Raw genomic sequence first — 42,020 nt, 5'->3', positions numbered from 1 at the left:
TGACCATCACCAATACCGCTCCGGACGTCCGTTCCGAGCATGATCTCCTGGGCGACCGGGACGTTCCGGCCGCCGCGTACTGGGGTGTGCACACGCTCCGGGCCGTGGAGAACTTCCCCATCACCGGCCAGCCGCTGTCCACGAACATGCACCTGGTCCGCGGCYTGGCCGCCGTGAAACTCGCCGCCGCCCGCACCAACCTCGAACTCGGGCTCCTGGACCCCGAGCGCGCCGCCGCGATCGAAGCCGCCTGCACCGACGTGCTCAACGGGCTCCTGAACGACCAGTTCGTCGTCGACGTCATCCAGGGCGGCGCCGGGACCTCCTCGAACATGAACGCCAACGAGGTCATCGCCAACCGCGCCCTGGAAATCCTCGGCCACCCCAAGGGCGACTACGCCCGGCTGCACCCCAACGACCACGTAAACCTCTCCCAGTCCACCAACGACGTCTACCCCACCGCCGTCAAGCTCGGCACCATCTTCGCCGCCCGCGAACTCCTCGCCGCCCTGGCCGAACTCGAAGACGCATTCGCGGCCAAAGCCGCCGAGTTCCGCASCGTCGTGAAAATGGGCCGCACCCAGCTCCAGGACGCCGTGCCCATGACCCTGGGCCAGGAATTCGGCACCTACGCCGTCACCATCGGCGAAGACCGGCTCCGCCTCGCCGAAGCGGACCTGCTCATCCACGAAATCAACCTCGGCGCCACCGCCATCGGCACCGGCCTGAACGCCCCGCCCGGCTACGCCGAAACCGCCTGCCGGCACCTGGCCGACATCACCGGCCTGCCGCTGGTCACCGCCGTGGACCTGATCGAGGCCACCCAGGACGTCGGCGCGTTCGTGCACCTCTCCGGCGTCCTCAAACGCGTGGCCGTGAAACTCTCCAAGATCTGCAACGACCTGCGCCTGCTCTCCTCCGGCCCSCGCGCCGGGTTCGGCGAAATCAACCTCCCGGCCGTGCAGTCCGGATCCTCCATCATGCCCGGCAAGATCAACCCGGTGATCCCGGAAGTCGTCAGCCAGGTMGCCTACGAAGTCATCGGCAACGACGTCACCATCACCATGGCCGCCGAAGCCGGRCAGCTCCAGCTCAACGCCTTCTGGGCTACGCCACCGCCACCGCCATCGCCCAGGAAGCCCTCGCCACCGGCAAGGGCGTGGCCGAACTCGTCCTCGAACACGGCCTCCTCACCGCCGACCAACTCCAGGAACTCCTCAGCCCCGAACGCCTCGCCAACCTCAGCAAATAGAGAAGCCGCTCGTCGAGCGCGTCGAAGCCACCGCTGATTGAGCTGGTCCGCTGATTGAGCCTGTCGAGATAGTCCGCTGATTGAGCCTGTCGAAATCTAGGTCTCGACAAGCTCGACCGGCGCAACCCAACACGGTCTCGACAAGCTCCGCCCAGCGGGGCACAAGCTCAACCGGCGCAACCCAACACCTTCCCCGCACCGCGGTTCGGGGCACGCCGTCGTGCCCGGAACCGTCCCGCCCCGTGAAACTGGACCTACCTGAAGGATTGATCATGAAAAACAAAACAACGATGTGGATTCTGGCAGCGCTCCTGTTCGGAATCATCAGCGGCCTCGTGTGCCACTGGCTGCTCGCCGGAGCAGCGCGCGAAACTGTCGTGGCCGTCCTCGACACTGTCACGCACATGTTCCTGAATCTCATCAAGATGATCATCGCCCCGCTGATCTTCGCCACCCTTGTCTCCGGCATCGCAGGAGCTGCCAAATCCGCGGGGGTGGGAAAGCTCTTCGGCCGTTCAATGATCTGGTTCCTGTCCGCCTCCGTCCTGGTCGGCGCCTTCGGATTCATCACGGCTCATGTACTCAACGTGGGCGACGGTCTCCACCTTGCGCCCACCGGGGACGCCGGCATGGAAACGAAGGCCCTTGATTACCAGGAGTTCATCACCCACATCATTCCCACCAGCGTCTTTTCCGCACTGACGAACAACAACCCCCTCCAGATCCTCGTCTTCGGCGCACTCTTCGGCATCGCCCTGCTGAATCTTCGGAAGAAGGGCCACTCCTCCATAGCGAATGCCATCGATGAACTGATGGGCGTCATGCTCAAAGTCACCGGCTACGTGATGCTGGCGGCACCCGTAGGCGTTTTCGCGGGAATCGCTTCCGCGTTCACATCCCAGGGCCTTGATGCGTTTGCGACCTACGCCTCTTTCATCGGCGGATTCTACGTCTCCCTCACGGCGCTGTGGGCCCTCATGATCGCCGTGGCCGTTGCATTCCTCGGACGCGCGGCCTTCCGTCTCGTCCGGATCGTGCGCGAACCCATGGTCATTGCCTTCGCCACCTCCAGCAGCGAGGCCGCACTGCCCAAACTCATTGAAGGCCTGACGAAGTTCGGCATCGAGAAACGCACCACCGGTTTCGTGCTGCCGCTGGGATACTCCTTCAACGTCGACGGTTCCATGATGTACATGACGTTCGCGTCGGTCTTCCTGATCAACGCCTACGGCATCGACATGGACCTTGGCCAGCAGATCGCGATGACCGCCATGCTTCTGCTCAGCAGCAAGGGCATGGCCGGCGTGCCGCGCGGGTCACTCGTCGTGGTCGCCGCCGTCGTACCCGCCTTCGGCATCCCGGCAGCGGGCATCGGTGTCCTGCTGGTGATCGACCAGCTCCTGGACATGGGACGCACCGCGACCAACATCCTCGGAAATGCCATCGCCACCGCAGTCATCGGCCGAAACCACGACAAGGCTGCTCCCCGCCAGGATTCGCTCCCGGCTCAGGACGTGCACGAGGTCAAAGAGCTGGAAGCCGCAACGCACTGACCGGACCACACCCACCCGGCCGGCCGGCCGGTCGGGGCTTTGACGCCACGGCGTTTTATGCCCCGCTATCCCGTATCCGGCCGGCCTGCATTTCCTGCGCACACTTTCCTGAGCACGCTGAAAGGCAGTTGCATTGACTGAGGTAGTTAGCGTCCCGAGCAGCCAGATGACGGTCCACGCTGGCAATCACGAGCCGAAGGTTCGGAGTAACCAGATCAGATCCCGGATCGTCGAGTATCTGGCACACAACGGGGCGAGCAGAGTGTCGGAGCTCAGCAGCGCTCTTGGCGCCACCAGGGACATCGTCCGGTACCACCTTGCGGCACTGGAGGCCGCTTCGGTGGTCCGGTCGGATATTTCCCCCGGAACCAGAGCCAGGTTCACCCCCTTCTACTCCCTTACGCCTGTTGACTCTCGCCGCGTTCGAGTCCTCCCAACGGGCAGCAGCACTCGCCGTTCCCAGCGCTGAAAATGGGCGGGCTGCTACGCGGACCCGTTGACATGTGACCAAATGGTCACCTATTCTGACCGTATGGACGCGGTGTTTAAGGCCTTGGCTGACCCGATCCGCAGGGAGCTGCTGGACCAGCTTTTCCGCGAAGACGGCCAAACACTCAGCGCCCTGGAAGCACACTTCGAGATCACCCGCTTCGGGGTCATGAAGCACCTCAAGATCCTTGAGGAAGCCGGCCTCGTGGTGACCCGGCGCCGCGGCCGCGAGAAGCTGCACTTCCTGAATCCGGTGCCCATCAGGCTCGTCCACGACCGCTGGGTGAGCAAATATTCAGAACCATGGGCCGCTGCCCTCAGCGACCTCAAATCCAGATTGGAAAGTCCCATGGAAAAGATCTTCGAAATCTACATCAAGACCACTCCGGAACAGCTCTGGGAAGCCATAACGGACAGCGAGATCCGCGGCAAATACCAGTTCGGAATGCACATCAAGTCAGACTTCACGCCGGGGTCCCGGTTCGAGATGGCCCCCGGCGGAGGGGATCTGCTTGGCGAGGGCGAGAACGTCGAAGTCGACCCGCCGCGCCGGCTCGTGCAGACCATGCGCGCGCTCTGGGGCGAGGACGTCAAGGCCGAGGGCACCTCGCGGATCACCTGGGAGATCGAACCTGTTGGCGACTCCTGCCACCTGACCGTCACCCATGACCAGCTCCGCGAAGGCGCCAACGAGCAACTTTACGGCGGCTGGCCGATGATCCTGTCCGGCCTGAAGACCTGGCTCGAAACCGGGCAGATCCTCACCACGCCGGGTTCCCTCATGTACACCTGAGGCAGCCGCTTGGCGGCCCTGACCCAACTAGCCCCGTGACAACGTCGGCGGGAACTACGCCTGAGTCTTTGCGTGCGCGGCAAGCGCCTCATTCAGGAACGCCAGGTGCTGGTGTGTGGTGGCTGTCGTGTTCTCAGAGTACTCAGGGTGCTTGGTGAGGAACTTCTTGATGAAGGGACACACCGGCACAATGGTCAGACCCGCGTCCGCCGTCTCGTCCAGTGCCACGGTTGCGAGCCGGCCGGCCAGCCCCTGGCCGCCGTACTCCTCGTTGATCACGGTGTGATAGAAAATCCGCTGTGGCGACCCGTCGTCGTCGTACATCTTGTACAAGGCCTTGCCGATGACGTGGGCGTCGGCGAGCACTTCAAAGCGCTCCCGGGCAGGGGTGTGGCGGATGGTGACAGCAGTCATCGTCGAACTCCTTGGTAGCGGCCTTTGTAGCAGCCTAACCCCGGCGGCGGGGCACTTATTTCCAGTTCACCCTTTCCGAGCGGGAACAGGCAGGCGAGCGCGCCGGGCGGCGGGCCGCGGAACGGTAAGCGGTCATGTGCCCGACTTTACGTGCCGGTCCGCGACGCCGGATGTCCCCTAGGGTTCGCGCAGCTGGCCGATTCCGGCGGCTTCCCGGGCCAGCTCCGTGATCCGGCCCCAGTCATTGCTCTCCACGGCGTCGCGGGGCGTGAGCCAGCTGCCGCCGACGCACGAGACGTTGGGCAGTTTCAGGTAGTCCGGTGCCGAGGCCAGGCTAATGCCTCCGGTGGGGCAGAACTGCACCTGCGGAATGGGTGCGCCGATCGCCGCGAGGTATTTCGGACCGCCGGCAGGTCCGGCGGGGAAGAACTTCATGGCGTCGAGACCGCTTTCCAGGACTGCCATCACTTCGCCCACCGTGGCCACGCCGGGCAGCACCGGAATGTTGAGGGTCAGCATGTGACGGAGCAGCGCGGGTGTCACGCCCGGGCTGACCAGGAACTGCGCGCCGGCGGCTACCGCAGCATCCGCCTGGCCGGGCGTCACGACCGTGCCCGCTCCGACCAGGATGTCCGGCACCTCGTTGGCGATCAGCTTCAGCGATGTCAGCGCACTCTCGGTCCGCAATGTGAGCTCGATGATGCGGATGCCGCCGTCGGCGAGTGCCCGGGCCACCGGAACGGCATGCTGCGGATCGTCGATCGTCACCACCGGGATGACCGGGGAAACGTGCAGGACGCTGGTGGCGTCAGCCATGGTTGATCTCATTTCTCAGGCCGTCCAGCCCGTGGATGTCGATGGTGCGGTACCAGTGAGTGAGAAGCTCGGAGAAACCGCCGTGCGCGGCCAGCTCACCGTCGAAGATGCTGCGGCAGCCGAGCAGCGCCGGGACCACCGTCGAGGCAGTGCGCGATGAAGGAAGCGCAGCATGGAGCTCCGCCGCCAGCGGATCGTCAAGCTGACCTTCCGGAGTGGTCGCCACATGGCGCATCCAGGCTGCCACCGCCAGGGCGGCCCACCGTGGTTCGCGGCCGGCGTCGAGATTTCCGCGGACAGTGCTCAGCAACCGCAGCCCGATCTTCTGCGAGCCGTCGCTGCCCACCTTCGCGGTGGTGTGGCCCAGGGCAGGATTCGCGAACCGGCCCAGCACCTGGGCGCAGTAGGCTTCGCCGGCGAGTCCCTGCGGCAGGCTGATGGTGGGCAGCGCGTCCTCGGCCATCATGCGCCGGCAGGCAGTGAGGAACACGTCCTCCCCCACGGCGTCGCTGATCGTGGTCTTGCCAGCAGCCAGCCCCAGGTAAGCCAGCATGGAGTGGCTCGCGTTCAGCAGCCGCAGCTTGGCTGCCTCCCACGCTGCAACGTCGGAGCTGAACAGCGCCCCGGCGTCCTCCCACCGAGGGCGGCGGGCGGCGAAGTTGTCCTCGATCACCCACTGCAGGAACGGTTCGGCCACCACGGCGGCCTCGTCCCGGAGCCCGAGTTCACGTTCGACGGCGTCCAGGTCACCGGCCGTCGTGGCCGGCACCATCCGGTCCACCATGGTGTTGGGGAAGGTGACATGCGCGTCGAGCCAGGCCAGCAGCGGCTCCGCCTCCCCGGGAGGCAGCGCGGCGGCAAAGGCGTGCACCAGCTTGCGGGTCAGCTCCCCGTTGCCCGGCAGGTTGTCGCACGAGACCACGGTGAGGGGGCCTGCGTCGGCACGAGAGCGTTGTTGGAGTCCCCTCGCGATCTGGCCGATCGCCGACTGCGGCGCCTGCCCGGCAAGATCCGCCCGGACCTGGTCATCAGCGACGTTGAGGGTTCCGGTCCGCGGATCGATCCGGTACCCCTTTTCCGTGATGGTGAGCGTGAGCACCGACGTCGCCTCGGCGGCGATCCGGTCCACTACCGACGCCGGATTGTCCCGTCCCGAGATGGCTTCCACGATGCTGGACACCACCCGGAGGGGCGCCGCACCGTTGCCCCTTTCGGTCACGGTGAAGAGTCCGTCCTGCGGCGCCAGCTGGCGCGCGACGGTATCCGAGCGCTGGGTGACTCCGGTGATCCCCCAATCGAAATCGCCGGAGGCAAGCATCGCGTTTTCGGTGATGACGGCCGTGTGAGCGCGGGCAAAGGCGCCCAAGCCAAGGTGCACAATGCCGGGCCGCAGCGTGCCGCGCTGCAGCAAGGGCCGGTGGTTCCCCTGCGCGGCAAGCGAGGAGGCGTCTAGGCGTGCGATGGCAGGCCTCCCTTGGCTCCGGTGGACGCGTGCGCGCGGGTCTGTTCGAAGGTGGGAATGAACCCGGTCCCGCCCTTGCCGCCCACCACGAGCGATGCGGCTGCCGCACCGAACCAGGCGGCCACGGGAAGGGAGTCGCCAAGCACCATCCGTGCGGTCAGGGTGCCGACGAACGCGTCGCCCGCCCCTGTCTGGTCCACCACCGACGGCGCGGGAATGGAGTCGATCCAGACGGAGTCCTGTTCGCCTTCAAGTTGGATTCCTTCCGCCCCGCAGGTCACGGCGACGGTCGCCGCGCCAAGGCGGCGCAGCTTGGCGGCAGCTTCCTTCGGTGAGGAGCAGGCCAGCAGGGCCGACGTCTCCCCGGGGAAGGACGGAGTGACCAGGAACGTCCGCGGCGCGAGATCGGCGAGGACCGCCGTCGCGTCTTCCACGGAGGTGAGCCGGGGACGGAAGTTGGGGTCGAAAACGAAACGGCGGGACAGGGCCGCAGCCTTCAGGACCGCCGCACGCGAGGACGCGGAGATGGCGCAGGCGATCCCGCCTGCAATCACTGCCCCGGCCGCCGAGAAGACGGCGGGATCAATATCCTCCGGGGACAGCGTGGAACCCACGCTGCCGCTGCGGGCGTACGAAAACTCCCGCTGCCCGTCGGGATCGCAGTGCACCAGGTAGACGCCCTGCTGTCCGGTCCTGAATTTCAGGAGCTCGGTTGAAATGCCGAGTTCCCGGATCCTGGCGGCGATCGCCTGGCCGAGATCGTCGTCGGGCAGCACCGACAGTAGCCCCACGCGGGCACCGGCCGCGGCGGCGGACGCCGCCACGTTCAGCGCATCGCCGGAGATGCCCAGCTGCGCCGGAACGCCGTGGCCGAACGGGGCGTCGGTGGCGACTTCCAGCAGGATTTCACCCATCACGACGACGTCGAAGGGCTGGGGCTGGGATTCTTGCGGTGCGGTGTTCACCAGTCGTGCACCGACCCGTCGAGCCGGCGGTTGATGGGGAGGTACTTCGGCTCGAACGGGAAGGCTGCTGCCGCTTCCTCGTTGAATTCCACGCCGAGTCCCGGAGCATCACCCGGGTGCATGTAGCCGTCTGTGAAGGTGTAGGAAGTCTTGAAGACCTCACCGACGGGGTCGCGGTGGCCCATGTATTCCTGGACGCCGAAGTTGGGAATGCTCATGTCCACGTGCAGCGCCGCAGCGAACGACACCGGGGACAGGTCGCCGGCGCCGTGCGAGCCGGACCGGACCCCGTACAGGTCGGCCAGCGAGAAGATGCGGCGCAGGTGCGTGATGCCGCCGGCGTGCGAGACGGACGTGCGGATGTAGTCGATCAGGCGTTCGGTGATCAGCTGCTGGCAGTCCCAGATCGAGTTGAACACCTCCCCCACCGCGATGGGCGTGGTGGTGTGCTGGCGGATCAAACGGAACGCCGACTGGTCCTCGGCCGGCGTCGGGTCCTCTATCCAGAACGGCCGGTACTGCTCCAGCGAGGCGCCCAGCCGGCCGGCCTCGATGGGCGTCAGCCGGTGGTGGACATCGTGCAGGACGTGGACGCCGTAGCCGAACTGTTCGCGGACGTGCGCCATCATTTTCGGCGCGAAGTCCAGGTAGGACGTGGTCTCCCACATGTCCTCCTGTGGAACGTTGCCGCTGGCCGGTTCGTACGTCCTGCCATCCACGGGCGCGATCCCGTAGGTTTTCTCCAGCCCCGGCACCGCAGCCTGGGCGCGGATTGCCTTGTAGCCGAGGTCCAGGTGGTGCTGGAAATCGGCGCTCAGGTCCTCCAGGCTTGAGCCGCTGGCGTGCCCGTAGACCATGACGCCCTCGCGGGCGGCACCTCCCAGGAGTTCGTAGACCGGCATGCCGGCCGCCTTGCCCTTAATGTCCCACAGCGCGACGTCGATCGCGGCGATCGCGGTCATGGTCACCGGCCCGCGGCGCCAGTAGGCGCCCTTGTAGAAGTACTGCCACGCGTCCTCGATCCGTCGGGCGTCGCGGCCGATCAGCAGCGGGCAGAGGTGCTCGGACAGGTAGGACGCCACAGCCAGCTCGCGGCCGTTCAGGGTGGCGTCGCCGATGCCGGTGATGCCGTCCTCGGTTTCAATAACGAGCGTGACGTAGTTCCGTCCGGGGGACGAAACCACTACCCGTGCGTCGGTGATTTTCACTGGTTGGTCCTTCGTGGGTGCGTGGGAGATTTGCAAGAAGCTCGCAGTAGGTGTCGTTTTGAGCCCTCATAACGACACCTGCTGCCAGTCAGTTGGCGGTGAGGCGGAGCATGACCTTGCTGCTGCCGGACGCCGGATCGGCCGAAACCCGCATGGCTTCCTCGGCCTGGTCGATGCCGAACCTGTGGGTGATGACAGGCGATACGTCCAGGCCTTCGGCCATGGCGCGGAGGGCGTCGCTGATCTCGTCCGCGAACCGGTATGAGCCGATCCAGGTGATTTCCCGGGTCACCAGGTCTCCGAGTGCCGCGGGCGCCGGGGTGCCCGGCAGGTTGCCCACCTGGACAACGGTTCCGCCGCGGGCCGTGGCGCCGAGGACGCCGCCCAGCACGCCCGGGATGCCGGTGGCTTCGAACACCAGCTCCATGTCCTCTGGAAGTGCGCCGACTCCGGAAAGGTTTCGGACCTCGTCGGCGCCCATTGCTGCGGCGATCCGCAGCGAGGCATCGTTGATGTCGGCTGCGATCACCGTCCTGGCCCCGGCGTACTTGGCTGCTGCGATCACCAGCGAGCCGATCGGTCCGGCACCATTGACCAGGACATCCCGTCCGGCCAAGGATCCGGCCCTGCTTACGGCGTGCATGGCGACGGCGAGCGGTTCGGCGAGCGCCCCGCGAAGGGTGTCCACGCCGTCGGGCAGGGCCCGGATCTGCGAAGCCCGCACAAGCTTCCGTTCGCTGAAGCCGCCGTCAGTGTGGGGGTCGAAGGCAGCTGACCCGAAGTAGCGGATCTGCGGGTAGAGGTTGGTCCTGCCCGCGAGCCGTGCCGGCATGGTCCCGTCCCCCACGAGTTCCGCGGGGTGCACCGTAACCGGCTGGCCGACGTCGAGGTTTTCCACTCCGGACCCAAGCTGCGCGATCCGGCCGGCCACCTCGTGGCCGAGGACGAGCGGCGACTTCAGTGCCGCAGTCCCCGAGGCGCCGTGGCGCCAGTACGAAAGGTCGGAGCCGCAGATCCCGCCCCACTCGACGTCGAGCACTACCTCGCCGGGTCCGGCTACGGGTTCCGGGCGGTCGTCGATGCGAAGGTCGTTCGGTCCGTGGACTACTACCGCTTTCATACGGCGTCTTCCAGGCGGACCATGTCGCGGCCGCGGACCTCGGGACCCACGGCTGCGGCGACCAGAGTGATCAGGGAGTAGCCGATGAGCATCGCGGCGAGCGGCCACCAGTGTCCCGTGATTGCCGTGAGCGTGGCGGCCAGCAGCGGGCCGATGGCCGTGGCGAGGATGCCGCCGATTTCCTTGGCCAGGGCCAGCTGGGTGAAGCGGGTGCGGGCTCCGAAGAACTCGGCCATGGTCACGCTTTCCATGGCGAACAGGCTCAGGACGCCTAGGTTCAGTCCGGCCACAATGGCCACGGTGATCAGGGTGGTGTTGCCGCTCGTGACCATCAGCATCATCGGGATGGCGAACAGCGCCGTGAGGGTGCTGAGGACCAGGTACAGCGGTCTCCGGCCGAAGCGGTCGCCCAGGAGGCCCATGATGGGGATGGTGATGAAGCCCAGCAGGGAGCCGTACATGATGGCGCTGCTGCCCACGGTCTTGTCGACCAAAAGCACGGTGGCGAGGTAGCCGATGAGGAAGGTCTGCACGAGCCCGGAGTTGCCGGCCTGTCCGAACCGGAGGCCCAGGGCGATCAGGAAGGCCCGGCCCTTGCGCTGGTGCAGCGCGGCTTCAATGGTGCTGGTGCCGGCCGGTACGGCGGCCTGGGCAATGTCCTTCTTGGCGAGGGCAACACCGTCCACGACGTCGGCCCGCTGTTCGAAGACCGGGCTTTCCTTAAGCGAGCGGCGGATCCAAACTGCGAAGATCATCAGCAGGAAGCTGGCCAGGAACGGGATGCGCCAGCCCCAGCTGAGCAGCTGGTCCTCCGGCAGGACCGCGACCAGGATCGCCCAGAGGGCAGAGGCTCCGAGTGTGCCGGAGTTGGTGCCAAGGCAGACGAGCGAGGAGATCAGGCCGCGTCGTTTGGCGGGGGCGTATTCCGCGAGCATCACGGTGGCCCCGGCGATCTCGGCGCCGGCTCCGAAGCCCTGGATGAGGCGCAGTGCTACAAGCAGGATCGGAGCCCAGATGCCGATCATCGCGTACGTGGGGAGGACACCGATGAGCGTGGTGGACGCGCCCATGAGGGCGATGGTGATGAAGAGGACCTTCTTGCGGCCGATCCTGTCACCCATGCGGCCGAAGTAGACGGCTCCTGCAAGGCGGGCGACGTAGCCCACGCCGTAGGTGGCCATCGCGGCGATGAGGCCGAGCACGGGGCTCACCTCAGGGAAGAAGATCTTGTTGAAGACGATGGCTGCGGCCAGGGAGTAGAGCTGGAAGTCCATGAACTCCATGGCCGTCCCGAGCCAGCCTGAAACTGCGACCCTGGCCAGGTCCCGGGTGGTCCTCGTCTCCGGCTTGGTGGTGGGTGGCGCAATGCTCTCGGTCATCTGGTGCTCCTTTGCAGGCGATGAAAAAGGGAGGTGGCGATGTTTGCGGTGCGAGGGTGGCCGCCTTCCCCGGGTGCACGCTCTGCTGAGCAGGTTTGGCGTACGGGGCTTTTTTCGGCGGCTCTTGCTACCATACAAGCACTACCATTCTAGTTTGTCAACGATGGCTAGACTGGACGCATGGCAATAGGAAAACCCGATAAAGGACAGTCGCCGAGGCTCTCGGTGCGTGATCAGACACTGGAAACACTCCGGCGTCGGATCATTTCCCTGCAGCTCCCTCCCGGTGAGCCGCTGTCCGAAAACGAGCTAGCGCAGGAGCTCGGCGTCAGCCGGACACCGGTGCGGGAATCCCTGATTCTGCTGCGCGAAGAGGGGCTGGTGCAGGTCTTCCCGCAAATCGGATCCTTCGTCTCCCTCGTGGACCTGGGCCGGGTTGCCGAAGCTCAGTTCGTCCGGGAGGCCATCGAATGCGCATCCCTTGGTGACCTGGTGGTGGACGCGCCGGGGATTGCCGGCCTGCGGCAGATTCTTGCCAGCCAGCGGGAGGCCGAGGCCCAGGGTGATGTGGAGGAATTCTTCCGGCTGGACGAAGACTTCCACCGTGAACTCCTCCGGCTGGCGGGGCACGAGTCGGCCTGGACGGCCGTCAATTCGGCCAAGGCGCACCTGGACCGCGCCCGGCGCTTGAGCCTGATCGATACGAGGCCTGTCTCCACGCTGATTGAGCAGCACACGGCAGTGGTGGACGCGTTGGAAGCCAACAATATTGCCGACGCCGACAGCTCCCTGCGCGTCCACCTCCGGGGCGTTTTCGAAGACGTCAAACGGATTCAGGCATCCTCGCCTGACCTCTTTTCCGACGGCACGGCCTCACGGCCGATCCGGCGGAGCATCGCGCGCCTGTCCTAGTTCGATTCACCTCGGACAGACGCGCGGCTGCTACTCATGGTCAGGCTTGGCCCGGTACCGCCTCGTCCTGCTTGACCAGCGCAGCTTCGAGATTGATCTTCACCTTGTCACTGACCAGGAATCCGCCGGTCTCCAGCGCTGCGTTCCACGTCAGGCCAAACTCCTTGCGACTGATTTCCGTCTCCGCCGAGAAACCTGCCCGGGTGGCACCGAACGGATCAACCGCCACGCCGGTGAACTCAACTTCCAGTTCGACGGGCTTGGTGATCCCCCGGATCGTCAGGTCGCCGGTGACCGTGTAATCCTCGCCGTCGCCCTCGATGCCCTTGGCCCGGAACGTCATTTCGGGATACTGCTCGACGTCGAAGAAGTCCGCACCCCGCACGTGGCCGTCGCGGTTGGCGTCACCGGAGTCGAAACTCGCGGTCTTCACTGTGGCGCGCACAGAGGATTCAGCCAGCGATTCCCGGACACGGGCTTCGGCATTGGCATCCGTGAACCGGCCACGGACCTTGCTGATCCCGGCATGCCGGACGGTAAATCCAATCTCGCTGTGCGACATATCAAGGGTCCAGGTACCCGGGGTCAGGCCTGAGGGAAGCGTCATTGCACATCTCCTAAAAGGGTGAAAACCAGCTGAAACGGTGCGATTTCCACACTGGTTCAGGCCGGGAGTGAAGTCAAGGTCCTGCCGAAGCTTCCGCCTGGGCGCTGAAGCGATGGGGGCCTCGCCCTCCACAAGGTCTTCCAAGCTTGGCCCCCCACTCCCCCTTACCGGCCGGTGCCAGTCCCCCCAAAACTCCTAGCCAATTTTCAGGAAACCTCTTTATCTTTGTTAACAGGCCCACCGCGTCCCCCAGTTGCGGTGGTCCTGCCGCTAGGAGGGGCCTCGCACACCGACAGGTGACGCGAGGCCCTTCCGCTTAACTGCTGTTCGCACGCTTTACGCAGGCTTGGCGCAAGATCCCCGATCCAGCTCGCTCGGTGGGTACGATCATTGAACGCACAACGACCGCCACGGGGGCACAAGAAGTTGAAGAGAGCACGTCCACTGCCGCGCGGCAACTACAGCGGAGCCTTCGGCACCAGCGCATCCTTCGGCGCTGTCGACTGGGTCAAGGGTGGCATCGTCGCCACCGTGATTCTGGCGACCACAGCCTGCGGCGGCGCCGTCAGCGCAACGCAACAGCCGTCGTCGGGCGCCCGAACAAGCACCTCGGCGGATGTGACGGCAACCGCCGCACCCACCGCCTCACCCACTGCCACTGCGCCGCCGTTCGAGCCCGCACGGCTGGACAACGTCAAGGCACGGCCTGCCTACGCCACCAAGGCCACGGAACTGCTTGCGACCCTGCCCATCAAAGGCCGGGCGCCGAAAACCGGCTACGACCGGACACAGTTCGGGCAGGCGTGGGCGGACACGGACCACAACGGCTGCGACACCCGGAACGACATCCTCACCAGGGACCTCACGGCCACAACGCTGAAGCCCGGGACCCGAAGCTGCGTGGTCCTCTCGGGCACGCTGAATGATCCGTACACGGCCACCGTCATCGCATTCCAGCGCGGGGTCAACACGAGCAGCGCGGTGCAGATCGACCACGTCGTGGCTCTCAGCGACGCCTGGCAGAAGGGTGCCCAGCAGCTGACAGAGGCGCAACGCACGGCCTTCGCCAACGATCCCCTGAACCTCCTCGCCGTTTCCGGACCGGAAAACCAGCAAAAGAGCGACGGCGACGCCGCCACCTGGCTGCCGCGAAACACGGCCTACCGCTGCGCGTACGTCGCCCGGCAGATCTCGGTCAAGACCACCTATAAGCTCTGGGTCACGCGGGCCGAGCACGACGCCATGGCCACGGTGCTGTCCAAGTGTGCCGGCGTCCTGGCTCCGACGAAGGGGAGCGCCCCCGTCACGGCTCCGGCCCAAGCGGCGCCCGCGGTTCCCGCGCCAGCTCCAGCGGGTCCCGCAGCGGCCGCAGCGGCGGCAGCGCCTGCGGCGGCCGAGGCCGCGGCCGCGCCGGCTCCCGCTGCCGCCTACTACGCCAACTGCGCGGCAGTCCGGGCGGCCGGTGCCGCGCCCATCCACGCCGGCCAGCCGGGCTACAGCGGAAAGCTGGACCGCGACGGCGACGGCGTGGGCTGCGAATAGCCGGATCCCGCTGTTTCGGCTCCCCTACTGCTGTTCCTCTCCCGCAAACGGGTAGTCCTCCTCGTCCCCGCCCGGGGTTGCTGCCGACTGCTCAATGGCGTCCGCTTCAGCAGCGTCCTCGAGTGCGACGTGCGGTGCGGGAACATCGGTCATGGCCCCAGCAACGCGGGGTCTTTCACGGCCCGATCCTCGCAGGATATTGAGTGGCCGCTGACCCCGTGCTGCTGCTCATGCCGTCAGCTCAGATATCCGTTCGGGTTGAGGACGTACTTGGTGGCGGCGCCGGCGTCGAATTCGGCGTAGCCCTTGGGTGCATCGTCCAGCAGAATCGGCTTCGCGTTGACGTTCTTGGCGATTTGCACCCTGTCGAGCAGGATGGCCATCATCAGCTGCCGGTTGTACTTCATCACCGGACACTGCCCCGTGGTGAAGCTCAGCGATTTCGCCCAGCCCGTGCCGAGGCTCAGGCTCAGCGACCCCTTCTTTGCGGCCTCGTCCACGCCCCCGGGGTCGCCCGTCACGTAGAGCCCGGGAATCCCGAGTGCGCCACCCGCAGCCGTAAGTTCCATGAGCGAGTTCAGCACAGTGGCCGGGGCCTCCTGCGCGCCCGAGCCGTGGCCCTTGGCCTCGAAGCCCACGGCATCCACGCCACAGTCCACCTCCGGCACGCCGAGGATCTGCTCGATCTGCTCCGCCGGACCGCCCTTGGACAGGTCCACGGTTTCGCACCCGAAGCTGCGCGCCTGCGCGAGCCGCTGCTCATTCAGGTCACCGACAATTACGACGGCGGCACCCAGCAGCTGCGCGCTGGTCGCCGCAGCGAGGCCAACAGGACCGGCACCGGCGACGTAAACAGTGGAGCCGACACCCACGCCGGCACTCACGGCGCCGTGGTACCCGGTGGGGAAGATGTCCGAGAGCATGGCGAGGTCGAGGATTTTCTCCATGGCTCGGTCCTTGTCCGGGAACTTCAGCAGATTCCAGTCGGCGTACGGCACCAGCACATAGTTGGCCTGGCCGCCCACCCAGCCACCCATGTCCACGTAGCCGTAGGCGCTGCCCGGGCGGTCCGGGTTCACGTTCAGGCAGATGCCGGTCTTGCGCTCCTTGCAGTTCCGGCAGCGGCCGCAGGCAATGTTGAACGGCACCGAGCAGAGGTCACCCACCTTGATGAACTCGACGCCCGGCCCCACTTCCACTACCTCGCCGGTGATTTCGTGGCCCAGGACCAGGTCCGGCGGCGCCGTTGTCCGCCCCCGGACCATGTGCTGGTCGGAGCCGCAGATGTTGGTGGCCACCGTCTTGAGAATTGCCCCGTGAGGAACCGAACGCCCCACGTTTGCCGGGTTAACGCCCGGCCCGTCCTTGAGTTCAAAGCTGGGGTAGTCGATGTCAATGACTTCCACCTTGCCGGGCCCTTTGTAGGCAACGGCTTTGTTCCCTTCCATCTTTTCCTCCTGGCGTCACGGACCCTCCCAAATGAAGGGCCGGCTGTGATTCATCAAGCGTCCTGATGTTCCCTCCAGGGCGGGTACAGACGGCAGACCGGACGGCGTCGTCGGTGCCTTTGATGGTGGAGGGTGCCGCCAGTCTAAGACGCCCGCCTTGGTGAGGTCTATAACGTTCCGCGATCATCGCCCGGCAGGGCCTGGTGGCGGATAAATACGCAACACTATTGGGTCTTTTTGATCAGGCCGGACAGGCCTACGTTGGGACAAGCGGGCCGTCCAGCCGGGACGGCCAGAACCATGGAGGAACTTGCTATGTCCACGCATGTCGCCGACTGCAGCGTATCCAACTGCTCCTTCAACGATCACACCCACTGCAATGCCGAGGCCATCACGGTCGGCGGCACCACAGACCACGCCTCCTGTGCCACGTTCATCGACACCGGAATCCACGGCGGGCTGCCCAAGGTCCTGGCCGGAGTCGGTGCCTGCCAGCGCGGGGAGTGCGTCCATAACGACCACCTGATGTGCCAGGCACCGGAAGTCCACGTGGGCCCGGGCCCGGACAACGCCGACTGCCTTACGTACGCCCACACGTAAGCCGATCGGGGCACTTCCGCCAACGCTGCAGATGGCCTTCACCGTCAGAGCCTTCATTGTCAGAGCCACTTGCTAGATTCGAATTAGCACACCGGGAGCCCTCCCGGAGTGAGGCTGCCAATGGGGAGGCCCCATGTTCCTGCTCGATGCCCTGACGCTGGAAGCACCCGCCGATCTGGTGTTCTCGGCCAGTGACCTTGTGGCCGCAAGCGAGTGCGAATACCGCACCCTCCGGATCCTGGACGAGAAACTCGGCCGCTCCTCCAAGGCCGACTTTCCCGCCGACGAGATGCAGGCCCGCGCCGGCAAACTCGGCGATCTCCACGAGCACCAGGTGCTGGCCGGCCTCATCGCAGAGTACGGCGCCTGGGATCCGGCCCGCGGCACCGGCGTGTACTGCGTGGAGCGCGGAACCACCGCCCGGTCAGACCTGGCCGCCAGGCACGAAGAAACGGCAGCGGCGCTCCGGGCAGGGGCCGACGTAGTCTTCCAAGCAACCTTTTTCGACGGCGAATTCCTCGGCTATGCGGACTTCCTGGTTAAGGATGGCACTGGCAGCGAGAGCACTGGCAGCGAGGCCGCGGACAAACCCGGTCCTGACGCCAACGGCGGCCGCTACGCCGTATGGGACACCAAGCTGGCCAGGCATGCCAAGGTGGGCGCGCTTCTGCAGCTTGCCGCCTACGGGGACCAGCTGATCAAACTCGGACTTAATCCCGCTCCCCGCGTCACGCTGGTGCTGGGCAACCTCGAACGAAGCATCCACTCGCTCACCGACCTGCTGCCGGTGTACCGCGAGCGCCGCGACCGCTTCCGCGAACTGACCGCCGCACACCGCGTCTCCGGTGTTCCCGTGGCGTGGCAGCAGCCGGGCATCGGCTATTGCGGAAGGTGCGACTACTGCGCCGAGCAGGTGTCCGAACACCGCGACCTGCTGATGGTGGCCGGCATGACCTCCGTCCAGCGGAAAAAACTGATCGCTGGCGGCATCACCAGCATCGATGCCCTCGCGGAGTTGCCTCCGGAGAAGGCCACCGGGTCAACCCGGCGCCTGCGTGACCAGGCCCGCATGCAGACCGCCCGTGAATCTCCGGACGGTTCGCGGACCTTCCTCAAGGACGGCCAGGAACATACCATCACCTTCAAAGTGTTGCCTGAGAACGCCCTGGCCAGCATCCCCGCTCCCAGCGACGGCGACATCTTCTTCGACTTCGAAGGCGACCCGCTGTGGCAGGATCCCGTCACGGGCCAGTGGGGATTGGAATACCTCTTTGGCGTGATCGAGGCGCCCCTGCCCGGGGATCCACCCGGCGCGACGCCCGTGTTCCGGCCTTTCTGGGCGCATTCCCGTTCTGGTGAACGGCAGGCGTTCCTCGACTTCCTCGCCTACGTGGAGGAACGCCGCGCCAGGTATCCGGAGATGCACGTCTATCACTACGCGCCGTACGAAAAGACAGCGCTGCGCCACCTCTCGCTGACTCACGTCGCCGGCGAGGACATTGTGGATTCCTGGCTTCGCGAGGGAGTCCTCGTGGACCTCTACGCCACAGTGCGGCACTCGCTCAGGATTTCGGAGGCCTCCTACTCCATCAAGAAACTCGAGCCGCTGTACATGGGGAGCAACCTGAGGTCCGGAGACGTCAAAGACGCCGGTGCTTCGGTGGTGGCCTACGCGGCGTTCTGCACCGCACGCGACGGCGGACCCGAGACTCAGGCCGAGGCCGCTGCCATCCTTTCCTCCATCTCCGACTACAACCAGTACGACTGCCTCTCCACCCTGCGCCTGCGCGACTGGCTGCTGCAGCTGCGCGGGCCGTCCGCCTCTGACGCCTCCCGTGAGGCGACCGTCCCGGCCATCGCCTCTGAGGGCGGTGCCGCCGAGTCCGGCGCGGAACCGCCTGCGGAGGAAGAAACCCTTCGCTCCTATCTGGATTCACTCCCGGATAACCGTGAACTCACCGCCGACGAACAGGCCGTGGCGATGGTGGCGGCGGCTACGGGCTATCACCGCCGGGAACGCAAGCAGTTCTGGTGGGAGCATTTCGACCGCCTTGAATCGGAGGTGGACCGCTGGTCGGACCAGCGCAACGTCTTCGTGGTTGAGGACGCTTCAGTGGTCTCCGACTGGGCACCGCCCAGCTCCCGCGCCCGCACGGAATCCAGGACCCTGCGGCTCACCGGCACCATGAGCGAAGGCTCGGAGTTCCGCACAGGCTCCACGTGGTTCCGGATGTTCGAGGATCCCCTGCCCGACGGTCTCGGAGAGGTCGACGGCGGCCGTACGCCGCGGGCTCCGGGCACAGCCGCCGATTCAATTGGGCGGGAGGCGCTGTCCCGCGACGGAATCTTCGGCACTCTGGTGGAGGCGGTTGAGGACCACCCCGGCCAGCCGGGCAAGACCATCATCACCATCACCGAGAAGTCAACAGGCAAGGTACCGCCGTACTTCCAGTTGCCCGTGGCCCTCACCCCGGACCGGCCCATTCCCACAGCGAACATCGAGGCGGCCCTGGCCGACCTCGCGCAACTCGTAGGGTCCACGCTTCCATCGCTGCCCAAGCACTCCGGACTCGACGTCCTCCGCCGGGTGCCCCCGCGCCTGGCCACGCTGGAGGCACTCCCGGCAGTCGGCCACGACGACTCCGGCAACGCTGACTACGTCTCAGCCATCACTGAAGCCCTCGGCGATCTGGACAGGTCCTACCTCGCAGTCCAGGGGCCGCCGGGGACGGGCAAGACGTACGTTGGCTCGCACGTCATCGCACGCCTGGTGCGACGCGGGTGGAAGGTGGGCGTCGTTGCCCAGTCGCACGCGGTCATCGAGAACATGCTCTGCACGGCCATCGAGAAGGCGGGCGTCGACCCGCGGGTTGTGGCCAAGGACGTCAGGGCTCCGCGCTCCGGCTCCGACGTCCCCTGGCACCTGACCACGGACAATGACGTCGCACGGATCCTCACCGGCGATGGGGGTTGCTTGATCGGCGGGACGGCCTGGACCATGACTGGCAAGTGTGTACCCGCCGGCTCACTGGACTTGCTGGTCATCGACGAGGCGGGCCAGTATTCGCTGGCCAACACCCTTGCCGTTGCCCGGTCTGCAAAGCGCCTCCTGCTGCTCGGCGATCCCCAGCAACTGCCCCAAGTCACGCAAGGCTCCCATCCGCAGCCTGTTGACGAGTCAGCCCTCGGCTGGCTGTCCGCCGGCCACGCCACCATGCCCGCCGAGATGGGCTACTTCCTCGCCGATTCCTGGCGGATGCATCCCCAGCTGTGTCAGGCGGTTTCGCTCCTCAGCTACGACGGCAGGCTCGAGTCAGCGCCGGCTGCCACGTATCGGCAGCTGGACGGCGTGCCGGCCGGTGTGGAGACGGTCCTCGTGGAGCACACCGGCAACACGACGAGTTCCAAAGAGGAGGCCGCGAAGATCGTCGAACTGGCAAACGACCATATCGGCCTCAAATGGACTCCCGGCATGGCTGATCCGGTCCGCCGGCTCGAGGCAAAAGACATCCTGGTGGTGGCCGCCTACAACGCCCAGGTGCAGGCCATCCGGCATGCGCTCGACCGGAAGGGGCTGGCAGAGGTGCGGGTGGGAACGGTGGACAAGTTCCAGGGGCAGGAAGCTCCCGTGGTGCTCGTGTCCATGGCGTGCTCTGCCATTGCCGAAGCACCCCGCGGCGCAGAGTTCCTCCTGAACCGCAACCGCATCAACGTTGCTGTGTCACGCGGCCAGTGGCGGGCGGTGATCGTCCGCTCCCCCGAGCTGACAAACTACATGCCCAACAAACCCTCGGCTTTGGAGGAGCTTGGTGCTTTCATCGGGCTCAGTCCGCGCCCTCCCCGGCTGTGAGCGTTTAGTCGACGCCGACAGCCCGCACGTCGAAGGACCGTCCACCCGGCAGCTGTCCCGTCTGCCGGTCAACAAACCCCGTCAGCCCACCACGTTGAAAGTGTTGAACTTCCCCTCGGCCGGGGTCATCTTCTCGTCAACGTGGGCTACCCGGCCGGGAGCTTGGCTGGATCCGAGCCAGCGCCGGAATTCGATGATGACCGGCTGCGGCCCCTCGGCGACGACGGCGACCGAACCGTCGTCGTCGTTCCTTACCGAACCGGTGATTCCCAACTCGTCGGCTTTGCGCGCCGTCCAGTAGCGAAAGCCGACGCCCTGGACTGCCCCGGTGACGCGCGCCGTGAGGCGCACGCTGTCCGCATCTGACGCATTTGAGTGAGTCATGAGTCCAATGTAGCGCCGGGTCTTCGGTCCCGACAGGCTCGAGCAGCACACCCTGACCGACCAGCGGGACGGTCCCGAGAGGCCCGACCAGCACGCACTCATCGCCCAGCGGTTGTCAGCCCGCGGGACGGAGGGATGTGATCATCTTGCGAATGTCCCTGTACTCGGCCGTCTCCTTGTATGCCTCAGGTGTGTCCACGAACGGTTCGTTGCCGGGCGTCGTGTCGAACGGGTTGTAGACACCGCCAAACATCGCACCGCTCGGCGGCCAGGTGAAGAAGTGGAAAATCGGGCAGGCCTCAGTTCCGGTGGGCTCCGGCGCGGATGTGATGCCGTAGGCAAGGATATTCGCCTTCGTCGGGTCGGTTGCTTCGGGGTCCATGCGGGACTCGAAGGCGAACCGGGGTGTCTTTCCTGCCTGGGCCAGCGCAGGCAGAGGCTGGGAGTCCAGCATTCCGTAAGGCTGCTTCTTGGTGCACTCGGCGCCGGTGACCACGTTGGTGCGCAGGGTGGCCATGGACTTTCCGTTGGCCTTGGAGACTTCCACAAAAGCGCCGCCGCCTGCGGGCGTTTCCCCGGCCGGATCCTTGATGGTCCAATCGGCCGGGTAATCAAAGGACAGCGAACCGTCCGTCGTCGTAAAGGTCTTCCAGCCTTCGGCGGGCGTGGTGGCGCCCGCCGAAGGGGTAGCCGACGGCGACGATGTGGCGCTCGCGCTGGCGGACGCTGTGGGCGATCCCCCTGCCGGAGACGTTGTGGGCGGAGCCGATGCCGGCGAACCGCAGGAAGCGAGCAGGAGCGCCACGCACACACCCGAGAAAACCGTCACTGCTGATGATGCTGATGCTGATCGGCGCATCAAGGCCCCTCCTCAAAGGTTAGAAAAGACGATGGATTAATTGTGCGGCAGCCGACCTTGGAAAAACCTTGGAATCGGCCCGATCGCTACCGAACCGTTGCCGCCATAGCCCATTCCCGACGATTTCAACAGGCTGAGGAGAGGTTGGTAACGGTTTATGCATGCAAGACCTTGTAAACCAAGCAATGCCCTGTCTCGCAATAGCCGTTGCCGTAGCCGCAGGGCTGTTCCTCTCCTGGCTGCTCCGCAGAATCCTCCTCCGCCTGAACCGCAGGCTACCCGCGCTGCGCGAGACCTCCCGCATGGGCCGGGTTCCGCTCCGCCTGGCCCTCTGCCTGACCGGCATCCGGATCGCCCTGGCACTCATCACGGACGACGCCCCGTGGCGCACGAATGTGGACCACATCCTGCTGATCGCGCTCATCGCCTCTGTGGCCTGGCTGGCAGTTGCCATCCTGCTGATCATCGAAGCACTGATGCTCATGCACTACAGCGTGGACGTGGCGGACAACCGCCGCGCAAGACGCCTGCGCACCCAGGTGATTCTCGCCAGGCGCATCGGCATAGCCCTGGTGGTCATTTTGGCGCTCGGCATCGCGCTGCTCACCTTCCCGGACGTCCGGGCCCTCGGGGCAGGCATCCTGGCCTCGGCCGGACTGATCTCCATCGTTGCCGGCCTGGCGGTACAGTCCGCACTGGTCAACGTTTTCGCCGGCGTCCAGCTGGCCTTCACCGATGCCATCCGCGTTGACGACGTAGTGGTGGTGCAGAAGGAATGGGGCCGGATCGAGGAGATTACCCTGACCTACGTGGTGGTCCACATCTGGGATGACCGCCGCCTCATTCTTCCCTCCACCTACTTCACCACCACGCCCTTCGAAAACTGGACGCGTGGGCATCCTCCAGGTCACCGACGCCACCAGCGGCTTCGTGCGCGTCCGGATCCTCGTGAGTGCCGCGGACAGCGCCTCCCTGTTCGACCTGCGCTGCCTCGTCCGCGAAGAGTTGGTGGGATTCCTGCAGCGACAGCATCCGCAGGCACTGCCCCATGTCCGCTGGGAAACCGTCAATTCCTCGCAGCAAAATTCAACGCAGCCACATGCCACGATTACCTCGCCCCAGCGCCCGTAGCTTGAGGCGCAGCCTAGGCAGCCGTCCGATCCGCGCGACTCCCAGCTGTTCACCGGTTCCATTGCAGCCGTGGAGCGGTCGCGCGCCTTCAGCGGCCCGGGAGAGGAAGTGTTCGAGGACCGGGAAAAGACCTGTCCGCCCACGAATGACGCTCGGACAGCCTGACAGCCTGTATCCTCCCGGAGAATCAAACCCGGAGCATCCGCCACGTTTGCATCAGACCGCCGCTTCGGGACGACCGGCGCTTCCGGACACAGCGAAGCCCCGCTGCCGCGGTTGCGGCAACGGGGCTTCTCAGCTGCGTACTGAGCTGTCCCAGTTCACGGGCCGCGTCAGTTGGCGGGCCGCGTACTGACCCGGGTCAGTTGGCGGGCCGGGTCATGCGTTTACGGTGATATCCCGCGTGCGGTGGTCGTACCGGATGGTGAGGCGGCCGCCGTCGTGGTGCAGTTCGTGGTTTGCACCGTCGAAAGCACCGAAAGCGCCGTAGTTCTCCTCCCAGGAGCGGTTCAGCGCGATCTTGAAAGTGTAGTGGCCGGCCGGAATGTCAGCCGTCAGCTTCCACAGCTGGTCGAGGGCGTCGAGCTCCATCTGGGCTTCGTCATACTGCGGAGCCCAGTTCTCCGGGGCACCCAGCAGCGTGTTGAAGTCACCGGCAACGGCTACCGCTTCCGGCTGCGGGGCAGTTTCGACGGCGGGAGCTTCAGTTTCGGAGCTCGCCTCGGCCTTCTTGCTGCGAACCGCCTTGGCAACGGGAGCAACCGCGTCCTCGATCAGCTTGGCAGCCTTGTCCACGACCTTCGCAGCCTTGGACGGAGCCTTCTCAGCCTTGACAGCAGCTGCCTTCTTAGCGGCAGGTTTGGCGGGCACGGCCACCGGAAGGGGCGTGTTGGCAGGAACCGGCGTTCCGGCGTCGAGCGCTACAGCGAAGCTGTCGGCGTCCGCGAACGCGACAGTTGCTCGCAGGCCGTCTTCGGTGATGGTCCAGCCGGAGCGGCCCTTGACCAACCAACCGGCCTTGACCAGCTTGGCCGTGGCAGTAGTGAGCGACTTGTGGCCGCGGGGGATCCCCCCGCTGAGCAGTTCAGCCTCGTAGGCGTTCAACGGAACTCGGATGAGTGCCTCGGCGAGTACTTCGCCAGCATTCTGCGACTCACCAGTCAACACCCCCTCCGCCAGAACGTCCAGCACGGCCTTCAGCCGGAAGTTGGTGTTTTCTGCGGCAGTCTTGCGCATGGTTCCCCTTAAAGAGCGATTGTTCCCCCAGTAGTTTGCCAAGTAGACGGTAAATCTGGCGACTTGAAATGGTAAATACCGCGTGTCGCGACCGGATATGACGCGGATTACACCCGATCTGAGCCTGGAGTCTCGGATTTCCGGACGTCGGCCGCCGCGGTGGTGCAGCCAAAACCCAGCCGACCGGGTGGTTGACAAAGGAGTGCATTTCCCGCCGCGCGCAATCGAAAGTAGGCTTACCATGTGCGTTGATTACCAGGACAGCACAGCACTGGAAAGGATGAAGGCCATGAGCGAGCACAATGCCAAGGACGACGGCTTCATAGTCCCGAACCCCTCAAAGATCCGCGACGACGGCCCCGGCGACGCGGGCGATGACGCCAACGCAATCCGCTTCAGTGAAGAGCAGGCGCTGATCGAGGAACAGTCCCACGGAATCCGCCCCGAGCGCTACGACATCCCGTCCGGCGGGCCCACCATGGCCGAAGCGCGCGGCAATATGGACTTGTCGGATGACACCGGGGATGCAACTTCGGGCGACAGCAGCGACGACGGCCTGCACGGCGGAGCTGAGCAGTAAAGCGCCGAAGCAATAGAGCACTGAAGCAGTAAAGCTCCCGACGTCGGCACGCCGGATTGCGGCGGCCAGGACGGGAGTCCGGGCCTACTGCCGGTAGCCCTCGACTTCGCTGGCGGGCCGCACGTCGGCCTCGTCAGGATCCTCCCCGGCCTTCGCCTTGGCCCGGCGCTGCCGCAGCAGATCCCAGCATTGATCCAGGGCCTCCTCCACCTGCCGCAGCCGGGCCAGCCGATCCTCCGGCTCCGGGCTGGCGCCGTCCGACGCGTGCCCCTCCCCCACCTCGCGCAGTCGGTGCTCTTCGTCAACCAGCGACTGGATCCGCTGCAGAATGTCCTGATTGTCCATCGCTTGCACTCCTCACATCATGCGGCTCGCCAATACCAGCCGGCTCAGCAGGCCTGGAATTGCCAGCCTAGTGAGGCTGGCCCGTCCGCGAAAGGGCCTGACCGCACAGCACCCAGCACTGCGCGGGACCCCCAGGCACCGATCGTGCTGGCCACGCGGCAGACCGTTCACTAGGCTTGAACGTAAGCATGCTTAGCATTCTGCTGGGAGCTTGTTCAACCACTTGCGAACCTGTCCGTGTTCAACCCCGCCATCAGGAGGAGCACCATGACCGATCAGTACACGTTCAAAAATCCCGTCACGGCTTACGAGCACATCGAGCCGCCGAAGCAGCACCAGCCCGAGCCCGGCCTGGACGCAAAGCTGGAACCCAAGGCCGATCTGGGTGAGGACACCTACCGCGGGACGGGCCGCCTCGAAGGGCGCAAGGCGATTGTCACGGGCGCCGACTCCGGCATCGGCGCTGCCACGGCGATTGCGTTCGCGCGCGAGGGTGCCGACGTCGTCCTCTCCTACCTTCCTGAAGAGGAAGAGGACGCCGCGAAGATCGCCAACCTGATCGAAAAGGCCGGGCGAAAGGCCGTGAAGGTTCCCGGCGACCTTAAGGACGCGAACACGTGCCGCGAGCTGGTGGACACTGCGCTCCGCGAGCTTGGCGGACTGGACCTCCTCGTGAACAACGCCGGCAAGCAGGTGGCACAGGCGGACATCGCCGACATCACCGACGAACAGTTCGACCACACGCTGAAGACCAACGTCTACGCCATGTTCTGGCTCACCAAAGCAGCGGTACCGCATCTTCCGGCGGGCTCCACCATCATCAACACGACGTCGATCCAGGCCTACAACCCCTCGCCCACCCTGGTGGACTACGCAACCACAAAGGCCAGCATCAACAACTTCACCAAGGGCCTCGCCCAACAGCTGGCGCCAAAGGGAATCCGGGTCAACGCGGTAGCTCCCGGCCCCATCTGGACACCGCTTCAGGTCAGCAGCGGCCAGCCCAAGGAAGCCCTCCCCGAGTTCGGCAAGGACACCCCGCTGGGACGGGCAGGCCAGCCCGCGGAACTTGCCCCTGCGTACGTGTTCCTTGCATCGGCGGAGTCGAGCTACGTCGTAGGCGAAACGCTGAACGTCAACGGCGGAAGCCCGACGCCCTAGCCGTTCCGACGAGTACCGCGCTGGTCCAAACCGCTGGTCCAACCCGCGTCTCACGCAGACGGGACGGTCCGGTGCATTACTGCACCGCTTTACGGAACCATGCCGCCGTCAGGCCCGGAATATGCCCCGGAAACACAGGCCCGCCGGCGGCACAGCCCGGCTGAAGTGGGGCAAGAATGCCGCCCAGGGAACCGTTCCGGCCATTGTGGCCCCGAAAGCAAGGTGCTTATAGTGGCGGTCTGCACACCCCTGAGCCACTCCGCCGCAAATACCTGATGAGGAGAGCCGGATGGAATCCCGCACCCTTGGTTCCCTGACCGTTTCCGCCCTCGGCCTTGGCTGCATGGGGATGAGCGAGTTCTACGGCACCGGCGATGAAAATGAGTCCATTGCCACGATCCGCACTTTCCTCGATGCCGGCGGCACCCTCCTTGATACAGCTGACATGTACGGGCCATTCACGAACGAGATGCTCGTGGGCACGGCGATCGCGGGCCGCCGCTCGGACGTGGTCCTTGCCACCAAGTTCGGTAACGAACGCCGCCAGGACGGTTCGTGGGTGGGCATCAATGGGCGGCCCGACTACGTCCGGTCCGCCTGCGATGCGAGCCTGCAGCGCCTCGGCGTGGACCACATCGACCTCTACTACCAGCATCGGGTGGACAAGACGGTACCGATCGAGGACACCGTGGGGGCCATGGCCGAGCTCGTCGAGGCCGGCAAGGTCCGGCACCTGGGCCTGTCCGAGGCCAGCGCCGAGACCATCCGCCGGGGCCACGCGGTCCACCCCATCACGGCCCTGCAGACCGAATACTCCCTGTGGGAGCGCGAACCCGAAACGAAGGTCTTCCCCGTGCTCGAGGAACTCGGCATTGGATTCGTCCCCTACAGCCCGTTGGGCCGGGGCTTCCTGACCGGCCAGCTGCGGAGCCCTGACGACTTCGCACCGGATGACTTCCGTCGCCACTCGCCCCGGTTCCAGGGCGAAAACTTCACCCGCAACCTGGAGCTCGTGGACCGGGTGAAGGACCTTGCGGATGAGAAGCAGTGCTCGCCCGCACAGCTGGCGCTCGCGTGGCTCCTTGCGCAGGGCGAACACATCGTGCCCATTCCCGGCACCAAGAAGCGGGAGCGGCTTAACGAAAACCTGGGGGCGACCGCCGTCGAGCTTTCCGCAGAGGACCTGGCGCGCCTCGATGAACTGGCCCCGGCGGGAGCCGCGGCTGGCGCGCGCTATCCGCACATGAACACGATCGACACCTAAACCGACCCCGCAGCACCGAAAGGGAATCCCATGACCGGCAGCACCGAGGGCACCAGCGGCACTGGCGATACAAGCGAAGATCAGGTCCTCGACCAGTGGAGCCGACGGCTCACCCAGGCCCTGCAGATCCTGGACCTCAAGGTTGACCACGGGCTGGTCCGCCGGCTCGCCGACGAATCGGCGCAGGCTGTCAACGGTTCCGCCGGGCCCGTCAGCGCCCTGCTCGTGGGCTACGCGGCCGGCCTTGCAGCCCAGCACGGAAAGACCACGCCAACGGAGGCCGTGGAGTCCGCTGCGCAGGTGGTGCTGCAGCTGTGCGAGCACGGAGCCGACGGCGGCCCGGACAGCAAGGGCTGGTCCAGCACCGCTCAATGACCGTTAGCGGTACCACGCAGGTGCGCCGGCCCGCCAGCGCACGCGCGGGAGGTCCCCGTGACGCCGTGGCCCCGAGACCCCTGCCCCGGCGACTCAGGCTGCGCCCGTCAGGCCGTGGCCGGCTCCAGCCGCACTAGCACCGCCTTCGAGACCGGGGTGTTGCTTCCCTCCGCCACGCTGTCTAGCGGAACCAGCACATTCGCCTCGGGGTAGTACGTGGCGGCGCAGCCCTGGGCCGTGGGATAGGACACCACGCGCAGGTTCTTCATGATCCGCTCCACGTCGTCCTCATAGACTCCGTGGATATCCACGAACTGGCCGTCGCTGAGGCCGAGCTCAGCGATGTCCTCGGGGCTGACGAACACCACGTTCCGGCCCTTCTTGATGCCGCGATAGCGGTCGTCGTGGCCGTAGATGGTGGTGTTGAACTGGTCGTGCGAGCGCACAGACTGCAGGATCAGGGTTCCCGCCGGCCGCTCCACGTGCTCCAGGTGGTTGACCGTCAGCATCGCCTTGCCCGTGGGCGTGTGGAACGTGCGCGAGTCCCTCGGGCCGTTCGGCAGCACGAAGCCGCCCTTTTGCCGGATCTTGTCGTTGTAGTTTTCACACCCGGCCACGACGTGGGAAATGTGCTCGCGGATGAGGTCGTAGTTCTTCTCGAAGCCGTCCCAGTCCGCGCTGGTCCTTCCGGCCACCGTCTCCCGTGCAAGGCGGCAGACGATGGCCACCTCGGACAGCAGATTCGGCGCGACTGGCCTCACCTTGCCCTCCGAGGAGTGGACGGCGCACACGGTGTCTTCAACAGAGACGAACTGCGGCCCCGACGCCTGCATGTCAATCTCCGTGCGTCCCATGGTGGGCAGGATGAGCGCCTCCTTGCCGGTCACGGTGTGAGAGCGGTTGATCTTCGTGGAGATCTGCACCGTCATTTCAGTGTTCTCCATGGCCGCCTCCGCAGCGTGGGTGTCCGAAATGGCGGCCACGAGGTTGCCTCCCAGCGCCACGAAAACCTTAATGTCGCCGTCGCGCATGTTCCTGATGGTCTGGACGGAATCCGCGCCGTGCTCACGGGGCGGGTCGAACGCGAATTCCTTGCCGAGGGCGTCCAGGAAGGCTGGCGGCATCTGCTCCCAGATGCCCATCGTGCGGTCGCCCTGGACGTTGCTGTGACCGCGGATGGGCGAGGCGCCGGCGCCCGGCTTGCCCATGTTGCCGCGCAGGAGCAGCAGGTTGATGATTTCCTTGATGGTGGCGACGCCCTTCTTGTGCTGGGTGATGCCCATGGCCCAGGTGACGATGACCCTGTCCGCCTTCAGGTACCGGGCAGCTAGTTCGTCGATCTCGTCGCTCCGCAGGCCCGTGGCCTCAAGGACATTGTCCTCATCCAGCTCCGCCAGGTGCGCCCTGAGTTCCTCCAGCCCCTGGCAATGCTCCTCGAGAAACTGGTGGTCCAGCACCGTTCCGGGATTCTTCGCTTCTGCGTCGAGGACCCGTTTGGAGATGGCCTGCATAAGAGCCATATCGCCGCCGACGCGGATCTGCAGGAACTGGTCTGCTATTTCCGTTCCATGGCCAACGATTCCCTTGACCTTTTGCGGGTTCTTGTACCGCATGAGCCCGGCTTCCGGGAGCGGGTTGACGGCAACGATCTCGCAGCCGGCCTCCTTGGCCTCCTCGAGTGCCGTGAGCATGCGCGGATGGTTGGTGCCAGGGTTCTGGCCCATGATGATGATCAGCTGCGCCTTGGCGAAGTCGTCATAGGAAATCGTGGCCTTGCCGATGCCGATGGTCTGGCCCATGGCCCAGCCCGAGGACTCGTGGCACATGTTGGAGCAGTCCGGCAGGTTGTTGGTTCCAAAGGCACGCACATACAGCTGGTAGATGAAGGCAGCCTCGTTTGACGTCCGGCCACTCGTGTAGAAAGCAGCCTCGTCCGGGCTGGCCAGGCCCTTGAGTTTGTCGCCGAGAATCCTGAATGCCTCGTCCCAGCTGACCGGCCTGTAGTGGTCCTCCCCTGCAGGCTTGTAGACCGGCTCGGTGAGGCGTCCCTGCATTCCCAGCCAGTACTCGGGCTTTTGCCGCAGTTCACTGACCGGGTGCTCTGCCCAAAACTCCGACGCCACCACCACCGGCGTGGCCTCCCATGTGACGGCCTTCGCGCCGTTCTCACAGAATTCAAAGGCCTTGCGGTGGTCGGGATCCGGCCACGCGCAGCTCATGCAGTCGAAACCGCCCTTCTGGTTCATGGCCAGCAGCGTTTTCTCGGTCCTGACCACGCCCATGTGCTTCAGGGCCGGCTGCATCGAGTGCAGGACACCGGGCATACCGGCTGCCCATTCCTTCGGCCTGCCCACCTCAAGGTCTTTGTCGTCAGCCTCTTCCACACGCGGATTCTTGCGCGGCATGCTGCACCCTCCTTGACTCGCTGCATCGTCTGGGTCCTGCTGCTTAGGGCCCGGGCACTACACATTGTGTTACCCCAGTCACAGGACTAGCAGGAATGGGAAGGGGCTGCAAGCATTTGGCCTGGAAGTTGGGACAGTGCTCTCTCGCCGGCGTGGCCCGGGAAGCCGCCCATCCTTCTCTGGCGCCCTGGAGCGGATCGGGAGGACAATTGGGGCACTACGCATTGACCGTTTGGAGCCGCCGTGCGTCGTTCCAACACGTGGCTAAGACGTCACAGGCTTGTGGCCTTCTTCATTCTGGCCTACGCAATTGCCTGGGCATCGTGGCCTCTCTACGCGGCAGGGCTGATGCCGCGGATGGAGTTCCTGCCCGTCGGCCCGCTCTTGGCGGCCGTCATTGTGATCGCCCTGGCCGAGGGCCGGCCCGGCTTCCGGGCCTGGGGCCGGCGGCTCGTGCGGTGGCGCGTGGGCTGGGTCTGGTACGCCGTCGCGCTTCTGCTTCCCGCGCTGCTGGTGCTGGTCACCGGCTTCATCAACATCGCTCTCGGCGCATCCGCCCCAGGCCTCGCGGACCTAACCTGGAACGGGCTGCTGATGGCCTTTGCCGTGCGTCTCGTCAACCCGTTGGACGGCCCCCTGGGTGAAGAACCGGGCTTCCGCGGCTACGCCCTTCCCCTCCTGCAGGCCGCCCGTCCGCCGCTGCAGTCGGCGGCGATCCTCGGCGTCCTTGTCGCCATCTGGCACCTGCCGCTCATCCTTTTCAACGGCCTAAGCCTGATCGGACTGCCGACGACGTTCGTCATCACCTTCCTGTACGTATGGCTCTTCAACCGCACGGGCGGAAGCGTTTTGCTGACCTTCCTGTTCCACAACAGCCAGGGCACCTTCACGGTCGGTTCCTTCGGCTTCACCGGCGCAGCCGGCGGCCGCGCTGAACTGATCTATTTCGCCGTGGTGCTCGCCGCGGTCCTGGCCACCCTGCTGCTCGACCGCAAAGCCTGGCGCAAGGCACCCCGCTCAGCCACCGCCATCGGGCGCTTCTCCCTCAAGATGCGCCCGATGTAAGGGCACCAGAAACCAAGGAGGAAAGATGTCCTCACCGCTCGCCTCAGCCGCCGGGCCGATCGCCCTGGTGGCCGGACTCGCATTCGCTGCTGTGGACGTCGCCCGCCTGCTCGCCGCCGACCGGAGCCTGGACAGGATCGAGATGATGCGCCAGACGCCGTTCGTGGTGACCAACGCACTGTACTGGGCGGTCTTCATCGGCCTCGTCCTCGCCCTCGTATCGGTCTACTTCCGCTCCGCCGGACGTACCGGCGGCCTCGGCGCCGTCGGCTTCTGTTTCGCGCTCGTTGGCACCCTGGACATGGCCGGAAACATGTGGTTCGACGGGTTCGCCGGCCCTGGATCGCCGACGTTGCACCGGGCGCGATCCTCGCGGGCGGATCCGGAATGCTGGCTGTCGGCGGCCTCTCCAGCTATGTCCTGTTTGCACTCGGCTGGATAGTCTTCGGCATCACCGGCTGGCGGTCACGGATGTTCCCGGCGTGGGCGGGCGTGGCGTTTGTCGTGGCCGGCGTCCTGGGCTCCAACGCGGGCCTTCCGCCGTACGGAATCCCCATCGGACTCACCATGGCCGCCCTGGGATGGTGGATTCTGCGCGGTTCCTCCCCGCGCCAGCCGGCCTCAGCCTGACAGTTCAGCCAGCAGCTCCGCCTTGCGCTCGTCGCTGGCGAACGAGGACCCGATGGAGTTCGCGGCAAGCCGGACGCGGTCGAATTCGGACAGCCCCATGACCGATTCCAGCTGGGCGAAGTTGTCATCCACGTAGCCGCCGAAATACGCCGGATCATCCGAGTTCACGCTCACGTTCAGTCCGGCAGCCAGCATCGCCGGAAGCGGATGGTCGGCCAGCATGTCCACTGCGCGCAGCCGCACGTTCGACAGCGGGCAGACGGTCAGCGGCACGCGGTCGGCCACCAGCCGCTCCACCAGGTCGGGGTCCTCCATGCACCGGATGCCGTGGTCGATCCGATCGACTCCCAGCACGTCCAGCGCCTCAATAATGTACGACGGCGGTCCCTCCTCGCCTGCGTGCGCGATCTTCCGCAGGCCTGCTTCGCCGGCCCTGGCAAACAGCCGCTCGAACTTGGCTGGCGGATTGCCGACCTCCGCAGAATCCAGGCCGATGCCCGTAATCGGCGCGTTCATCGCGATCAATGCTTCAAGAACCTCTAGAGCGGACTCTTCAGACAGGTCCCGCAGGAAGGCGGCGATCAGCAGGGTGGACATCCCGAACTCCTCCTGCGACGTGGCGAGCACTGAGGCCACACCGTTGACGCAGGTCTCCAGTGAAACGCCGCGGGACAGATGGGCCTGCGGGTCCAGCATGATCTCCGCATGACGCACTCCCGCAGCCGCCGCCCGGCCAAGGTAGGCGCGGGTCATGTCAGCGAAGTCCTCCTCTGTCCGCAGCACCGCCATGTTGGCGTAGTACAAGTCCAGGAAGGACTGCAGGTCCGTGAATTCGTACCGCGCCCGCAGCTCGTCCAGGTCCGCGTAGGGCAACTCGATGCCGTTGCGCTCGGCCAGTGCGAAGATCAGTTCGGGTTCCAGCGTTCCCTCGATATGCAGGTGCAGTTCGGCCAACGGCGTGAGCGGCGGGGCCGCCGGGCCCTCCGTTCCGTCCAGAATCGGGGCTTGATCGGTCGGTTCGGTGGCGGCGTCGTAAGTGTTCACTCCGCCAGAATAGTCCCCGGATCTGCCATCACCGCTAGAGTCGAACAGATGCGAAGTGAAAAGTATGCTGATCATCTGCCGGACCTGGCGCCTGACCACACAGCAGACGGCTTTGTCCGGGTGCGCGGAGCCCGCGAAAACAACCTTCGCAACGTGGACGTGGATGTCCCGCGCGACGCGATCGTCGCCTTCACAGGCGTCTCCGGCTCGGGTAAATCCTCGCTGGCGTTCGGCACCATCTACGCCGAGGCCCAGCGCCGCTACTTCGAATCCGTGGCGCCCTACGCCCGGCGCCTCATCCAGCAGGGGCACAACCCGAAAGTGGAGATGATCACCGGGCTGCCTCCCGCCGTCGCGCTTCAACAGCGCCGCGGCACGCCCAGCAGCCGGTCAACGGTGGGCACTGTCACCACGTTGTCGAACTCGCTCCGCATGCTGTTTTCGCGGGCCGGGACGTATCCGGCTGGTGCGGCGCAATTGGACTCGGATGCCTTCTCCCCCAACACCGCCGCCGGCGCCTGCCCCGAGTGCCACGGCCTGGGCATCGCGCACACCGTCAGCGAAGCGTCCCTGGTTCCCGACACCTCGCTCAGCATCCGGGACGGCGCCATCGCCGCCTGGCCGGGCGCGTGGCAGGGCAAAAACCTGCGCGACATCCTCACCCATCTCGGCTATGACGTGGACACTCCATGGCGGAAGCTCCCCAAGAAGCAGCGCGACTGGATTCTCTTCACCGACGAACAGCCGGTGGTAGAGGTGACGCCCCAGCGCGACCGCGTGGCCAAACCGTACAAGGGCCGCTTCTGGAGCGCGAAGAGCTACGTCCTGCACACCCTCGCCGACTCCAAGAGCAACACCATGCGCGAGCGTGTCCTGGCGTACATGGAAACCGGGCCGTGTCCCCGCTGCGGCGGCACCGGACTGACACCAGAGGCGTTGGCGGTGACCTTCGCCGGACACACCATCGCCGGACTGAACGCCGTTCCCATGGCCGAACTGGCAGAGATCATCCGTCCTACCGCGGAGCTCACCGATTCGGTCACCGCATCACGGCAGCAGAGCTCGGGCGAAGGAAACGAGGTGGCTGTCGCCATCACGCGGGATCTCCTGCAGCGGGTCAACGTGCTGCTGGAGCTTGGCCTGGGCTATCTGGCACTGGGACGCTCCACCCCCACGCTCTCCCCCGGCGAAATGCAGCGGCTCCGCATCGCCACCCAACTGCGCTCCGGGCTGTTCGGCGTGATCTACGTGCTCGATGAGCCATCCGCCGGGCTGCACCCCGCCGACGCCGAACCGTTGCTGGCGGTGCTCGACCAGCTCAAGTCGTCCGGCAACTCAGTGTTCGTGGTGGAGCACAACATGGACGTGGTGCGCCGTGCTGACTGGCTCGTGGACGTGGGGCCGCACGCCGGAGAAGGCGGCGGCGAGGTGCTCTACAGCGGTCCTGTGGCCGGCCTGGCCGACGTGGAGGAGTCCGTCACCCGGGCGTTCCTCTTTCCGGACGGTTCCGCCAGGTCAGCGGCCGACGGTGGCACTCGCCGTGAACCCGACGGCTGGCTTGAGCTGCGGGACATCAGCCGCCACAACCTGCGCGAGCTTGATGCAAACTTCCCGCTGGGCGTCCTGACTGCGGTGACCGGCGTCTCCGGCTCCGGCAAGTCGACGCTGGTCAGCCAGGTGCTCGCGGAAGTGGTCGGCGCCCGGCTGCATTCCGATTCCGGGGCCGGGCCCGCAGACAGGGCAGCGTTGGAGGAGGAACCGGAGGACGCCGGCGAGGTCACAGCACCTTTGTCAGTCGGGCCCGTGTCCGGTCTGGACCGAGTGGACCGGCTGGTGACGGTGGACCAGAAACCGATCGGCCGGACCCCGCGCTCCAACCTCGCCACCTACACCGGGCTCTTCGACGCCGTCCGCAAGGAATTCGCCGCCACGGACGAGGCCAGGTCCCGGGGTTTCGGCGCAGGACGCTTCTCTTTCAACGTGGTGGGCGGCCGCTGCGAGACCTGCCAGGGTGAGGGTTTCGTGGCCGTGGAGCTGCTGTTCCTGCCCGGCAGCTACGGTCCATGCCCGGAATGCCATGGCTCGCGCTACAACCCGGAAACCCTGGAAGTCACCTACCGCGGCAAGAATGTGGCGGAAGTCCTGGGCATGACCGTCAATGCGGCAGCAGAATTCCTGGACGACGTTCCGGCGGCCGCGCGCAGCCTGCAGACCTTGCGGGACGTGGGTCTGGGATACCTCAGGCTGGGCCAGCCCGCCACTGAGCTCTCCGGCGGCGAAGCCCAGCGCATCAAGCTCGCCACCGAGCTGCAGCGAGCCCGCCGTGGCCACACGCTGTACCTGCTGGATGAACCCACCACCGGCCTGCACCCGGCGGACGTCCAGCTTCTCATGACGCAGCTGCACCGCCTGGTGGATGCCAGCAACACGGTGGTCGTCGTAGAACACGAGATGGATGTCGTGGCCGCCGCGGACTGGGTCATCGATCTGGGACCGTCGGGCGGTGACGCCGGCGGTGAGATTGTCGCCGCCGGTACGGCAGCCGCCGTCGCGCTTTCACCCGACAGCCGGACGGCGCCGTACCTGGCCACAGCACTGAATTCCTGAGGCGAAAGAGGCCGCCGCGGACCCGTCTGCGGCGGCCCCCGCTCGACTTGGGCGCCTGTCACATGGGCCTCCAGCCGCCCACTTGACTGTCAATATTGATCTCGATTTGATAACGGGGACTCACTGCTTTACCGTTGAACACATGCCCGCGCCACGCGGGCCCATGAATGCCCGGTGCCGCCTCCACCAGTTACTGCCCGGCCGGCGGACACCGAAATGACCTCTATTTGTCAGGGGCGGGCGGTAGCGCGACAACGTCCGGGGACGGACCGAGCGCGGGTGGCCTCAGGAGCATCCCACCATGAAGAAATCTACTTTCAGCACTGCCGCGCGCCGTGGAGTAACTCTCGCCGCCGTTTCTGTTGCAGGGCTTGCACTTTCCGCCACCGCCGCAAACGCGGCAACCCCCACCGCCAGCACCTCCACCTGGGACGCCCTCGCCCAGTGCGAGAGCGGCGGTAACTGGGCCACGAACACCGGCAACGGTTTCTCCGGCGGCCTGCAGTTCACCCCGCAGACTTGGGCCGCCTACGGCGGCACCGGCTCCCCTCAAGGCGCCTCCCGCGCCCAGCAGATCGCTGTAGCCGAAAAGGTCCAGGCCGGCCAGGGCTGGGGCGCATGGCCAGCCTGCGCCGCCAAGCTGGGCCTGAGCGGCGGCGCTACCGCAGCTGCCCCGCAGATCCTGCCGCAGAGTGCACCCGTCCAGGCCGCACCGGTTCAGACTGCTCCGGTTGCCCAGGCCCCGGTCGCCACCGCGGCCCCGGTCCAGGCTCCCGTGCAGGCCGAAGCCCCCGTCCAGGCCAAGCATGTGGCTGCCGTCGCCGTGAGCGGCGAGACGTACACCGTTCAGGCCGGCGACACCCTGAGCAAGATCGCCGACAAGCTCGGTGTTGACGGCGGCTGGCAGAGCCTCGCCGACGCCAACGCTGCCACCATCGCCGACCCCGACCTGGTGTTCGTTGGCCAGGTTCTGCAGCTGCCTGCCTAATTTGGCGGCCGTGGCCTGCTGACAGTTCCGCACTGTCGTGTAGACCCACCCCTGTAGTCCAACGCCGGGCCGCTCCACTTTGTGGGGGCGGCCCGGCGTCGTTCTTTTAACTGGCTTTTCATACGTCAGCGCGCGAACGTGTTTTCTTCCGCAGCAGGCGGTCATTCGCCACGATGGCCGCCGGGCCGCTCCCCTCTGCGGGGCGGCCCGGCGTCGTTCGCCTGGATCAGTCGGGCGTCCGGACTGTCCGCTTCGCGCACCCGGGCGTCAGGTCGCTGCTGAACCGGGGACGACGCCGGAACGTGACGTTCGCGGGTGGCGCCCGCCGTCGTTTTCCAGCGGTTCTTCCTCTCAAGTCTTTCCCTTAAAGCAATACAACGCCGGGACGTCCCCATTGTGGGGCGTCCCGGCGTCGTTGTCTGTTCAGTTGCTGATGCTACTGCCTGGCAGGCGTCAGGCGGTTACTTCTGAGGCGTCGCCTTAGGCTGCTGCCGGCAGTTCACGAACGATGCGCACCTTCCAGGCGGCGTCGTCGCTCGTGTCCAGCAGGGCCACTGTGCCCGATGCGAGGTGCAGGGCGACCCGCTTGGCGTGGAGCAGCTCCAGGTAGAGGTGCTCGTTCATGCGGGAAGGGGTGTCGATGACGAACTTCACGGCGTCACGCACCTTGCGGTAGTTGGCGCTGTGTTCGCGGTGCCGGTGGAGTTCAAGCTCGTGGCGCTGCTTCACCCGCGGTTCGTGTTTGTTCAGCCAGTTCACTGCCAGGTGCACTCCGATGACCAGAGCGAGCGAGACGGCGTAAATCCACCAGCCCGTCGACATCAGGAACAGCGGCAGGTTGGCAACAGCGACGATCGCGATCACAACGCGCAGGGCCACCAGCCGGCGCAGAGTCAGCGCGACGGAAGCGAGTGCCGTTCGAAAGCGGTGCTGGTCCTTGCGGGCGGCCGCCGGATCGAGCGTAAACTCGTCCAGAACCAGGATGCCGTTTGCCTCGGGGCCAAGCATTTTGCCGTACTTCGGAACGAAGTGCTGAGGCGCCTGTGACCCGTGTGATTTGGCCGCTGAGGGCGCGGGCAACAGGGGCGCGGGAGAGGTAAGAGTCATGTGAGGGCTTCCAGACGCTGGTGAGGTTTCGGCTATCTTAGTGGTCGGCGCACATTGGTGTATGCATAGGTCCACTATGTGAACACCTTTATTTGGGCTGGGCGTTGCGAACGTGTGGGCTCGGACACCGTAATTGGCACATCGGGCGCGGGGCGTCAGACTGAAAGGATGCAAACCTTCCTTCCGTATCCCGATTTCCAGCAAAGCGCTGCCGTGCTGGACCCCGCCAGGCTCGGCAAGCAGCGCGTCGAGGCGCTGCAAACACTGCGTGCGCTGGTGATCCCGGAGTACGGCTGGCAGTCACACCCGGCCATCCGCATGTGGATGGGTTACGTCCCGGCGCTCACCATGTACGGCCTGGCCATGGCCGACGAGTGGACCAAGCGGGGGTTTGCGGACAACACCCGAGACAACATTCGCGAGTTCGCCCCACAGGCGGCCCACCCGGATTACGCCGCCAAAATCGCCATGCCGCCATGGCTGGGCGACCCCGAACTGCACCTGAGCCACCGTTCCAACCTCATCCGGAAGGATCCGCGGTTCTATGCGCCGGTTTTCCCGGACACGGAAGCCGACCTGGAGTATGTCTGGCCTGAACCCCGCCACGAGTTCCTGCCCGAGGACCCGGAGGACGACGTGCTGTGGATCCTGCGCGAGCACGTGGGTGACATCGACCCCGAACGCTTGGACAAAGTGGGACTGCCGGCCGTGGGACGTGCAACCCTGACTGCGGCCAGCACCGAAGACGACTACCAGCCGGTCTACGCGGACTCAGGCTCGCGCCGCCCGTCCAAGGTCGCCCGCAAGTTGCCTCCCAAGCAGCTCGTCAAGAAGCCGTCGCGGAAACGCCAGCGCCAGGAAGCGGCCTTCTCCACCCTGCCCGGCAAGTCGCCGGTGGCCGTACCGTTTGAAGGCGGCAGCAAGTTCGCCGTCGGCATGGTTCTCGGCCGGCCCATCACGCTCGACGACGGCCGCTTCGGCCGCAACTTCAAAGTCACCGAAATCATTGACCGTTCAGCGTTCGACTACCCAGCCCTGCTGCAGGATCCCCGAGTGTTCTTCCCGGTTCCTGCGCTGTAAGGGCACAGAGCTTCCAGGTTCCGGTGGATGCGCGGGCCAAGCCGCTCTCGGCAATCGACGGGCCTCGATTTCCGGAAGAACCGAATATTGATTGCCATGGCACGTGCAGATAAGGGCGAGATCGATGCCCCGTCTGGGCCTGTTGATCTAATACAGTGTTCCTCGTGCGCTTCGCGGTGGAACCGCACGTCATATGGATGGGGGCCAAAATGGCGGCAGGGGACGGGGCTGCCGAACAGTCGCGTTTAGCGGCGGAACGCGCGGCAAAACTGCGTCGCCAGCTCGATCAGGCAGAACGAGCTGAACGAGCTTGGGCGGCGGGCGCGGCAGGCGAAGCCCGAGTGGCGGATGTGCTGGATGAGCTTGAACCGCAGGGCTGGCGAGTTTTGCACGACGTTCGATGGCCGGGACGGCCAAAGGCTAACCTTGACCATGTCTTGGTCGGCCCGGGCGGCGTCATCGTCATCGATGCAAAGAACTGGTCCGGCGAAGTGCAGCTCCGAAACGGTACCCTCCGCCAAAATAGATACTCACGAGAGCGAGAAGTCTCGGGGGTCTTGGAACAATGTTCGGCGGTCGCGGCACTCCTCGAACCGCAACACCGCCGGCACGTCCAGGCCTGGCTGTGCATGGTGGGCCAAGCAACCATGCACGGAATCACAGCCAGCGGTGCACGAATACAAGGCCTCGATACTCTTCGCAACGCCATCGGCGCTCTCCCCGCTGTTCTGGATTTGGTGACCGTGGAGATCATCCACACTTATCTGAGGGAGCTGCTGTCAGGCGGCACGAGTCCAACCCTGCTGACCACCCGGCAGTTGGACATCGGGACACCTGACCTTGCGCGTGATGCGTTGCCAGCCGCTTCACTGGCGACGTGGCGGAGTGCGCGTCACGCCAGCGACAGCGTTGTTCAAGTGCCCACCGGACGCAAGCCGAAACGCCGGAAAACCAAGAGCTGCCTCGGCGCTCTCCTTTACATTGCGTCGATCATCTTTATCCTTGGTGTCCTCGTCAACGTGATGTCCCACTTGTCGCAGCCAGCCCCGCAGGCTCCTCGCCCCACACCTTCCGTCGTAAAGACAGTGCCCTCCCGTTGATGTTCTGCGCAGGCCGGCACACGGCAGACGGGCGGAACTGGCAGACTGGCAGGCATGACTATCCTTCTGGCAGGCTGTGGCGACCTGGGCACCGAAGCCGGGCTGCGGTTCGCTGCAGCCGGGCACCGCGTTGTGGGGTGGCGGCGTTCGCCCGCGAAACTGCCAGTGGAAATCGAAGGGGCGGCGGCTGACCTGAGCACCGCTGACCTTCCGCCGGTCCCGGCAGATACAACCGCCGTCGTCGTTGCCGTTGCCGCCGATTCGCCGACTGAGGCGGCATACCGTGCGGCGTACGTGGACGGCCTTTCACATGTCCTGGACGCGCTCGTGCGCGACGGTGTGACGCCGCGTCGCGTCCTGTTTGTCTCCTCCACCGCCGTTTACGGCGACGCCGGCGGCGATTGGGTGGATGAAAGCACGACGCCGGCACCCGGCAGCTTCTCTGGCCGCATCCTCCGCGAGGCCGAGGATCTGCTCCTGACGCGGCTGCACGGGACGTCCACGACGGCTGTGGTGCTACGCCTCGGGGGCATCTACGGGCCCGGGCGTACAAGGCTAATAGATCAGGTCCGCAGCGGGTCGGCCGTGATCCCCGAAGACAAGCGATACACCAACCGGATTCACCGGGACGACGCCGCCGGCGCAATCCTTCGACTGTGCACCATGGCCGAGGAGCCCGCGCCTGTCTATATCGGGGTTGACGACGATCCTGCCGAACTCGGTGATGTCCTGCGGTTCCTGGCATCGGAGCTGGGGCTCGATGTCCCGCCGTCGGGCCCGGTTGGCGAGGCGCGCGGCGGCAACAAGCGATGCAGCAACGCGTTGCTGCGAGGGACCGGATATTCCTTCGCCTATCCGACGTTTCGTGAGGGATACCGCGACATTCTGGCCGGGGTTGGAGTGCGGCACCCCTAGGCCGTTGCTCTAAGCAGCACCGGCCGCCCGGACCAAGCTCGCTGGGGAAACGGGAACCAGCCCGGACCGAACGAGACCGAACGCAACTTCAACGAGGGGCCCGATGGATTTTCAGCACATTATTGAAGCAGTCGGCAGGTTCATGGACTTCGCAGGCGTGGCTGTAATGGTGATCGGCGCTGTGGTCTCGATCCCCATGGCACTGCGCGGCTACCAGCCCCGGCGCCTGCCCGCCGATGCCGGGCGCATGTCCGTCTACCGCTCGTACCGCCAACTGCTCGGCCGCTCCATTCTGCTAGGACTGGAACTCCTCGTTGCAGCCGACATCATCCGCACCGTAGCCGTCACTCCGACGTTTGAAAGTGTCGGCGTGCTGGCCATCATCGTGCTCATCCGTACTTTCCTGAGCTTCTCGCTGGAACTGGAAATCACAGGCAGATGGCCTTGGCAGAAGGAGCCGTCTGCGGGCGGTTCCGGATCTAAGGGCAGCTCGCAGAGCAGGGAGTCCGCTGTTTCAGAGACGTAGTCCGTCGGTCGGTTCGCGACAACGTTTCCCGCCAGGCCGTGGTCTGTGGCTGTTCGGTCTATCTTCGTGGCCATCCATTTAAGATTTCGCTCCCTTCAACTCGGTTATCCTTGCGCAGCTAAAAATGTCAGACCCCTCTGACAAAGTTTTCCTATGGAAGCCATGGGGGAACACGCAGCGGATCACACCGCGGGCCAGGCGGTAACGCCGGGCCTTAGCGCGGCTTCCCTGTTGCGGGGCCGCGCGCTTCGCAGCGTTCCCGCTTCAGCTTTGCTCACGGATCACGCGGCGTCCGACGGCGGTGCCGCCGCCGGCGGTGCTGTCACCGGCGGGTCTGTCACCGGCGTGACGTCTACTGGCACCGCCTTCAGTGGCGGGGCTGCTGAGGCCCTGGAACAGTGTCTGGAGGCGCTGGCATCGGCAGTCGACGCCGCGGACAACGAACTCGGGCTGGCTTCCTTCCGGGAGGCGGCGGATTTCGCGGACCTGACCGAGGAGCTCTCCCGCCGTGCCGAGCACCTTCAGCTGCTCGCCGCGGCCGCGGTGGAACGGACCCGCACCGAGGCGGTCAACGCCGCCGGACCCGCGGCAAAAGCCACCGGCTGGACCACCGGCTGGAGCACCGACACCGCGGGGGACGTCTCCGGATCCGGAGCGACGTCCGCAGCCGCGGCGCCGGGAACAGCGCCGGGGCCGGCGCGGGTGCGGTCTGTGCCTGCCGATGACGGGTGCCGGAACACCGCCGAATACCTCCGGGTCCGGCTCCGGATCAGCATCGGCGAAGCCCGCCGCCGGCTCGCCCTCGCCG

Annotated in this window: 38 protein-coding genes and 2 pseudogenes; 23 read left to right on the top strand and 17 right to left on the bottom strand. The window is 65.8% G+C overall.

Features of this window, described 5'->3' with window-relative positions; genetic code table 11:
- The first annotated feature begins 5 nt into the window (after positions 1–5).
- From AC1DD3_RS20650 to AC1DD3_RS20635, 4 genes and pseudogenes are all read left to right on the top strand, one after another.
- Positions 6–1,252 (top strand): annotated as a pseudogene (locus AC1DD3_RS20650) (aspartate ammonia-lyase).
- A gap of 272 nt (positions 1,253–1,524) precedes the next feature.
- Positions 1,525–2,805: a dicarboxylate/amino acid:cation symporter gene (locus tag AC1DD3_RS20645; RefSeq protein ID WP_476882422.1), complete on the top strand. Its 1,281-nt coding sequence runs from the start codon at positions 1,525–1,527 to the stop codon at positions 2,803–2,805.
- Positions 2,806–2,971: 166 nt separating this feature from the next.
- Positions 2,972–3,274 carry a winged helix-turn-helix domain-containing protein gene (locus AC1DD3_RS20640; RefSeq protein ID WP_354962170.1) on the top strand — a complete coding sequence of 101 codons (303 nt, stop codon included), beginning with the start codon at positions 2,972–2,974 and terminating at the stop codon, positions 3,272–3,274.
- Between the two features lie 63 nt (positions 3,275–3,337).
- Complete coding sequence (locus AC1DD3_RS20635; protein ID WP_476882421.1) at positions 3,338–4,087, top strand: ArsR/SmtB family transcription factor; 750 nt, start codon at positions 3,338–3,340, stop codon at positions 4,085–4,087.
- A gap of 54 nt (positions 4,088–4,141) precedes the next feature.
- Here the strand turns inward: AC1DD3_RS20635 and AC1DD3_RS20630 are convergent, their stop codons facing one another.
- The 7 genes from AC1DD3_RS20630 to AC1DD3_RS20600 all read right to left on the bottom strand — a co-directional run bounded on the left by AC1DD3_RS20630 (position 4,142) and on the right by AC1DD3_RS20600 (position 11,451).
- The gene (locus AC1DD3_RS20630; RefSeq protein ID WP_476882420.1) at positions 4,142–4,501 is read right to left on the bottom strand and encodes a GNAT family N-acetyltransferase; all 360 of its coding nucleotides are present in this window, start codon (positions 4,499–4,501) and stop codon (positions 4,142–4,144) included.
- Between the two features lie 177 nt (positions 4,502–4,678).
- Entirely contained in the window at positions 4,679–5,317 is a 639-nt protein-coding gene (eda, locus tag AC1DD3_RS20625; protein ID WP_290369791.1) for a bifunctional 4-hydroxy-2-oxoglutarate aldolase/2-dehydro-3-deoxy-phosphogluconate aldolase, read from the bottom strand.
- A complete protein-coding gene (locus AC1DD3_RS20620; RefSeq protein WP_476882419.1) occupies positions 5,310–6,728 on the bottom strand; it encodes a mannitol dehydrogenase family protein in 1,419 nt (472 codons plus the stop codon). Before AC1DD3_RS20620 ends, eda begins: the two co-directional genes overlap by 8 nt.
- A 38-nt stretch (positions 6,729–6,766) precedes the next feature.
- Entirely contained in the window at positions 6,767–7,693 is a 927-nt protein-coding gene (locus tag AC1DD3_RS20615) for a PfkB family carbohydrate kinase (protein ID WP_476882423.1), read from the bottom strand.
- Positions 7,694–7,740: 47 nt separating this feature from the next.
- On the bottom strand, positions 7,741–8,952 hold the full coding sequence (manD, locus tag AC1DD3_RS20610) for a D-mannonate dehydratase ManD (protein WP_230120150.1): 1,212 nt from the start codon (positions 8,950–8,952) through the stop codon (positions 7,741–7,743).
- Between the two features lie 88 nt (positions 8,953–9,040).
- Positions 9,041–10,072: an L-idonate 5-dehydrogenase gene (locus AC1DD3_RS20605; RefSeq protein WP_230120149.1), complete on the bottom strand. Its 1,032-nt coding sequence runs from the start codon at positions 10,070–10,072 to the stop codon at positions 9,041–9,043.
- Complete coding sequence (locus AC1DD3_RS20600; RefSeq protein WP_476882418.1) at positions 10,069–11,451, bottom strand: MFS transporter; 1,383 nt, start codon at positions 11,449–11,451, stop codon at positions 10,069–10,071. Before AC1DD3_RS20600 ends, AC1DD3_RS20605 begins: the two co-directional genes overlap by 4 nt.
- Before the next feature lie 180 nt (positions 11,452–11,631).
- On the opposite strand from AC1DD3_RS20600, the gene AC1DD3_RS20595 reads away from it, so the two are divergent.
- A complete protein-coding gene (locus AC1DD3_RS20595) occupies positions 11,632–12,363 on the top strand; it encodes a GntR family transcriptional regulator (protein ID WP_476882417.1) in 732 nt (243 codons plus the stop codon).
- Between the two features lie 40 nt (positions 12,364–12,403).
- On the opposite strand, the gene AC1DD3_RS20590 is transcribed toward AC1DD3_RS20595, so the two are convergent.
- Entirely contained in the window at positions 12,404–12,970 is a 567-nt protein-coding gene (locus AC1DD3_RS20590) for a YceI family protein (RefSeq protein ID WP_230120146.1), read from the bottom strand.
- 426 nt (positions 12,971–13,396) lie between these two features.
- On the opposite strand from AC1DD3_RS20590, the gene AC1DD3_RS20585 reads away from it, so the two are divergent.
- Positions 13,397–14,512 carry a GmrSD restriction endonuclease domain-containing protein gene (locus tag AC1DD3_RS20585; RefSeq protein ID WP_476882416.1) on the top strand — a complete coding sequence of 372 codons (1,116 nt, stop codon included), beginning with the start codon at positions 13,397–13,399 and terminating at the stop codon, positions 14,510–14,512.
- A gap of 24 nt (positions 14,513–14,536) precedes the next feature.
- On the opposite strand, the gene AC1DD3_RS20580 is transcribed toward AC1DD3_RS20585, so the two are convergent.
- Complete coding sequence (locus AC1DD3_RS20580; RefSeq protein WP_290369790.1) at positions 14,537–14,665, bottom strand: hypothetical protein; 129 nt, start codon at positions 14,663–14,665, stop codon at positions 14,537–14,539.
- 83 nt (positions 14,666–14,748) lie between these two features.
- Positions 14,749–15,960, bottom strand: a complete 1,212-nt coding sequence (fdhA, locus tag AC1DD3_RS20575; protein ID WP_476882415.1) for a formaldehyde dehydrogenase, glutathione-independent — start codon at positions 15,958–15,960, stop codon at positions 14,749–14,751.
- Between the two features lie 315 nt (positions 15,961–16,275).
- Between fdhA and AC1DD3_RS20570 the strand changes: the two genes are divergently transcribed.
- On the top strand, positions 16,276–16,560 hold the full coding sequence (locus AC1DD3_RS20570; RefSeq protein ID WP_230120143.1) for a DUF1540 domain-containing protein: 285 nt from the start codon (positions 16,276–16,278) through the stop codon (positions 16,558–16,560).
- Between the two features lie 133 nt (positions 16,561–16,693).
- Complete coding sequence (locus AC1DD3_RS20565; protein WP_476882414.1) at positions 16,694–20,410, top strand: TM0106 family RecB-like putative nuclease; 3,717 nt, start codon at positions 16,694–16,696, stop codon at positions 20,408–20,410.
- 81 nt (positions 20,411–20,491) lie between these two features.
- On the opposite strand, the gene AC1DD3_RS20560 is transcribed toward AC1DD3_RS20565, so the two are convergent.
- Positions 20,492–20,794 (bottom strand): acylphosphatase, encoded by a 303-nt coding sequence (locus tag AC1DD3_RS20560; protein ID WP_230120141.1) that lies wholly within the window; start codon positions 20,792–20,794, stop codon positions 20,492–20,494.
- 115 nt (positions 20,795–20,909) lie between these two features.
- Complete coding sequence (locus AC1DD3_RS20555; protein WP_476882413.1) at positions 20,910–21,653, bottom strand: hypothetical protein; 744 nt, start codon at positions 21,651–21,653, stop codon at positions 20,910–20,912.
- A gap of 185 nt (positions 21,654–21,838) precedes the next feature.
- Here AC1DD3_RS20555 and AC1DD3_RS20550 point away from each other — a divergent pair, with 185 nt between their 5' ends.
- Positions 21,839–22,789, top strand: coding sequence for a mechanosensitive ion channel family protein (locus tag AC1DD3_RS20550; RefSeq protein WP_476882412.1), 951 nt, complete (start codon positions 21,839–21,841; stop codon positions 22,787–22,789).
- A gap of 373 nt (positions 22,790–23,162) precedes the next feature.
- On the opposite strand, the gene AC1DD3_RS20545 is transcribed toward AC1DD3_RS20550, so the two are convergent.
- A complete protein-coding gene (locus AC1DD3_RS20545) occupies positions 23,163–24,020 on the bottom strand; it encodes a pullulanase X25 domain-containing protein (RefSeq protein ID WP_476877485.1) in 858 nt (285 codons plus the stop codon).
- Positions 24,021–24,309: 289 nt separating this feature from the next.
- Here AC1DD3_RS20545 and AC1DD3_RS20540 point away from each other — a divergent pair, with 289 nt between their 5' ends.
- Entirely contained in the window at positions 24,310–24,600 is a 291-nt protein-coding gene (locus AC1DD3_RS20540; RefSeq protein ID WP_476882411.1) for a hypothetical protein, read from the top strand.
- Positions 24,601–24,684: 84 nt separating this feature from the next.
- On the opposite strand, the gene AC1DD3_RS20535 is transcribed toward AC1DD3_RS20540, so the two are convergent.
- Positions 24,685–24,945 (bottom strand): DUF2630 family protein, encoded by a 261-nt coding sequence (locus AC1DD3_RS20535; protein WP_230120136.1) that lies wholly within the window; start codon positions 24,943–24,945, stop codon positions 24,685–24,687.
- A 267-nt stretch (positions 24,946–25,212) separates the two neighbouring features.
- On the opposite strand from AC1DD3_RS20535, the gene AC1DD3_RS20530 reads away from it, so the two are divergent.
- From AC1DD3_RS20530 to AC1DD3_RS20520, 3 genes are all read left to right on the top strand, one after another.
- Entirely contained in the window at positions 25,213–26,106 is an 894-nt protein-coding gene (locus tag AC1DD3_RS20530) for a glucose 1-dehydrogenase (RefSeq protein ID WP_230120135.1), read from the top strand.
- A gap of 289 nt (positions 26,107–26,395) precedes the next feature.
- Positions 26,396–27,370 (top strand): aldo/keto reductase, encoded by a 975-nt coding sequence (locus AC1DD3_RS20525; RefSeq protein WP_476882410.1) that lies wholly within the window; start codon positions 26,396–26,398, stop codon positions 27,368–27,370.
- Positions 27,371–27,400: 30 nt separating this feature from the next.
- On the top strand, positions 27,401–27,745 hold the full coding sequence (locus AC1DD3_RS20520; protein WP_230120133.1) for a DUF6457 domain-containing protein: 345 nt from the start codon (positions 27,401–27,403) through the stop codon (positions 27,743–27,745).
- Between the two features lie 107 nt (positions 27,746–27,852).
- On the opposite strand, the gene AC1DD3_RS20515 is transcribed toward AC1DD3_RS20520, so the two are convergent.
- Positions 27,853–30,150, bottom strand: coding sequence for an FdhF/YdeP family oxidoreductase (locus AC1DD3_RS20515; RefSeq protein ID WP_230120132.1), 2,298 nt, complete (start codon positions 30,148–30,150; stop codon positions 27,853–27,855).
- Between the two features lie 282 nt (positions 30,151–30,432).
- Here AC1DD3_RS20515 and AC1DD3_RS20510 point away from each other — a divergent pair, with 282 nt between their 5' ends.
- Genes AC1DD3_RS20510 through AC1DD3_RS20500 form a run of 3 tightly spaced genes read left to right on the top strand, consistent with a single transcriptional unit; the run spans position 30,433 to position 31,845 of the window.
- Positions 30,433–31,215 carry a CPBP family intramembrane glutamic endopeptidase gene (locus tag AC1DD3_RS20510; RefSeq protein ID WP_476882409.1) on the top strand — a complete coding sequence of 261 codons (783 nt, stop codon included), beginning with the start codon at positions 30,433–30,435 and terminating at the stop codon, positions 31,213–31,215.
- 25 nt (positions 31,216–31,240) lie between these two features.
- Positions 31,241–31,657 (top strand): hypothetical protein, encoded by a 417-nt coding sequence (locus AC1DD3_RS20505; protein WP_476882408.1) that lies wholly within the window; start codon positions 31,241–31,243, stop codon positions 31,655–31,657.
- Entirely contained in the window at positions 31,603–31,845 is a 243-nt protein-coding gene (locus AC1DD3_RS20500) for a hypothetical protein (RefSeq protein ID WP_476882407.1), read from the top strand. Before AC1DD3_RS20505 ends, AC1DD3_RS20500 begins: the two co-directional genes overlap by 55 nt.
- Here the strand turns inward: AC1DD3_RS20500 and AC1DD3_RS20495 are convergent.
- Positions 31,837–32,889: an adenosine deaminase gene (locus AC1DD3_RS20495; protein ID WP_476882406.1), complete on the bottom strand. Its 1,053-nt coding sequence runs from the start codon at positions 32,887–32,889 to the stop codon at positions 31,837–31,839. The genes AC1DD3_RS20500 and AC1DD3_RS20495 overlap by 9 nt on opposite strands.
- 48 nt (positions 32,890–32,937) lie before the next feature.
- Between AC1DD3_RS20495 and uvrA the strand changes: the two genes are divergently transcribed.
- Together uvrA and AC1DD3_RS20485 are read left to right on the top strand one after the other, a co-directional pair.
- The gene (gene uvrA / locus AC1DD3_RS20490) at positions 32,938–35,496 is read left to right on the top strand and encodes an excinuclease ABC subunit UvrA (protein ID WP_476882405.1); all 2,559 of its coding nucleotides are present in this window, start codon (positions 32,938–32,940) and stop codon (positions 35,494–35,496) included.
- Positions 35,497–35,797: 301 nt separating this feature from the next.
- Entirely contained in the window at positions 35,798–36,484 is a 687-nt protein-coding gene (locus tag AC1DD3_RS20485) for a transglycosylase family protein (RefSeq protein ID WP_230120128.1), read from the top strand.
- 480 nt (positions 36,485–36,964) lie between these two features.
- Here AC1DD3_RS20485 and AC1DD3_RS20480 read toward each other — a convergent pair whose 3' ends face one another.
- Positions 36,965–37,492: a hypothetical protein gene (locus AC1DD3_RS20480; protein ID WP_230120156.1), complete on the bottom strand. Its 528-nt coding sequence runs from the start codon at positions 37,490–37,492 to the stop codon at positions 36,965–36,967.
- A 267-nt stretch (positions 37,493–37,759) separates the two neighbouring features.
- On the opposite strand from AC1DD3_RS20480, the gene AC1DD3_RS20475 reads away from it, so the two are divergent.
- The 5 genes and pseudogenes from AC1DD3_RS20475 to AC1DD3_RS20455 form a co-directional block, all read left to right on the top strand.
- Positions 37,760–38,671, top strand: a complete 912-nt coding sequence (locus AC1DD3_RS20475) for an MSMEG_6728 family protein (protein ID WP_476882404.1) — start codon at positions 37,760–37,762, stop codon at positions 38,669–38,671.
- Between the two features lie 164 nt (positions 38,672–38,835).
- A complete protein-coding gene (locus AC1DD3_RS20470; RefSeq protein ID WP_476882403.1) occupies positions 38,836–39,771 on the top strand; it encodes a nuclease-related domain-containing protein in 936 nt (311 codons plus the stop codon).
- 54 nt (positions 39,772–39,825) lie between these two features.
- The gene (locus tag AC1DD3_RS20465; protein WP_476882402.1) at positions 39,826–40,686 is read left to right on the top strand and encodes an SDR family oxidoreductase; all 861 of its coding nucleotides are present in this window, start codon (positions 39,826–39,828) and stop codon (positions 40,684–40,686) included.
- 103 nt (positions 40,687–40,789) lie between these two features.
- Positions 40,790–41,212: a DUF1622 domain-containing protein gene (locus AC1DD3_RS20460; protein ID WP_230120125.1), complete on the top strand. Its 423-nt coding sequence runs from the start codon at positions 40,790–40,792 to the stop codon at positions 41,210–41,212.
- Between the two features lie 153 nt (positions 41,213–41,365).
- Positions 41,366–42,020, top strand: a pseudogene (locus tag AC1DD3_RS20455) (HNH endonuclease signature motif containing protein); the annotation flags it as partial.

Source organism: Arthrobacter sp. 05T444, from assembly GCF_056395905.1.
The sequence above is the reverse complement of the archived record's forward strand: the minus strand, read 5'-3'. Positions and strand labels throughout refer to the sequence as shown.

Coding starts and splice junctions, on each gene's coding strand:
- AC1DD3_RS20645 (WP_476882422.1), top strand. CDS start 1,525: ATGAAAAACAAAACAACGATGTGGATTCTGGCAGCGCTCCTGTTCGGA.
- AC1DD3_RS20640 (WP_354962170.1), top strand. CDS start 2,972: ATGACGGTCCACGCTGGCAATCACGAGCCGAAGGTTCGGAGTAACCAG.
- AC1DD3_RS20635 (WP_476882421.1), top strand. CDS start 3,338: ATGGACGCGGTGTTTAAGGCCTTGGCTGACCCGATCCGCAGGGAGCTG.
- AC1DD3_RS20630 (WP_476882420.1), bottom strand. CDS start 4,501: ATGACTGCTGTCACCATCCGCCACACCCCTGCCCGGGAGCGCTTTGAA.
- eda (WP_290369791.1), bottom strand. CDS start 5,317: ATGGCTGACGCCACCAGCGTCCTGCACGTTTCCCCGGTCATCCCGGTG.
- AC1DD3_RS20615 (WP_476882423.1), bottom strand. CDS start 7,693: ATGGGTGAAATCCTGCTGGAAGTCGCCACCGACGCCCCGTTCGGCCAC.
- AC1DD3_RS20605 (WP_230120149.1), bottom strand. CDS start 10,072: ATGAAAGCGGTAGTAGTCCACGGACCGAACGACCTTCGCATCGACGAC.
- AC1DD3_RS20600 (WP_476882418.1), bottom strand. CDS start 11,451: ATGACCGAGAGCATTGCGCCACCCACCACCAAGCCGGAGACGAGGACC.
- AC1DD3_RS20595 (WP_476882417.1), top strand. CDS start 11,632: ATGGCAATAGGAAAACCCGATAAAGGACAGTCGCCGAGGCTCTCGGTG.
- AC1DD3_RS20590 (WP_230120146.1), bottom strand. CDS start 12,970: ATGACGCTTCCCTCAGGCCTGACCCCGGGTACCTGGACCCTTGATATG.
- AC1DD3_RS20580 (WP_290369790.1), bottom strand. CDS start 14,665: ATGACCGATGTTCCCGCACCGCACGTCGCACTCGAGGACGCTGCTGAA.
- fdhA (WP_476882415.1), bottom strand. CDS start 15,960: ATGGAAGGGAACAAAGCCGTTGCCTACAAAGGGCCCGGCAAGGTGGAA.
- AC1DD3_RS20570 (WP_230120143.1), top strand. CDS start 16,276: ATGTCCACGCATGTCGCCGACTGCAGCGTATCCAACTGCTCCTTCAAC.
- AC1DD3_RS20565 (WP_476882414.1), top strand. CDS start 16,694: ATGTTCCTGCTCGATGCCCTGACGCTGGAAGCACCCGCCGATCTGGTG.
- AC1DD3_RS20560 (WP_230120141.1), bottom strand. CDS start 20,794: ATGACTCACTCAAATGCGTCAGATGCGGACAGCGTGCGCCTCACGGCG.
- AC1DD3_RS20555 (WP_476882413.1), bottom strand. CDS start 21,653: ATGCGCCGATCAGCATCAGCATCATCAGCAGTGACGGTTTTCTCGGGT.
- AC1DD3_RS20550 (WP_476882412.1), top strand. CDS start 21,839: ATGCCCTGTCTCGCAATAGCCGTTGCCGTAGCCGCAGGGCTGTTCCTC.
- AC1DD3_RS20545 (WP_476877485.1), bottom strand. CDS start 24,020: ATGCGCAAGACTGCCGCAGAAAACACCAACTTCCGGCTGAAGGCCGTG.
- AC1DD3_RS20540 (WP_476882411.1), top strand. CDS start 24,310: ATGAGCGAGCACAATGCCAAGGACGACGGCTTCATAGTCCCGAACCCC.
- AC1DD3_RS20535 (WP_230120136.1), bottom strand. CDS start 24,945: ATGGACAATCAGGACATTCTGCAGCGGATCCAGTCGCTGGTTGACGAA.
- AC1DD3_RS20530 (WP_230120135.1), top strand. CDS start 25,213: ATGACCGATCAGTACACGTTCAAAAATCCCGTCACGGCTTACGAGCAC.
- AC1DD3_RS20525 (WP_476882410.1), top strand. CDS start 26,396: ATGGAATCCCGCACCCTTGGTTCCCTGACCGTTTCCGCCCTCGGCCTT.
- AC1DD3_RS20520 (WP_230120133.1), top strand. CDS start 27,401: ATGACCGGCAGCACCGAGGGCACCAGCGGCACTGGCGATACAAGCGAA.
- AC1DD3_RS20515 (WP_230120132.1), bottom strand. CDS start 30,150: ATGCCGCGCAAGAATCCGCGTGTGGAAGAGGCTGACGACAAAGACCTT.
- AC1DD3_RS20505 (WP_476882408.1), top strand. CDS start 31,241: ATGTCCTCACCGCTCGCCTCAGCCGCCGGGCCGATCGCCCTGGTGGCC.
- AC1DD3_RS20500 (WP_476882407.1), top strand. CDS start 31,603: ATGCTGGCTGTCGGCGGCCTCTCCAGCTATGTCCTGTTTGCACTCGGC.
- uvrA (WP_476882405.1), top strand. CDS start 32,938: ATGCGAAGTGAAAAGTATGCTGATCATCTGCCGGACCTGGCGCCTGAC.
- AC1DD3_RS20485 (WP_230120128.1), top strand. CDS start 35,798: ATGAAGAAATCTACTTTCAGCACTGCCGCGCGCCGTGGAGTAACTCTC.
- AC1DD3_RS20480 (WP_230120156.1), bottom strand. CDS start 37,492: ATGCTTGGCCCCGAGGCAAACGGCATCCTGGTTCTGGACGAGTTTACG.
- AC1DD3_RS20475 (WP_476882404.1), top strand. CDS start 37,760: ATGCAAACCTTCCTTCCGTATCCCGATTTCCAGCAAAGCGCTGCCGTG.
- AC1DD3_RS20465 (WP_476882402.1), top strand. CDS start 39,826: ATGACTATCCTTCTGGCAGGCTGTGGCGACCTGGGCACCGAAGCCGGG.
- AC1DD3_RS20460 (WP_230120125.1), top strand. CDS start 40,790: ATGGATTTTCAGCACATTATTGAAGCAGTCGGCAGGTTCATGGACTTC.